At 72.3% G+C, this 55983-nt stretch carries 57 protein-coding genes and 1 tRNA gene (1 of these 58 only partly in view); 30 read left to right on the forward strand and 28 right to left on the reverse strand.

The genetic code is table 11. The features are described 5' to 3' along the window. The first annotated feature begins 65 nt into the window (after positions 1-65). On the forward strand, positions 66-392 hold the full coding sequence (locus ACIB24_RS19640) for a response regulator transcription factor (protein ID WP_398283840.1): 327 nt from the start codon (positions 66-68) through the stop codon (positions 390-392). Positions 393-413: 21 nt separating this feature from the next. Here ACIB24_RS19640 and ACIB24_RS19645 read toward each other — a convergent pair whose 3' ends face one another. From ACIB24_RS19645 to ACIB24_RS19675, 7 genes are all read right to left on the reverse strand, one after another. Beyond that, the gene (locus ACIB24_RS19645) at positions 414-905 is read right to left on the reverse strand and encodes a hypothetical protein (protein WP_398283842.1); all 492 of its coding nucleotides are present in this window, start codon (positions 903-905) and stop codon (positions 414-416) included. Further along, positions 902-1525, reverse strand: a complete 624-nt coding sequence (locus ACIB24_RS19650; RefSeq protein ID WP_398283844.1) for an RNA polymerase sigma factor — start codon at positions 1523-1525, stop codon at positions 902-904. The genes ACIB24_RS19645 and ACIB24_RS19650 overlap by 4 nt, the downstream gene beginning before the upstream one ends. Before the next feature lie 7 nt (positions 1526-1532). Further along, positions 1533-1832, reverse strand: coding sequence for a hypothetical protein (locus ACIB24_RS19655; protein ID WP_398283846.1), 300 nt, complete (start codon positions 1830-1832; stop codon positions 1533-1535). Between the two features lie 119 nt (positions 1833-1951). After that, the gene (locus tag ACIB24_RS19660; RefSeq protein ID WP_398283848.1) at positions 1952-2332 is read right to left on the reverse strand and encodes a nuclear transport factor 2 family protein; all 381 of its coding nucleotides are present in this window, start codon (positions 2330-2332) and stop codon (positions 1952-1954) included. Positions 2333-2411: 79 nt separating this feature from the next. Further along, positions 2412-2648, reverse strand: coding sequence for a DUF6457 domain-containing protein (locus tag ACIB24_RS19665; RefSeq protein WP_398283850.1), 237 nt, complete (start codon positions 2646-2648; stop codon positions 2412-2414). Then, positions 2645-3202, reverse strand: coding sequence for a molybdenum cofactor guanylyltransferase (locus ACIB24_RS19670; RefSeq protein ID WP_398283852.1), 558 nt, complete (start codon positions 3200-3202; stop codon positions 2645-2647). Before ACIB24_RS19670 ends, ACIB24_RS19665 begins: the two co-directional genes overlap by 4 nt. 45 nt (positions 3203-3247) lie before the next feature. Next, positions 3248-3721 (reverse strand): hypothetical protein, encoded by a 474-nt coding sequence (locus ACIB24_RS19675; protein WP_398283854.1) that lies wholly within the window; start codon positions 3719-3721, stop codon positions 3248-3250. An 87-nt stretch (positions 3722-3808) separates the two neighbouring features. On the opposite strand from ACIB24_RS19675, the gene ACIB24_RS19680 reads away from it, so the two are divergent. The 8 genes from ACIB24_RS19680 to ACIB24_RS19715 all read left to right on the forward strand — a co-directional run bounded on the left by ACIB24_RS19680 (position 3809) and on the right by ACIB24_RS19715 (position 14512). After that, on the forward strand, positions 3809-4873 hold the full coding sequence (locus tag ACIB24_RS19680; protein WP_398283856.1) for a carbonic anhydrase: 1065 nt from the start codon (positions 3809-3811) through the stop codon (positions 4871-4873). A gap of 199 nt (positions 4874-5072) precedes the next feature. After that, the gene (locus ACIB24_RS19685; protein ID WP_398283858.1) at positions 5073-8093 is read left to right on the forward strand and encodes an IPT/TIG domain-containing protein; all 3021 of its coding nucleotides are present in this window, start codon (positions 5073-5075) and stop codon (positions 8091-8093) included. A gap of 68 nt (positions 8094-8161) precedes the next feature. Then, entirely contained in the window at positions 8162-9499 is a 1338-nt protein-coding gene (glnT, locus tag ACIB24_RS19690) for a type III glutamate--ammonia ligase (protein ID WP_398283860.1), read from the forward strand. A gap of 294 nt (positions 9500-9793) precedes the next feature. Beyond that, positions 9794-10687 (forward strand): glutamine amidotransferase, encoded by an 894-nt coding sequence (locus ACIB24_RS19695; RefSeq protein WP_398283862.1) that lies wholly within the window; start codon positions 9794-9796, stop codon positions 10685-10687. Then, positions 10675-11355: a protein glxC gene (locus ACIB24_RS19700; RefSeq protein ID WP_398283864.1), complete on the forward strand. Its 681-nt coding sequence runs from the start codon at positions 10675-10677 to the stop codon at positions 11353-11355. The genes ACIB24_RS19695 and ACIB24_RS19700 overlap by 13 nt, the downstream gene beginning before the upstream one ends. Before the next feature lie 15 nt (positions 11356-11370). Continuing rightward, positions 11371-12699, forward strand: coding sequence for an FMN-binding glutamate synthase family protein (locus ACIB24_RS19705; protein ID WP_398283866.1), 1329 nt, complete (start codon positions 11371-11373; stop codon positions 12697-12699). Further along, on the forward strand, positions 12696-13841 hold the full coding sequence (locus ACIB24_RS19710) for an FAD-dependent oxidoreductase (protein ID WP_398283868.1): 1146 nt from the start codon (positions 12696-12698) through the stop codon (positions 13839-13841). The genes ACIB24_RS19705 and ACIB24_RS19710 overlap by 4 nt, the downstream gene beginning before the upstream one ends. Positions 13842-13846: 5 nt before the next feature. Then, positions 13847-14512 (forward strand): helix-turn-helix domain-containing protein, encoded by a 666-nt coding sequence (locus ACIB24_RS19715; protein WP_398283870.1) that lies wholly within the window; start codon positions 13847-13849, stop codon positions 14510-14512. A gap of 5 nt (positions 14513-14517) precedes the next feature. Here ACIB24_RS19715 and ACIB24_RS19720 read toward each other — a convergent pair whose 3' ends face one another. The 4 genes from ACIB24_RS19720 to ACIB24_RS19735 are packed head-to-tail and all read right to left on the reverse strand — an operon-like array spanning position 14518 to position 18593. After that, on the reverse strand, positions 14518-15897 hold the full coding sequence (locus ACIB24_RS19720; protein ID WP_398283872.1) for a sensor histidine kinase: 1380 nt from the start codon (positions 15895-15897) through the stop codon (positions 14518-14520). 23 nt (positions 15898-15920) lie between these two features. Then, a complete protein-coding gene (locus tag ACIB24_RS19725) occupies positions 15921-16460 on the reverse strand; it encodes a hypothetical protein (RefSeq protein WP_398283874.1) in 540 nt (179 codons plus the stop codon). 18 nt (positions 16461-16478) lie between these two features. Further along, positions 16479-18275 carry an AfsR/SARP family transcriptional regulator gene (locus ACIB24_RS19730; protein ID WP_398283876.1) on the reverse strand — a complete coding sequence of 599 codons (1797 nt, stop codon included), beginning with the start codon at positions 18273-18275 and terminating at the stop codon, positions 16479-16481. A gap of 42 nt (positions 18276-18317) precedes the next feature. Next, positions 18318-18593 (reverse strand): DUF4242 domain-containing protein, encoded by a 276-nt coding sequence (locus tag ACIB24_RS19735; RefSeq protein ID WP_398283878.1) that lies wholly within the window; start codon positions 18591-18593, stop codon positions 18318-18320. A 125-nt stretch (positions 18594-18718) separates the two neighbouring features. On the opposite strand from ACIB24_RS19735, the gene ACIB24_RS19740 reads away from it, so the two are divergent. Beyond that, positions 18719-19819, forward strand: coding sequence for a hypothetical protein (locus ACIB24_RS19740; RefSeq protein ID WP_398283880.1), 1101 nt, complete (start codon positions 18719-18721; stop codon positions 19817-19819). Between the two features lie 23 nt (positions 19820-19842). Here ACIB24_RS19740 and ACIB24_RS19745 read toward each other — a convergent pair whose 3' ends face one another. Both ACIB24_RS19745 and ACIB24_RS19750 read right to left on the reverse strand, forming a co-directional pair. Beyond that, a complete protein-coding gene (locus ACIB24_RS19745; RefSeq protein WP_398283882.1) occupies positions 19843-20721 on the reverse strand; it encodes an SH3 domain-containing protein in 879 nt (292 codons plus the stop codon). 164 nt (positions 20722-20885) lie between these two features. Beyond that, positions 20886-21164, reverse strand: coding sequence for a GlsB/YeaQ/YmgE family stress response membrane protein (locus ACIB24_RS19750; RefSeq protein ID WP_398283884.1), 279 nt, complete (start codon positions 21162-21164; stop codon positions 20886-20888). 93 nt (positions 21165-21257) lie between these two features. On the opposite strand from ACIB24_RS19750, the gene ACIB24_RS19755 reads away from it, so the two are divergent. Then, complete coding sequence (locus ACIB24_RS19755) at positions 21258-21923, forward strand: DNA-binding response regulator (RefSeq protein WP_398283886.1); 666 nt, start codon at positions 21258-21260, stop codon at positions 21921-21923. A 7-nt stretch (positions 21924-21930) separates the two neighbouring features. Here ACIB24_RS19755 and ACIB24_RS19760 read toward each other — a convergent pair whose 3' ends face one another. Both ACIB24_RS19760 and ACIB24_RS19765 read right to left on the reverse strand, forming a co-directional pair. After that, positions 21931-23262, reverse strand: a complete 1332-nt coding sequence (locus ACIB24_RS19760) for a glycosyltransferase (RefSeq protein ID WP_398283887.1) — start codon at positions 23260-23262, stop codon at positions 21931-21933. After that, a complete protein-coding gene (locus tag ACIB24_RS19765) occupies positions 23259-25505 on the reverse strand; it encodes a GH92 family glycosyl hydrolase (RefSeq protein WP_398284124.1) in 2247 nt (748 codons plus the stop codon). Before ACIB24_RS19765 ends, ACIB24_RS19760 begins: the two co-directional genes overlap by 4 nt. A gap of 269 nt (positions 25506-25774) precedes the next feature. Between ACIB24_RS19765 and ACIB24_RS19770 the strand changes: the two genes are divergently transcribed. The 3 genes from ACIB24_RS19770 to ACIB24_RS19780 all read left to right on the forward strand — a co-directional run bounded on the left by ACIB24_RS19770 (position 25775) and on the right by ACIB24_RS19780 (position 29848). After that, on the forward strand, positions 25775-26638 hold the full coding sequence (locus ACIB24_RS19770; protein ID WP_398283889.1) for a hypothetical protein: 864 nt from the start codon (positions 25775-25777) through the stop codon (positions 26636-26638). A gap of 8 nt (positions 26639-26646) precedes the next feature. Further along, on the forward strand, positions 26647-27363 hold the full coding sequence (locus ACIB24_RS19775; protein ID WP_398283891.1) for a class I SAM-dependent methyltransferase: 717 nt from the start codon (positions 26647-26649) through the stop codon (positions 27361-27363). Positions 27364-27487: 124 nt separating this feature from the next. Then, the gene (locus ACIB24_RS19780) at positions 27488-29848 is read left to right on the forward strand and encodes a putative bifunctional diguanylate cyclase/phosphodiesterase (protein ID WP_398283893.1); all 2361 of its coding nucleotides are present in this window, start codon (positions 27488-27490) and stop codon (positions 29846-29848) included. Here ACIB24_RS19780 and ACIB24_RS19785 read toward each other — a convergent pair. Genes ACIB24_RS19785 through ACIB24_RS19805 form a run of 5 tightly spaced genes read right to left on the reverse strand, consistent with a single transcriptional unit; the run spans position 29826 to position 33787 of the window. Further along, positions 29826-30719, reverse strand: a complete 894-nt coding sequence (locus ACIB24_RS19785; RefSeq protein ID WP_398283895.1) for an alpha/beta hydrolase — start codon at positions 30717-30719, stop codon at positions 29826-29828. The genes ACIB24_RS19780 and ACIB24_RS19785 overlap by 23 nt on opposite strands. Continuing rightward, entirely contained in the window at positions 30719-31147 is a 429-nt protein-coding gene (locus ACIB24_RS19790; protein WP_398283897.1) for a VOC family protein, read from the reverse strand. Before ACIB24_RS19790 ends, ACIB24_RS19785 begins: the two co-directional genes overlap by 1 nt. After that, positions 31144-32403: an NAD(P)/FAD-dependent oxidoreductase gene (locus ACIB24_RS19795; RefSeq protein WP_398283899.1), complete on the reverse strand. Its 1260-nt coding sequence runs from the start codon at positions 32401-32403 to the stop codon at positions 31144-31146. Before ACIB24_RS19795 ends, ACIB24_RS19790 begins: the two co-directional genes overlap by 4 nt. Next, positions 32400-32594 carry a ferredoxin gene (locus tag ACIB24_RS19800; protein WP_398283901.1) on the reverse strand — a complete coding sequence of 65 codons (195 nt, stop codon included), beginning with the start codon at positions 32592-32594 and terminating at the stop codon, positions 32400-32402. The genes ACIB24_RS19795 and ACIB24_RS19800 overlap by 4 nt, the downstream gene beginning before the upstream one ends. After that, complete coding sequence (locus tag ACIB24_RS19805) at positions 32594-33787, reverse strand: alkane 1-monooxygenase (RefSeq protein WP_398283903.1); 1194 nt, start codon at positions 33785-33787, stop codon at positions 32594-32596. Before ACIB24_RS19805 ends, ACIB24_RS19800 begins: the two co-directional genes overlap by 1 nt. A gap of 152 nt (positions 33788-33939) precedes the next feature. Between ACIB24_RS19805 and ACIB24_RS19810 the strand changes: the two genes are divergently transcribed. After that, a complete protein-coding gene (locus tag ACIB24_RS19810) occupies positions 33940-34248 on the forward strand; it encodes a cell division protein CrgA (RefSeq protein WP_398283905.1) in 309 nt (102 codons plus the stop codon). 57 nt (positions 34249-34305) lie between these two features. On the opposite strand, the gene ACIB24_RS19815 is transcribed toward ACIB24_RS19810, so the two are convergent. Further along, positions 34306-35094 carry a maleylpyruvate isomerase family mycothiol-dependent enzyme gene (locus ACIB24_RS19815; RefSeq protein WP_398283907.1) on the reverse strand — a complete coding sequence of 263 codons (789 nt, stop codon included), beginning with the start codon at positions 35092-35094 and terminating at the stop codon, positions 34306-34308. 29 nt (positions 35095-35123) lie between these two features. Between ACIB24_RS19815 and ACIB24_RS19820 the strand changes: the two genes are divergently transcribed. Further along, on the forward strand, positions 35124-35690 hold the full coding sequence (locus ACIB24_RS19820) for a GNAT family N-acetyltransferase (RefSeq protein ID WP_398283909.1): 567 nt from the start codon (positions 35124-35126) through the stop codon (positions 35688-35690). A 15-nt stretch (positions 35691-35705) separates the two neighbouring features. On the opposite strand, the gene ACIB24_RS19825 is transcribed toward ACIB24_RS19820, so the two are convergent. Continuing rightward, positions 35706-36170, reverse strand: coding sequence for a MarR family winged helix-turn-helix transcriptional regulator (locus ACIB24_RS19825; protein ID WP_398283911.1), 465 nt, complete (start codon positions 36168-36170; stop codon positions 35706-35708). 84 nt (positions 36171-36254) lie between these two features. On the opposite strand from ACIB24_RS19825, the gene ACIB24_RS19830 reads away from it, so the two are divergent. The 7 genes from ACIB24_RS19830 to ACIB24_RS19860 all read left to right on the forward strand — a co-directional run bounded on the left by ACIB24_RS19830 (position 36255) and on the right by ACIB24_RS19860 (position 42492). Beyond that, a complete protein-coding gene (locus tag ACIB24_RS19830; protein ID WP_398283913.1) occupies positions 36255-36632 on the forward strand; it encodes a DoxX family protein in 378 nt (125 codons plus the stop codon). An 83-nt stretch (positions 36633-36715) separates the two neighbouring features. Next, positions 36716-36789, forward strand: a tRNA-Pro gene (locus ACIB24_RS19835). 96 nt (positions 36790-36885) lie between these two features. Further along, positions 36886-37353 carry a GGDEF domain-containing protein gene (locus ACIB24_RS19840; RefSeq protein WP_398283915.1) on the forward strand — a complete coding sequence of 156 codons (468 nt, stop codon included), beginning with the start codon at positions 36886-36888 and terminating at the stop codon, positions 37351-37353. Positions 37354-37523: 170 nt separating this feature from the next. Beyond that, positions 37524-39329 (forward strand): diguanylate cyclase, encoded by a 1806-nt coding sequence (locus ACIB24_RS19845; protein ID WP_398283917.1) that lies wholly within the window; start codon positions 37524-37526, stop codon positions 39327-39329. Positions 39330-39363: 34 nt separating this feature from the next. After that, a complete protein-coding gene (locus ACIB24_RS19850; RefSeq protein WP_398283919.1) occupies positions 39364-40809 on the forward strand; it encodes a hypothetical protein in 1446 nt (481 codons plus the stop codon). Position 40810: 1 nt separating this feature from the next. Further along, on the forward strand, positions 40811-42004 hold the full coding sequence (locus ACIB24_RS19855) for a sensor histidine kinase (protein ID WP_398283921.1): 1194 nt from the start codon (positions 40811-40813) through the stop codon (positions 42002-42004). Continuing rightward, complete coding sequence (locus ACIB24_RS19860) at positions 42004-42492, forward strand: response regulator (protein ID WP_398283923.1); 489 nt, start codon at positions 42004-42006, stop codon at positions 42490-42492. Before ACIB24_RS19855 ends, ACIB24_RS19860 begins: the two co-directional genes overlap by 1 nt. Here ACIB24_RS19860 and ACIB24_RS19865 read toward each other — a convergent pair. Next, positions 42422-43117, reverse strand: a complete 696-nt coding sequence (locus tag ACIB24_RS19865) for a haloacid dehalogenase type II (RefSeq protein ID WP_398283925.1) — start codon at positions 43115-43117, stop codon at positions 42422-42424. The two genes, ACIB24_RS19860 and ACIB24_RS19865, sit on opposite strands and share 71 nt — an antisense overlap. Positions 43118-43138: 21 nt before the next feature. Then, on the reverse strand, positions 43139-43972 hold the full coding sequence (locus ACIB24_RS19870) for an aldo/keto reductase (protein WP_398283926.1): 834 nt from the start codon (positions 43970-43972) through the stop codon (positions 43139-43141). A gap of 108 nt (positions 43973-44080) precedes the next feature. Here ACIB24_RS19870 and ACIB24_RS19875 point away from each other — a divergent pair, with 108 nt between their 5' ends. The 5 genes from ACIB24_RS19875 to ACIB24_RS19895 are packed head-to-tail and all read left to right on the forward strand — an operon-like array spanning position 44081 to position 48049. Continuing rightward, a complete protein-coding gene (locus tag ACIB24_RS19875) occupies positions 44081-44485 on the forward strand; it encodes a molybdopterin-binding protein (RefSeq protein ID WP_398283927.1) in 405 nt (134 codons plus the stop codon). Positions 44486-44493: 8 nt separating this feature from the next. Further along, positions 44494-45273: a molybdate ABC transporter substrate-binding protein gene (gene modA / locus ACIB24_RS19880; RefSeq protein WP_398283928.1), complete on the forward strand. Its 780-nt coding sequence runs from the start codon at positions 44494-44496 to the stop codon at positions 45271-45273. Further along, a complete protein-coding gene (locus tag ACIB24_RS19885; protein WP_398283929.1) occupies positions 45270-46088 on the forward strand; it encodes an ABC transporter permease in 819 nt (272 codons plus the stop codon). Before modA ends, ACIB24_RS19885 begins: the two co-directional genes overlap by 4 nt. Then, positions 46085-47149, forward strand: a complete 1065-nt coding sequence (locus tag ACIB24_RS19890; protein WP_398283930.1) for an ABC transporter ATP-binding protein — start codon at positions 46085-46087, stop codon at positions 47147-47149. Before ACIB24_RS19885 ends, ACIB24_RS19890 begins: the two co-directional genes overlap by 4 nt. Before the next feature lie 51 nt (positions 47150-47200). Next, the gene (locus tag ACIB24_RS19895; protein WP_398283931.1) at positions 47201-48049 is read left to right on the forward strand and encodes a GNAT family N-acetyltransferase; all 849 of its coding nucleotides are present in this window, start codon (positions 47201-47203) and stop codon (positions 48047-48049) included. Positions 48050-48142: 93 nt separating this feature from the next. Here ACIB24_RS19895 and der read toward each other — a convergent pair whose 3' ends face one another. The 3 genes from der to ACIB24_RS19910 form a co-directional block, all read right to left on the reverse strand. After that, a complete protein-coding gene (gene der, locus ACIB24_RS19900) occupies positions 48143-49606 on the reverse strand; it encodes a ribosome biogenesis GTPase Der (protein ID WP_398283932.1) in 1464 nt (487 codons plus the stop codon). Further along, entirely contained in the window at positions 49603-50334 is a 732-nt protein-coding gene (gene cmk, locus ACIB24_RS19905; RefSeq protein WP_398283933.1) for a (d)CMP kinase, read from the reverse strand. The genes der and cmk overlap by 4 nt, the downstream gene beginning before the upstream one ends. 77 nt (positions 50335-50411) lie before the next feature. Further along, positions 50412-51026 (reverse strand): hypothetical protein, encoded by a 615-nt coding sequence (locus tag ACIB24_RS19910; RefSeq protein ID WP_398283934.1) that lies wholly within the window; start codon positions 51024-51026, stop codon positions 50412-50414. A 138-nt stretch (positions 51027-51164) separates the two neighbouring features. Here ACIB24_RS19910 and ACIB24_RS19915 point away from each other — a divergent pair, with 138 nt between their 5' ends. After that, positions 51165-51863 (forward strand): response regulator transcription factor, encoded by a 699-nt coding sequence (locus tag ACIB24_RS19915; protein ID WP_398283935.1) that lies wholly within the window; start codon positions 51165-51167, stop codon positions 51861-51863. Positions 51864-51881: 18 nt separating this feature from the next. Beyond that, the gene (locus ACIB24_RS19920; RefSeq protein ID WP_398283936.1) at positions 51882-55673 is read left to right on the forward strand and encodes an MMPL family transporter; all 3792 of its coding nucleotides are present in this window, start codon (positions 51882-51884) and stop codon (positions 55671-55673) included. Here ACIB24_RS19920 and ACIB24_RS19925 read toward each other — a convergent pair. Further along, positions 55577-55983, reverse strand: partial view of a prephenate dehydrogenase gene (locus ACIB24_RS19925; RefSeq protein ID WP_398283937.1) — the end only. The gene runs 682 nt beyond the window's last position; the window shows 407 of its 1089 coding nt (coding positions 683-1089); its start codon lies beyond the right edge, outside the window; the stop codon is at positions 55577-55579. The two genes, ACIB24_RS19920 and ACIB24_RS19925, sit on opposite strands and share 97 nt — an antisense overlap.

Raw genomic sequence — 55983 nt, forward strand, 5'->3', positions numbered from 1 at the left:
CGGGCGGCGGCCACATCGTTCAAATTCCTGTCCCCGGGCAGGCAAAGTCATGTAATAAAAGTGATGTGACGGGGAACGTGGGCACCGCGGAGCCGGACTGCTGCTACCGCAACGAGCACCTGACGGACCGGCACGTCGAGGTGATCGCCCTCATCGCCGCCGGCCTTTCGGACCGACAGGTCGCGCGCCGGCTCGACGTGGGCCTGGCAACCGTGCGTCATCACCTGGCTACGGCCATGCAGCGGGCGGCCGCCCACAGCCGCACCGAACTCGTGGCCATCTGCTACGCCGCGGGCATCCTGCAGGTCCAGGTGTGGCCGCCGGTCAGCACGTCGTTGCGCTGCCTGCGCAACCCGGTGCCGCCGGCCCAGCGGGCCGCCCTCCTTCCGTAAATAGCTCCTGCACAGGCATTTTCATCGCTCCCAGTGCTGGCCGATACGGTCGCACGCCTCCTGGCCAGACAACCCCGGCGGCGCGGGGAAGACACCGCGGCCGTTCGCGTCGTTGATGCACACCACGGGGTTCGACGTGTCGGCCGGGCCGCGGCGCAGCAGGGGCCACAGCTCCTGACAGGCCGCGACGGCGCCCACCCGGGCGACCACCGCCGGATCCGGCACGATCGTGTCGGCCTGCGGGTCGAGGGCGCTGTAGCACCCGGCCTGCGTCGGGTCGTCGGGCAGAACGTAGAGGGCGATGCCCGCCCCGGCGGTCAGCAGCGCCACGATCAGGGCGATCGCGATCCAGAACCGCCGGCCGAGCGGGCGGCGCGTCGGACGGCGACGCACCTCGGGCACGGAGCCCCGTTCGAGGGCCAGGTACATCACCCGCTGCCCGGCGGGCGAGTCGGGCCAGTCGAGGTCCGGCTGCGGCCGGAGGGCGGTGAGTTCTTCGAGCAGGTCGGTCACGGGTCGTTCTCCAAGTCCGGGTCTTCGTCGGTCGCACGGTCGGTTTCGCGGAGGTCGACGACCTCGGGTGGCCCGTGCGCACGCGGACGGCGGGTCGCCTCGGTGGGCGGGTTGGTCTCGGGGCGCGGGCGGGGCCGCTGGTCGGACTCGGCCAGCAGGCGGCGCAGCACGTTGCGGGCCCGGTGCAGCCGGACGGCGAACGCGGGCCGGGACATCCCCAGCACCTCGGCCGCCTCCCGCTGCTCGAGGTCGTACCAGGTGGCCAGCAGCACGACCTCGCGGTCCTTGGGGTGCAACCGGCGCAGCGCGGCCACCAGCTCGCCGCGCCGGGCGACGCCGACGGCCACGTCCTCCTCCGGGACGGCCAGGTCGATCACCGCGGGCCGGCCCGCGGCCTTCAGGTGCTCCGCGACCAGCTTGCGGGCCACCTTCAGCAGCCAGGGCCGCGGATTCTCCGGCACGTCCTCCAGCCGACGCCAGGCCGCCGCGAAGACGTCGGCCACGACGTCCTCCACCTCCGCCGGGCCCACCCGTTGGGAGACGTAGAGCAGCACCGTGGGCGCCTCGGCGCGGTACAGCGCCTCGAAACGCTCACGGGCGGAAGGGGAACCGTTCGCCACCAGCGGGTCAGCCCTGCCGGGACCAGAAATCGATCTCGATCCCGTGGGTCAGGAACCATTCCGTCAGCCCGGCGCCGGCCAGGAACGGGGCGTGCCGGGCCACGGCCTCGAGCACGGGGACCGTGGGCGGCTCCCCCAGCGCGGCGAGGAAGGCCGCAACGTGGCCGGCCGGGACGGTGAAGCACCACTCGTACTCGTCGACACCCATGAGCTCACGCACGCCCAGGTCCTGCCCGTGGAGCCGCAGCGACCCGTCGCCCCCCAGGTCGGCCCACTGGTGCAGCTCCGGCTCCGAGCGCAGCACCACCCGCCCGCTTCCGTTTTCCCCGTTTTCCCCGTTTTCCCCGTTGATCGTCATGTCAGCAGGCTACGGGCAGGAACACCGGTTCCCGGGAGTTATCCACAGGGGTACGGCGTCCGGGGGCATCAGTGGAGCGTCATGCCCGCCGTGTTCTCGTCCGGGTCGGGGGTGTGCTGCCGGAACGCGAGCACCCAGCCGGTGACCCAGGTGTACACGCTGGAGACGCGGGCGACGTACTCGCCCTCCGCGTCGGCCGTCGTGGCCCGGACGCGGTAGCTGAGCACGACGGTCTCGCCGTTCACGAGCGCGTCACGGCGGTCGCTGAGCTCGAAGGACGACCACGGCCGGCGGTCCGCCCACTGCCGCATCAGGTCCTCGCGGACCAGGACCCGCCCCGGCACGACCACGAACGCGTCGGCGGCCAGGACGTGCGCGTAGTAGTTCTCGACGTCACCGGTCGTCCCGGCGGTCCAGAACTGCTCCTCGAGCTCCCAGGCCTGGTCCACCTCTGCCCGTCCGTCGACAATCGTCAGAATCGGCGCGAGCGTCCCACAGGTCGCCGCGGACCACATCTTGAAATGTCACTCATCCGGGGATCAAGGCTCTGAGCTGGGCGAAGACCGCCTCGCGCTCGGCCGCCGAGGTCGCGCCGCGGCTCCCGAGCAGGTACCCCGCCATGTAGGCCGTCAGCGGCGCGGCCGGACGGGCCACCCCGTGGGCGACGTCGCGGGCCAGGTCCAGCACGGCCCGGACGTCGACCGCGGCCTCCTCGAGGCCGGTCGCCGCCGCGACGGTCGCCACCCAGTCGTCGAGTTCACTCATCGGCCACGCTCCCGGTCCAGGTCTTCGACGGTGTCCACGTCCAGCGAAGCACCACCGTCCGGCACACCCCGCACCGACATCCCCACGAGCAGTTCACGCACCGCACGCCCGGCCACGGGCTCGAGGGCGTCGAGGGCGGCCATCAGCGGCGCCCGTCGATAAGCCCCCGCCAACGGCTGCACCCGGCCCGCGTCGTCCACGAAGACCGCCGCATCGGCCCCGGGGGTGAGCGCAGCGACCAGCCGCGCGACGTCGTCCACGCCGATCCGGGCCAGATCCGTGGCCAGCACCAGCACGACGGGCGCCGAGGTCCGGCGGGCACCCACCGCCAGCCCGGCCAACGGTCCCCCGCCGACCGGCGCCTCCCGGGTCCAGACCACCGGCCGCACGGTGGGGCGCTCCGGGCCCACCACGACGGTCCGGGCCGCCGCCGCGGCCGCCAGCAGCACGCCGTCCAGCAGGGTCCGGCCGCCGAGGCGCAGCGCCGCCTTGTCCACCCCGCCCAGCCGGCGCCCGGTTCCACCGGCCAGCACGACCGCGTCGAACTCGGTCACGTCAAAGATCACCACCCGGCGGTCAATTCGCGGGGTCGCACCCGACTAGTCGCCGGGATTGCGACGATCGTGTTCAGGCTCTGGGCCTTCGGCGACCGACTCGCCTCGCCCGGCCCGCCACGCGGCGCCGGCCGCGGCGACGGCGGGCAGCGCGAACATCAGCACCTCGGGGGCGTGCTCGTCCCAGTCGCCGCGCGTCCCGGCGACGAGGGCGACCCCGGCGGCGACCAGCAGCGCGGCGGCGAGGGCCCACAGCAGCGGCACGCCTCGGCCCAGCCGCTCGAGGGCCGGGCCGTAGACCCGGGTCAGGAGACCGCCGAAGACCAGGACCGCACCCGCCGTCCCGGCCAGCACGGCGAGCACCCCGACCCCGGCCCGCGCTGCGCCGTCCACCGGCAGCGGCCCCACGAGCGCCGGTACCGCGACGAGCATCAGCCCGGCGAGCTGTCCACGGGGTGTGCGGGCGAACCCCCACAGGGCCGCGGTTCGGGAGCCAGCCGGGAAAATCGGACTCTGCACCCACGGGACTATGCCCGACCCACGGGTAACCCGTCATCCGATCGGTCGGGCGTTCAGTCGGGCGCTCACCCGTCCGAGGTACACCTCATGACCTCCCCGTCGGGCACCGACGCCGACGCGGCCGACGCCGCCCCGCTCTCCGCCGTCCCCACCCCCCGCGAGGACGTCGCGGACGGCGGCTCCGACGCGCCCCCCGCCGAGCCCCCGGCCCCCGGCCGGTTCGACCCCTACGTCCCGGACCGGCGCCAGGCCCTGTGGCTGCTCGGTGGGGCCGCGGCCGGTCTTCTGCTGGGCGGTGGCGGGGTGGCCTGGTCGAAGCGCTCGCCCGCCACCACCCGGGACGACGAGGAGTCGGTGAGTTCGCGCGAGGCGCTCGACCTGCTGACCGAGGGGAACGCCCGGTTCGTCGCCGGACACCCGGCCCGGCCCGACCAGTCGGTCGAGCGGCGGGAGGCGGTCGCCGGTGGCCAGTCGCCGTTCGCAACGATCCTGACCTGCGCCGACTCCCGGGTGACCCCGGAGCTGTTGTTCGATCAGGGGCTGGGCGACCTGTACGTGGTGCGCAGCCTCGGTCCGGTGCTCGACGAGGCCGTACTCGGGTCGCTCGAGTACGGCGTCGACACCCTCGGGGTGCCCCTGCTGGTCGTGCTCGGTCACACCCAGTGCGGCATCGTCAACAAGGCCGTCGACGCGGTCACGAAGGCCGCGAAGTCCTCCGAACCGAGCGCTGAGCACGCGAGCCACGTGGACGGCGTCCGGATCGAGACCGTCGCCCACACCACGGACGAGTCCTCCGACCACTCCGGGACGAGCGACGACCCGGACGACACGCTCGACTCCGCCGACGAGGTGGAGGGCGCGGACGAGGAGGACACCTCCGACGGTGACACCACCGAGGCGGAGGCCGCCCACGACGCCCCGTCCAGCGACATCGACTCCCTGATCGAGTCGATCGTCCCGGCCGTGCACGAGGCCCAGGACATCGGCGCCAAGAAGTCCGAACTGGCGGGCGTGACCGTCGACGTACACGTGGAGCGCGTCGTGGAGGCCCTGAAGAAGGCGCCCGTCCTGCGGGACGCCTCGCTGAGACGCAAGGTCCGGGTCGTGGGCGGGACCTATGACGTCAAGACGGGCGAGGTCACCTGGGCCTGAGGCCGGCCCAGTGATCTTGAACGGCCCGACCCGTACGGGGCGTAGACCACTCGGGTAAGGCGTACGCCGACCGGGTGCAGTCGTCCCGGTACGGCTCAGCGCTCACCGTCACCGCTCGACAAACCCTCCAGGCGTCCAAGTCCGGCGCCACGGGGGCCCGCCTGAAGGTCCGGCTCCGCGGACCCAGGGGAGTCGATTCGTGTCGTTGCCGAGGACCAAGCGCGCCATCGCCTACACGTTCAGTGCGTTGTTCACGCTCGGAACGTTCAGTCTGGTGGCCGGTCCGGCCGAGGCGATCACGGGGACCGTGGAGTCCACCGCCCAGGCGCTGGACACGACCATCGTGGGTCTCGGCATCACCACCTCGATGGTGACGACGAACAACGGCCCCCAGACCGGCTCCGTGGCGGCCGTGAACTCGCCCGGCCTGCTCGGCACGAGCGCCGTGCACGCCACGGTCGACGCCGACAACCTGGCGGACACCGCGCACGCCACGGCCGGGGCCGACGACCTGGGCCTGACCCTGCTCAACACCAGCATCCTGACCGTCGGCGCCGTCGACGCCGTCTGCGACACCACCGGTGGCGCCGCCACGGCCACGACGACCCTGACGAACGCGTCCGGCATCGTCACCCTGCCCACGAACCCGGCCCCCAACACGGTGATCCCGGTCCAGCTGCCCGTCGGTCTGCTGGGCGCCAACGTCACCGTCGCCAACCTGCACCTGAACGAGCAACCCGGCGCCTCCCTGGCCTCGACGCCCGGTGGGCTGAACACCACCTCGACCACCGCGCTGCGGATCGAACTGCTCCACGTCACCGTAGGCGGGATCACGCTTCTGAACGCGGGGAACATCCCCGTCGGCAAGGTCGGCTGCGCGTCCACCAAGCCGGCCACCCCGGTCGCCTCGGCCCTCTCCCCGACCTCCGGCCCGACCGCGGGCGGCACCACCGTGACCGTCGACGGGTCCAACATGTTGGGCGTCACGGGCGTGACCTTCGGCGGCGTCGCCGGGACCAACCTGACCCGGGTCAGCACCACCCGCATCCGGATCGATGCTCCGGCCCATGCGTCAGGGGCCGTGTCCGTCGCCGTCACCAACGCCACCGGTACGGGCACCGCCGCGCAGCAGTACACCTACCGGGCGGTGCCCACCGTCACGTCGGTCTCCCCCGCCGCCGGCCCGCTCGTGGGCGGCACGCAGGTCACCGTGACCGGCACCGGCTTCGCCGCCGTCAGTGACGTGAAGTTCGGCGCCACCTCGGCGCTGGCGTTCACCGTGAACAGCCCGACGCGGATCACCGCCACCACGCCCGCCCACGTCGCGGGTGACGTGCACACGACCGTGACCGGCACCGGCGGCACGTCGGCCACCAGCGGCGCCGACCTGTTCAGCTATCTCACCGCGCCGACGCTGACGTCGGTCTCGCCGACCAGCGGCTCCACCCAGGGCGGCGACCCGCTCACCCTCACCGGCACCGAGTTCACACCCGGCGCCGCGGTCACGGTCGGCGGCGTCCAGGTGACCCCGACGTTCGTGAACGGCACGACGCTGCAGGTCACCTCGCCGGCGCACGCCGCCGGGACCGCGAACGTCGTGGTGACCACCGCCGGAGGGCCGACGGCCCCGGGCACCTTCACCTATGTCGTCCACCCGGCGGTCACCAGTTACACCCCGCACTTCGGGTACACGACGGGCGGCGACGTCGTGACCGTGCACGGCACCGGCCTGAACACCGTCACGAGCGTCACGGTCGGCGGCCTGACCCGCGCGCTGCTGGCCCAGTCGGCGACGTCCCTGACCTTCGACACCCCGGCGCTGGGCATCGGGCCGCAGCCGGTCGTGCTCGTCGGCCCCGGCACGGTCGAGACGCCGGTCGGCGACTTCGACTACTACGCGCTGGTGGGCCCGCTCGTCGCCCCGACCGTCACCAACCTCAGCCCGACCCACGGCGTCGTGGGTGACACCGTCACCATCACCGGCACCGACTTCTCGAACACCTCGACGGTGACGTTCGGCAGCACCCCCGCGACCGGCGTCGTACCCGTCGACGACCAGCACCTCACCGTCGTCGCGCCCCCCGGCACCGGTGTCGTCGACGTCACCGTGGACAACGGGGTCGGCGTGAGCACCCCCGACGCCGCGAGCGACTTCACGTACGACCCGCCGAGCCCGTCGCCCACCACGAGCCCGCCGTCCAGTCCCAGCCCGACCAGCACCGCCGGCCCGAGCATGACCACGTCCCCGACCGGAGGCACCGGCACGGGAGGCGACGGCGGCACCGGCGTCGACGGCTCACCCGACCCCGTAACCGACGGCGGCACCGACGGCGGTACAGGGGCTGGGACGGGCAGCACCGGCGGGAACACCAGCAGCACAGGCGGTTCCGCGGGCTCGGGCGCCACGGGCGGCGGAATCACCGCGTCGTCGCGGGGCATCCACGACGGCCCCGCCGGCCGCGGCACCAGCCGGGCGACGGCCGTCGCCACGGCCACCCCGAAGGTCACGCCCAGCGACCAGGCCGGCGGCGTCACCGACGACGCGCTGACCTCGGCGCTGACCGGCCGCGGGACCCGGTGGATCGGCCTGCTGGCCGCTCTCGCCGCACTGGGTGCCGCGCTGTGGCTCGGCGACGGCTGGTGGCGGCAGTGGCGGGCCCGACGTCTCGCCGACCGCCTGATCCGCGGCTGGACGGGCGCCGGCCCGCTCGTCGCCTCCGAGGCGGTCGCCGTGCTCAAGGTCCCGGCCCTGGGCGAGAACTGGCGCTGGCCGGTCTATCCGGTGGCGGCGGACGCCGCCTCGGGCGACCGCGGCTTCACCAGGGGTGTCGGCCTGCAGGCCGGTCACCTCGACGAGGCCGGTCACTGGACCGCGACGGGTGACCTCACCCTCGCGGCCCGGGCGGCCGACCGGTACGACCCGCTGCTCGGCCTGAACCGGGTCGCGCCCGGCGACGAGGTGCACGTCATCACCCCGCACCGCACCCTGACCTACCAGGTGTCCCGCACGGCGGCCTTCGGCAGCTACATCGCCGGCTGGTCCCCGGTCGCGGGTCCCCCGCCGGAGCCGGGTTCGTCGCTGCTGCTCGGCACCACGGACGCCGGGGACGACGGGGCGCTGGCCCCGCACCCGGCCACGGTGAAGGCGGCGCTGGCCCGGGTCGCGCCGACCACGGCCGACGCCCGGGCCGCCGAGGAGGCCGACACCCCCGCCCCGTGACCGGGCGGCGACGCACCGGTAACACGGCAGGAACACCGTGGGAATCCACTGGTGGTGGACTTCGGTTCATGACTGTGGCCAGTGGATCGGGTGGGAGCCTCCGGGAACGGGCCGAGGCGGCCGGAACGTCATTCATCCTGGCCCTTTTCGTCGACCTGGCGGGTAAGCCGTGCGCCAAGCTGGTGCCGGTCTCGGCGGTCGATGCGCTCGCCACCGAGGGCGTCGGTTTCGCCGGCTACGCGGTCGGCGCGATCGGCCAGCAGCCCAGCGACCCGGACCTGATGGCCATCCCCGACCCGGCCTCGTTCACGCCGATCCCGTTCATCAAGGACGGGCTCGCCCTCGTGCACTGCGACCCGCACGTCGACGGCGTCCCGTGGCCGTTCGCGCCGCGGGTCATCCTCCGGGCGCTGCTGGCCCGGGCTGCGGCGCAAGGGCTTTCGCTCAACGTGGGCGCCGAGGTCGAGTACTTCCTGGTCACGCGCGACGCGGGCGGGCGCCCGCAGCCGGCCGACCCCGCCGACGTCGCCGCCCGCCCCTGCTACGACGCCCGCGGCCTGACCCGCATGTTCGACCACCTCGCCGCCGTGTCGACCGGCATGAACGCGCTCGGCTGGGGCAACTACGCCAACGACCACGAGGACGGCAACGGGCAGTTCGAGCAGAACTTCGAGTACGCCGACGCGCTGACCACCGCCGATCGCGTGATCAGCGCGCGGTACCTGATCTCCATGCTCGCCGAGCAGCGCGGCATGACGGCGACGTTCATGCCCAAGCCGTTCGCCGACCGCACCGGCAACGGCCTGCACCTGCACATGTCGTTGTGGCGGGACGGTGTGGCGGGTTTCCCGGGCCCGGACGACGGGCCGGCGGATCCCAGAGGCCTCGGGCTCTCAGCGCTCGCCTACTCGTTCGTCGCCGGGGTGCTCGAGCACGCGAGCGCCCTGCAGGCCGTGGCCGCCCCGACGGTCAACTCGTACAAGCGGACCAACGCGACCTCCACGAGTTCGGGCGCCTCCTGGTCGCCGAAGGTGCCCACCTACGGCGGCAACGACCGCACCCACTACGTGCGCGTCCCGGACGACCAGCGGGTCGAGCTGCGCGGCGGCGACGGTTCGGCCAACCCGTACCTGGCGATCGCCGGGGCCCTGGCGGCGGGGCTCGACGGCATCGGCCGCGGCCTCGACCCGGGTGACCCGGGCAAGGCGGGTGAGCGACCGCCGCTGCCACGGACACTGCTGCACGCCGTCGAGGCGTTCGAGCGGGACGACGTCCTCACCGGCGCGCTGAACGCCGCCGGCCCGGGGGTGGCCGAGTACTTCGCCGACCTCAAGCGCGAGGAGTTCTTCGCCTGGCACGGCGCGGTCGGCGAGTGGGAGATCGAGCGATACCTCACGGCCTTCTGAGCGCACCAGACCGTCAGAGCAGGCGTCCGGCGGTCACAGCCGATTTCGCGTCGAGTGTGGCGCTGGTGCGCGTGATTCGGGCGATATCCCGCTCGAACGGTGCACGAGCGTCACACTCGGCGGCCCGGGTCGCGAGCGCCTGACCGCAGATCACCGGATGACCCGACGCGGCTCAAAGACAATGGTCACGGGACTCTGACGCGCTCGAAACACCCCTGCCATCCACTGCTGGTGAACTGAGGTTCACGCCAGGAGCCGGGTTTCTCAACAGTGGTGAGCGGAGGTGCGAGGGGCATGTGCGGGATCGTGGGCCTGCACCTGCGCGACCCCGACCTGCACCCGCAGCTCGGCGCCCTGTTGTCCGGGATGCTCACCGCGCTGGGCGAGCGCGGGCCCGACGCCGCGGGCGTCGCCGTGTACGGGGACCCGGTCTGGACGCCGCCGGGCACCTCGTGCGTCTCGGTCCTCACCCAGCGGGGCCCGGACGAGCTCCAGGCGGCGATCGTCGCCGAGACAGGTTGCGAGCCAAGCGTTCTCCACGTCGGGGGCACTACCCTCATCCGCGCGGCCATCGACCCGGCCACCCTGCGGGCCGCCGTCCACGCCGTGGCCCCGGAGGCGTTGCTGATCGGCTTCGGCGAGGACGTCGCCGTCCTCAAGGGCATCGGCCGCCCCGCCGACCTGGCCGCCGGCTGGGGCCTGGCGGGCGCCCAGGGTCGGCAGGGCGTCGGGCACACCCGGATGGCCACCGAGTCGGCGGTCGTCCCCGAGGGCAGCCACCCGTACGCGGTCGGCCCCGACCAGTGCATGGTGCACAACGGGTCGTTCGCCAACCACGCGACGATCCGGCGCGAGCTGCGGGCCCGGGGGGTGGAGTTCGACTCCGAGAACGACACCGAGGTGGGGGCCCGGTTCGTGGCGCAGTGCCTGGCCGACGGGCTGGACGTCGAGACGGCGCTGAAGGAGTTGTGCGCGCGGTTCGACGGGTTCTACACGCTGCTGGTGGCCGACCGCGACTCGTTCGCCGTGGTCCGCGACGCCATCGCCTGCAAGCCCGCGGTGATCGCCGAGACCGACGCCTGGGTGGCGATGGGCTCCGAGTACCGCGCCCTGGTCGGGCTGCCCGGCATCGAGGGCGCACGCATCTACGAACCCGACCCGGAGCGGGTGTACGCATGGACGCACTGACCTTCGACCTGGCGGAGACCCCTCTCCGGGAGCTCAACTCGGCCCTGCACGCTCCTGATCTGGCCCCCGGCACGCGGGTCCGGGTGCTCCACCCGGCCGGTGCCCACAGCGTCGCGGTCGGCCTGGACGCGCCGGTCCGGGTGACGGTCGCGGGCCACGTCGGCTACTACGCGGCCGGCATGAACCAGCAGGCCGAGGTCGTGATCGACGGCAACGCCGGGGTCGGGGTGGCCGAGAACATGATGAGCGGCTCGGTCCGGGTACGCGGCAACGCCTCCCAGTCGGCGGGGGCGACGGCGCACGGCGGGCTGCTCGTCGTCGAGGGCGACGCGGCCGCCCGGTGCGGCATCTCGATGAAGGGCGTCGACATCGTGGTGGGCGGTTCGGTCGGGCACATGAGCGCGTTCATGGCTCAGGCCGGGACGCTCGTGGTCCGCGGCGACGCAGGCGACGCGCTGGGCGACAGCATCTACGAGGCCCGGCTGTACGTGCGCGGCACGGTGGCCTCGCTGGGCACCGACTGCGTGGCCAAGGAGCTGCGCGGCGAGCACCGCCACGAGCTCGCCCAGCTGCTGAAGGCCGCCGGCTACGACGACGACCCGGGTGAGTACACGCGCTACGGCTCGGCCCGGCGGCTCTACCACTTCCACCCCGACAACGCGTACTAGGGACACAGGGACGAGATGGCTGACGAGAGTTGGGGTCTGCGCGAGTCGGCCACGTTCGACCGCGCGACGATCGCCGGCATCCAGCGCGCGGCGGCCACGGGTGTCTACGACATCCGGGGCTGGGGGGCCAAGCGCGCCCTCCCCCACTTCGACGACCTGTTGTTCCTCGGGGCGAGCATGAGCCGGTACCCGCTCGAGGGGTACCGGGAGCGGTGCGACACCGACGTCGTCCTCGGCGCCCGCAACGCGCGACACCCCCTGCACCTGGACATCCCGGTCACCATCGCCGGGATGTCCTTCGGCGCCCTGAGCGCGCAGGCCAAGGAGGCCCTGGGCCGGGGGGCGAGCGAGGCCGGGACGTCGACCACCACGGGCGACGGCGGGATGACCCCGGAGGAGCGTGATCAGTCGAAACACCTGGTCTACCAGTATCTCCCGTCCCGGTACGGGATGAACCCCGACGACCTGCGCAAGGCCGACGCGATCGAGGTTGTGCTCGGGCAGGGGGCCAAACCCGGCGGTGGGGGCATGCTGCTGGGCCAGAAGATCTCCGACCGGGTCGCGCAGATGCGCACGTTGCCGCCCGGCATCGACCAGCGCAGCGCCTGCCGGCACCCGGACTGGACCGGCCCCGACGACCTGACCATCAAGATCGCCGAGCTGCGCGAGATCACCGACTGGGAGAAGCCGGTCTACGTGAAGGTGGGGGCCAGCCGCACCTACTACGACGTGAAGCTCGCGGTGCACGCCGGGGCCGACGTGGTGGTGGTCGACGGCATGCAGGGCGGGACGGCCGCCACCCAAGAGGTCTTCATCGAGCACGTGGGCGTCCCGACGCTCGCCGCGGTGCCCCAGGCCGTGCAGGCGCTCCAGGAACTCGGGGTGCACCGACGCGCGGACGGCGTCCAGCTGATCGTCTCGGGCGGCATCCGCACCGGCGCCGACGTCGCGAAGGCGATGGCCCTGGGCGCCGACGCCGTGGCGATCGGCACGGCCGCGCTCATCGCGCTGGGCGACAACGATCCCCGCCACGACGCGGAGTACGCGGCGATCGGCTCGCGCGCCGGTTTCTACGACGACTTCCAGGACGGCCGCGACCCGGCCGGGATCTCCACCCAGGACCCGGAACTCGGGGCCCGGCTCGACCCGCTGCTCGCGGGCCGACGACTGGCCAACTACCTGCGGGTCCTGACCCTGGAGGCGCAGACCATCGCCCGCGCCTGCGGTAAGGCCCATCTGCAGCACCTGGAACCGGAGGACCTGGTGGCCGTCACGATCGAGGCGGCCGCGATGGCCCGGGTCCCGCTGGCCGGTACCGACTGGATTCCCGGGGTGGGCGCATGAGCGTCTACACCGAGTCCGGCACGATCGCCGTGATCGGGGCCGGCCTGATCGGCGCCGCGGCCGCCTGGCAGCTGGCCCGCCGTGGGCACCGGGTCACGCTGATCGAACGGGCCACCCCCGCGCACGACGGAGGCAGCTCGCACGGTTCGGCGCGGATCTTCCGGCACGCCTACCCCGACCCCTTCTACGCGGGTCTGGTCGGGCAGGCCCGGCGCGACTGGGACGACCTGGAGTCCGAGGCTCAGACCGCGCTGATCACCCGCACCGACGCCGTCGACTTCGGGGTGGTGCGCGACGTCCCGCGGCTGGCCGAGGTGCTGGCCGAGGTCGGTGTCCGGCACGAGGTGCTCCCCGCGCGCGCGGCGCGGGAACGGTGGCCGCAGATCGGGTTCGACACCGACGTGCTCTGGCACGAGGGGGCCGGGGTGCTGGACGCCGCCGAGTCGGTCGCCGCGATGGCCCGCCTCGCGCTGGAGGCCGGTGCGCAGCTGTGGACCGACTGGCCCGTCGCCCGGGTCACCGAGTTCGGGGGCCGGTACGAGCTGGTCGCCGAGGACGGGCGGGTGCTGGACGCCGATCGCGTGGTGGTCGCGGCCGGCGGCTGGTTGCCGTCCCTGCTGCCGAACCTGCCTCTGCCGGAAGGGTTCCGGCGGGCCCTGCCGCCCTTCGCCGTCCACCAGGAACAGACGTTCCACTTCCCGTACCGGGACGGGTTCGCAGAGCGGACCTGGCCCACGATCATCCACAAGAGCGACGCGATGCAGGTCTACGCCCTGCCCGGCGGCACGGACGCGGGGCACATCGGGCAGAAGGTGGCGGAGTACGGCGCCGGGAGACTGATCCGGGACGCGAGTGCCGGCGACCGCCGCGTCTCCAGCGCGAACCGTCGCCGGGTGACCGAGTACGTCGAGAGGTACCTGCCCGGACTGTCGCCGCGGCCGTACGGCGAGTCGTCCTGCGTCTGGACGGTCACCCCGACCGAGGACTTCGTGATCGACTGCGCGGGCGGCATCACCGTCGTGTCGGCCTGCAGCGGGCACGGGGCGAAGTTCGCCCCGCTGATCGGGCGGGTCGCGGCGGACGTGGCGACGGGGCACGACATCCCCGCCCGGTTCCGGACCGGCTCGGCCCTGGCGGGCTAGGACCCATGGACGGTTCGGACACCGGTCGCCTGATCCGCAACACCCTGGGCATCGCGCGCGACCGGGACCGCTCGGAACCGCTCGGTTCGCGGGCGCTCGAACAGGCCATCGCCCAGAACGCCCGCACCGCGCGGCTGCGCTCCGGCCTGTCCGTGGCCGAGATGGCCGACCGGGTGGGCATCTCGAAGGCCATGCTGTCGAAGATCGAGAACGCCCAGACGTCGTGCAGTCTCGCGACCTTGCACCGTCTGGCGCTGGGCCTCGACGTCCCGGTGACGGCGTTGCTGCGGGGCGCCGACGAGGAACGGGCGGCCGTCTACACGCCCGCCGGATCGGGCCCGCGGATCGCCCGCGCCGGCATCCACGACGGCCACGAGTACGAACTGCTCGGCGCGCTACGCGGCCAGCACAAGCGGCTGGAGTCGCTGATGGTCACCCTCACCGAGGACAGTCAGAGCTACCCGATGTTCCAGCACCCGGGCACCGAGTTCATCCACCTCTTGGAGGGCGAGATGGCTTACGGGCACGGCGATTCCGTCTACCACCTGGCGCCCGGCGACTCGTTGCAGTTCGACGGCGAGGGCCCGCACGGGCCGGTCGAGCTGCCGAGCCTGCCCGCCCGGCCGGTGCGGTTCCTGTCGGTGATCGCCTTCCCCGACAGCACCCCCTGAGGCACTCAGGACCCGGGCCGCACCGGCAGCGTGACCACGAGCACGGTCTCGTCGACCCGACGCTCGATCTCGATCGTCCCACCGTGCCGCTCGACGACGATGCGCCGTGCCACATCCAGCCCCAGCCCGGCGCCCTGCCCGACGGGCTTCGTCGTGAAGAACGGGTCGAACGCACGCTGGGCCACGGACGACGTCATGCCGGGCCCGGTGTCGCCGATCTCGACCACCACGTCGTCGCCCGCCGAGCGCGTCGCGAGCCGCAGCGTCCCCGCACCCGTCATGGCGTCCACGGCGTTGTCGATCAGGTTCGTCCAGACCTGGTTCAGCTCACCCGCGTACGCCTCGACGCGCGGCACGTCGGCACCGAAGTCCCGGACCACGTCGACGCCCACCAACTGGGAGGTGAGCATGGCCAGCGTGCTCTCCAGCCCCTCCGTCAGGTCGACGAGCTGCACGGACGCGCGGTCCATCTGCGTGTAGGAACGCACCGCGCCGATGAGCTTCGAGATCCGGGTGGTCGACTCCCGGACGTCGGCCAGCAGCGACGAGGCGCTCAGCGTCGCAGACACCCACTGCAGCGCCGGGCCCAACGTGGCGTCGTCCAGCACCTCTGCCACCCGGTCGAGCCAGGCGACGTCGGCCCCGGCCCCGGCCAGGGCCGGCGCGAGGGTCCAGGCGTCGTCGACGCCCCGGTCGTCGAGCCAGTCCGACAGCTCGTCCTCCCGGTCGGCGAGCGCCAGCGGGCTGAGCGATGCCGGGGCCAGCGACTGCCGCAACCCGTCCAGACTCGCGAAGGACGCTGCCGGAAGGCCCTTCTCGGCCAACGAGCGGAGCGAGCTGCTGATCGTCGCGAGGGTCGCGTCGAGGTCGGCCACGGCCCGCGTCGCCGCCGCGGCCGGGTTGTTGATCTCGTGCGCCAGCCCCGCGGCCAGCGTGCCCAGGGCCAGCAGGGACTCCGCCTGCCGGGCGTTGGCCTCGACGGTCCGGGCGAACCCGAACAGGCCCTGCACGATGTGCCCGGACAGCGGCGACCAGGTGTCGGTCAGCCGGCGCAGGTCCGGCGACGCCACCCGCAGCGCCACGCCCGGCTCGCCGCCGCGGCCGGTGGCGAGGTACACCCCGCGCTCGTCCCAGGCGCGGAAGCCGCCGGCCCAGCGTCCGGACTCCATCCGCCCGAAGACCTCGGTCTCGCGACCGTTGCGCCGCACGAGCTCGATCGAACCCGTCACGACCAGGTACCAGTGGTCGGCCGGGTCCCCCTGCGTCCACAGCTGCTCGCCCGCGACGATCGGCACGGCCTCGCCGGCCGCCGCGAGCTCGGTCAGCTGGGCGTCGGTGAGCCCCTGCAGGATTTCCAGTGGGCGCAGCAGTTCGCGGTCGATCACCGGGTCATTGTGCCCACGAGGCGCTAATAGACGGATCCCGGGACCCGGACGAACTTCCGGACCGTGCGCGTGCGGTTCCCGTCCGGGACGGTCACGTAGGCGCAGACCGCCCGGTACTGGTCCGCGGAGACCTGGGCGACGGTCTGGAGAACCGTGGCCCCATCGGCACCTACGCTCCGTAGCGCCTCACCCACCACATCGAACTGCTGGTCGGACTCGGCGGCCCGCAGGCAGGTCGAGTCGTCGACCGGCCCGTCATCCGTGGTGTCGTCGGACTCGTCGTAGTCGTCGGGCACCTCGATGCCGCGCAGCACCGCCCGCACTTCGCCGCCGGCGGGCAGGTCGCGGGCCGAGACCTGCAACGTCACGGCGACCGACCGCTCGGCCAGGCCCTGCGCGCTCAGGAGGATCTCGGGGCCGGACGCCGCCGATGTCGCCGATGCCGCCGATGTCGCCTCGCCGTCCCCCCGCGCGAAGGCCCAGGCCCCGAGCCCCACGACGAGCAGAATGACGACGGCCCCGGAGATGCCCAGCAGCCAGACCTTGCGTTGATCAATCCCCATGATGATCAGGACGTTAACTCATCTCACGACGTCTGCCACGGAAACGAGATCTTCGTCCAGCAGCGGGCTACGCAGCGGTGCGGCCAGGGCCCGCGCGGCGGCCAGCGCCCCGTCGTCCCCGAGCCGGTACCGGTGCACGGCGGCGCGGGCCCCGAACTCGCGCATCCCGGCCCGGTCGGCGGTACGGGCCAGGTCGGCCACCCACGCCCCGGCCTCGGGTCGCTCGTAGGTCACGCCGACCCCCGCCAACGCGTCGAGGACGTGGGCCTGCGCCCAGACGTAGGCGTCGGGCAGCCGCCGGGCGCGCACGAGACCGTCGAGCAGGATCGCCACCGCGCCCGGGCCGTCACCCCGGGCGGCCGCGAGCACCCCCAGGCCCCGGGCGGCCATCCCCTCCCAGCACGGGTCGCCGATCTGGCAGCCCAGCGCGAACGACCTCTCCAGCCGGTCGGCGGCCGCGCTCAGGTCACCGGCGGCGAGGTCGACGTCGGCCCGCAGCGACTCGGGCCACGGGACGAAGGTCGTCCAGCCGCAGGCCTGTGACCGGGCCGTCGACTCGTCGAGCGCCGTGGCCGCCTCGTCGTAGTCGCCCCGCAGCAGGTGTACCCGCCCGATCATCGACAACGCGTAGGCCCGGCGCCGTTCTCCGGCCGGCCCCGGCGCCGACACGTCGAGTGCGGCCCGCAACGGGTACAGCGCCGCGTCGTAGAAGCCCTGGTCGCTCAGGGCCGCACCGCGCACGGTCTCGATCATGGCCCGGGTGTCGGGCCTCGGGGCGCCGTGGGACTCGGCCGCCAGCAGGTGCTTCTGCGCGAGTTCGTAGCCCCCGCGCAGGAATTCGACGTACCCGAGTTCCGTGTGGGCCTGGGCCACCACGTCCGGGCTCGCACCGGGGACGGCGAGGGCTGCGTGCAGGTCGTACGCCCCCTCCTCGTCCGACCCGCGGGCCGCGTGCACCAGCGCCGTGCCGGAGGCGACCAGGCAGCGGGCCAGCAGCGGGCCGTCGTCCAGCCCCCGCGCCTCGGCCACCGCGCGGGCCAGCACCTCGAGCCCGGCGGCCGTCGCCCCGGCCCCGACGGCCGCCTCCCCGGCCAGCAACTGGGCCTCCACGGCCACCGCTCCGGTCGCCACGGGCCGGGCCGCGGTCGGCCCCGCCCGCAACGCCGCCGTCAGCTGGGCCCCGGGCTGGACCCCGAGCTCGCGGGCGAACAGTTCCCGGCACGCCTCGGCCGCCCGCTGCGCCGCCACGGGCAGGCCGGCCATCGCGAGCGTGCGGACCAGCAGCGTCTGGAAGTTCTCCTCCAGCGGGTTCAGCCCGACCAGCCGGGCCGCGACGTCCGAGGCCTCCCGGGCCGACCCGCGCGCCAGTTGCGAGATCGCCGTCTCGTGCAGCAGCGACTCGACCGTTCCCCGGACCTGCCGGCGCTGCGCCTCGAGCCAGATCTCGAACCCGGGACTGTCGGGAAAGGCCATACCCGCCAACAGATCCGACCCGACGTTCGGATCGTCGGCGGTCAGGTCGAGGACGTCGACCCGCGGCTCGAGCCCGGCCGGCCAGTCGGGTTCGAGCGGGTCGCCCCGGAAGCCCTTCGGGTGGTCGACGAGGCGGCGCAACTGGGTCAGGTTCCAGCGCAGGGCCGCCAGCGGGTCGTCGGCCTCCGCGAACAGCAGCTCGGCCAGCTGCGACCGGCCCGCGGGGGCTCCGCGCAGCAGCAGGTAGGCGAGCAGGCCCCACACCTTGTTCCCGCGTGGGGCCTGCACCGCCGCACCGGCCCGGACGACGCGGGGGGCACCGAGGAGATGGATCTGGAGCACCGTCGTCGCACCTCCGTCTCGTCCGGACGCGTTCACGACCGGTCAGCCCTCGGCCGTGGTCGGGTCCACCACCGCGCGCACGGCCACCACCGAGTCGGCGGGGAACCCGCCGCGCCGGGCGTGCTCTCGGACCTGGTCGGCGTCGCCCGCCACGTACACGCAGTACATCTTGTCGTCGGTGACGTAGCTGTGGACCCACTGGACGGAACCGCCCAGCTCGCCCAGCACCGCGTTGGACTTCTGCGCCACGTCCTGGAGGTCCTGCGCGGACGAACCGCCCAGACCCGGAATCTCCCGCTCGATCACGTACTTCGGCATGATTCTCTCCTGTTGCTTGCGATGTTTCCGGCGATGAACCGCTCTGTCGGGGTCGAGATTTCCGGCCGAACGTTTGACGGAGCGGTTGACCGATCGCGCGGCCGGGCGGACGTAGGGTCGGGTTCATGGCCGACGCACAGGTCGCGGCCACTCCTCAGGGGGCCCTGCCGCCCCTGCACGACGAGTGGCTGCGGGCGCTCACCGGCATCAGCCACCCCGCGTCGGAGCCCAAGGCGACGTGCGGGGACTGCGTCATGTGTGCGGGCGTCGAACGGTCGGGCAGCCGGGTCACGTTCTCGCCGACCATCAAGTGCTGCAGTTACGTCCCACATCTGGCCAACTTCCTGGCCGGGCGCTCGTTGCGCGGGCCCGGGGCCGACTCGGTCCGCGCCCGCATCGCCCGGCGGACGGGGGTGACGCCGCTGGGTGTGGGTCTGAGCCACGCGGACGTGCTGCACATGGTCGGCGCCCAGGCCCATTTCGGCCGGGCGGCCGTCGTCCGGTGCCCGCACTTCGTGGCGGAGACGCAGGGCTGTGCGATCTGGGCGACCCGCAACGCGGTCTGCTCGACGTGGTTCTGCAAGCACGAGCGCGGCGCCGTCGGGCAGCGGTTCTGGCACGCCGTGCGCGACCTGCTGATCGCGGCGGAGGAACGGGTCGCCTACCGCTGTCTGGTGGAGGACGACCGGCTGCCGCAGGAGCAGGTGGACGACGTCCTCGGCCACCGAGCGCAGGTGCGCGCGACCATCGCCGCGGCCCAGGCGGAAACCCCCGTGCCGCAGCCGCGTCCGGCGTCCCTCCCGGACGAGGAACCGGGCTGGTACGAGCGGATGTGGGGCGGCTGGGCCGGGCGCGAGGAGGAGTGGTACCTGCGCTGCGCCGACAGCGTGGACGGGATGGACGACGCCGAGCTCGCGTCGTGGATGGACGGCGTGCGCCGGCTGGTCGAGGCCGTCCAGGCCCGCTCGGCGGAGGTCGAAGCCGTCGACGTGCCCCAGAACCCCACCTTCGCACCGGGAATCGGGAGCGAGGCCACGGTCGACGTGCTGCGCCTGATCGGCTACTCCCCCTTCGACCCGCTCGTGCTGCCCGCGGAGCTGCAGTCGTCGTTGCGCGCACTCGACGGCCGCCCGCTCGAGGAGGTGCAGGCCGCGCTCGAGGCGAGCGGCGGCGTCCGGCTGGACGACGACCTGCTGGTCAGCCTGGCCGACTTCGGCCTGGTCTGAATTCCTCGGCGCCTTCCGTACGGCTATTCGACGCTCACGTGGACGTGGTCGTAGTGGTTCGCCGTGGCGCTGCCCCGGTCCTCCATCGGCTCCCAGTCGCCGGTCGCGTGGCCCGCCATCCAGATCTTCTGCTGGTAGATGACGTAGCTGACGTGCAGCTGCCCGGCGTGGGCCTGGACGTAGCGCGCGATCGTCCGGCCGGGCTCCCCCGAGACCATGATGTCGACGGCCCGGCCGCTGCCGTGGTCGCCCGAGTCCCCGGCCCGGTAGCCGCCGAAGGACGACACGGAGTCGCCGTAGGCGGCGCACACCGCGCGGTAGACGGCCCGCGCGTTGGCCGTCAGGTGGGTCTCGACGTCCGGGCTGATCGGGCAGGAGGCCCCGGAGACCCCCGTCGAGGTCGGTTCGGGCTTCGGCTTCTTCTTCGACAGGTAGCCGGACTTGACCCATCCGACCTGCTCGTCGACGACCACCTCGGTCCACCCGTCGCTGGTGGTGCCTGTGACGCCGACCCGCTGGAGCGCCTTCAGGAGCTCGAACCGCTTCGTGCCGGCCGACGGCCCGTAGCGCACGTTGACGGCGGTCGTCACCCAGAGCTTGCGCTTGACGGCCGGAAGGGCCGGCGTGGGCAGCGGCGTGCGGTCCTGGCTGCGGTTGACCCGCTCCGCCGCCCTGTCCCGCAGGGCGGCCGAGTCGGCGAGCACACTCGACTGGGGACCGGGGACCGCCTGCGGCTCGGCCCCACCTCCGGGCCAGACCGCGACCCCCAGGGCGACGAGCAGGACCGAAAGCCCTGCGATCGCCGCGACCGGCCACGGCACCCGCCGGAGCGACCCGAGCAGGCGGGGCAGACCGGACAGGCGTGCTTCGGTGGTCTCCTCGCGGTGACGGCCGCTGGCCAAGGACTCCTACTCCCGATTGAAGGCGTTTCCGACGGGCAGCCTACGACGGGAGCCCCAGCTGCACCGCTAAGCGCATCTCAACCTTGCGTTTCCGACTGAACGGGCGGGCCCCCGACCGGTGGTCCGGTCAGGGGCTCGTCGCCGTGGAGGGTCGGCCGTGGCGGTCAGCTGCGCACGCCGCGGTTCTGCCCGACCTGCGTCCAGATCAGCAGGGCGATGACGGCCCCGATGATCGAGCCGATCAGGCCGGCGGGCTGGAGCATTCCGTCGGAGCCGTCCTTGCCGAAGATGAGGTAGCCGAGGAACCCGCCGATGAACGACCCGACGATGCCGAGCACGATCGTGGCGACGATCGACATCGGCTGAGGACCGGGCACGAGCAGACGGGCGAGGGCGCCGGCGATCAGCCCGACGATGATGAGGGTGACGATGAGACCCAGCATGGTGGAAACCCTTCTCGAGACCTTGCTGACCCCTCGAGCGAACCACCCCTAGGGCTGGTGCACTACACCCCTAGGGAGGTTTAGAGTCCCGTCATGACGCCCGCCGCGAGCCTCGTCAGAGTCGCGCTGGTCAACGACTACGACGTCGTCCTGGCCGGCGTGGCCCACATGCTCGACCACTACCGCGACCGCGTGGTGATCGCCGAGATCGACGCCAACGAGGGCGTCACGGACGAGGTCGACGTGGTGCTCTACGACAACTTCGCGCAGCCGGAGTCCGACCGGGACGAGATCAGCACGCTGGTGGCGAACCCGCGGGCACGGCGCGTCGCGGTCTACACGTGGAACTTCCACCCGGAGTTGATCGAGAACGCTCGCCGGCAGGGGGTGGACGGCTACCTCTCCAAGACGAGCACGGCCGCCGAGCTGGTCGCGGCGATCGAGTCGCTGCACGCCGGTGACGAGGTGTTCACCGACCAGGCTCCGCGGGCGCGCAGTGCGGCGGGGCTGCGCTGGCCCGGGCAGGGCGAGGGCCTGACCGACCGGGAGTCCGAGGTGTTGGCGCTCATCACCCAGGGCATGAGCAATGCCGAGGTGGCGTCCCTGACCTTCCTCAGCCCGAACACCGTGAAGTCGTACATCCGCACCATCTACCGGAAGATCGGCGTCGCCAGCCGGACCCAGGCCGTGCTGTGGGGCGTGCGCCACGGCTTCACCCCGGACCGGCACCGGATCGAGCACTGGCGGGGCGGCCCCTGAGGGAGGCTCAGGCAGGAGCGGCCTGGTGCGACGGCGTCACCGGGAGCGCCGGCCCCGTGCCGAACAGGTCGTCGAACACGCGCTCCTGGTCGAACTGCAGCGCGTACTCGCGGGCCCGGGTCTCCATGAGAACCCGGTCCTCGCGCGACATCTCCAGCACGACCCGGTCGATGGCGGCCGAGATCGCCCCGACGTCCCCGGCCTCGACGATGACCGCGGTGTCGCCGACCGCCTCGCCCGTGCCGCCCGTCAACGTGGTGATGACGGGGCCGCCACCGGCCAGCATCTTCTCGGTGAGTGCGATGCCGAAGGTCTCGACGAAGTCGGGTTCGGGCTTGGTGGGCAGCGTGTACGCGGCGCAGCCGGCCATGAGCAGCGGCTTCTCCTCGTCGTCCACGTCGTTCAGGAAGACGATCCGGTCGTCGTCCCGGGCGGCGGCGCGCACGTGCTCGAGCGCGGGGCCGTTCCCGGCGACGACGAGCTTCACCTTCTCCGACGCCTTGCTCTGCGCGAAGGCCGGGATCAGGTCGTAGATGCCCTTGGCGCGGGCCACCCGCGAGAGGAACAGCACGTACCCGTCGCGTTCGAGTCCCCGGCGCCGCAGCGCGGCGTCCACCAGCAGGGGGTCGGGCTGCAGCAGGGCCGCGGTGTCGATGGGCGGGTAGCTAACCACGACGCGGCGCAGGCACTCGGGGCCGAACCGGGTGCCGCAGTGGGCGTCGACCGCGAGCGCCGACTCGACGATCTGCTGCTTGGTGTACTCCGAGACGGCGACGACCTCGTCGCTGGCCAGGAACGTGGTGAACGTGGCGACCGCAGCCCCGAACCGCCCCTCGCGCAGGCACGAGGCGATGACGTTGGTGACGTCGGAGCCGACGGCCTTGGCCATGGTGCGCACGTCCGGCCGGAACCCGGCCGCCCGGGCCGCCACCACGGCGTCCTCCACGACCTGCGTGTGCGGCGCGAGGTACATCGAAAGGCACGTGGTGGGAACGGGTTCCGCGAGCAGCTCGATGAGCCGCCCGGTCAGCCCGGCCATGTACCGGCCGTCGGGCACCCGGTAGTCGCCGACCGGCTCCGGCCGCTCGACGGTGATGCCGGGGCTGTACGGGGTGATCCGGTCGACCGGTTTCAGCGGCAACCCGGCCGCCTCCAACGCCGGCATCGGCCAGGTGAGCAGGCGGACGTCGTCGAAGCCGCGGGTCAGGGCCACCTCGGCGAGGTTGCGCGCCTCCCCGGAGTGACCGCAGATGACCGGGTCGGCGCGGACGACGATCACGAGACGGCGGGTGGGCTTGGCGACCCACGCCTTGGACTGGGTCTGCGTCGGGAGGCTCATGGGAGGGTCCCCGTTCCGAGTGGGTCGGACAACGACGGCGGCCGGATCTTTCGCCCCCATTCCGAGGGTTCAGGTCCGAGTTCGAGATGCAGCCGGCCTCCCGCGTGGAGGTCCGTGCCGCGTAGATGGGCTTCTTCGAGAGGTCTCCCGTTGAGCCGTGCGGACTGCACGTACTGCGGAGGAGGTATTCGTTCCAGCCCGTCGGAGCTGATGGGTGTCTCCCGGTGGCCACTCGTCTCGACCACGAACTCCGCATCCCCGATCTGCACTCGAGCATGCGCGAAAGCGGGCGCGTTGACCAGGAAGAGATTCTGGCCGGCGACCGGGAACAGCCCCAGCGACGCCCAGACGTACCAGGAGCTCAGCCCGCCGGAGTCGTCGTTGCCGGGCAGCCCGCCCGGGCCGGTGCCGAACTGCCAGGTCAACGCCGAGTGCACGATCTCGGCGGTGCGGTCGGGCCGGCCGGCGTAGTGGTAGGACCAGGGAGCCTCCATGTCGGGCTCGTTGTTCAGTCCCTCGAACCGGTTCAGCAGGTAGCCGGCCGCCATCTCGGCGGCGGGCGGCCGCTTGCCGGGCTGCTTGACCGGCGGGGCGCCGTAGCCGAAGAACGAGTCGAGCATGGCGACGAACGCATCGTCGCCACCGGCCAGTTCGATCCGGCCCCTCATGTCGTGCAGCAGCCGGAACGAGTAGTTCCACTTGCCGCCCTCGTAGAACTCCGAGTCCTTGAGCAGTCCGGTCGAGGCGTCGAAGGCGTTGGACCACAGGCGGCTGCGGGCGTCGAGGTCGTCGGCGAGCGGCCCGTCGTTCAGGGCCCGGGCGACGTCCGCGGTGCACCAGTAGGCGTAGGCCAGGTCGAGCGTGTGCGAGATCGGGTGCACGACACCGTGTTCGAAGAAGTCCTCGCCGTACATCCGGCGCAGGTCGTCCTCCATGTGCACGAGCGCCCAGTTCCAGTCCAGGTCGCCGAGCCCCAGCGCGTGCGCGTCGGCCAGCGCCGTGTGCGCCAGCGCGCTGGCCTGGCGGAAGAACCGGTCGGCGCCGCGGGCCATCCGGTACCCGATCGGGAAGTTGCCCTCCTCCTCGCAGACCCGCACGAGCGACTCGAGCAGGTCGACGGCCCGGTCCGGGCAGATGGCGGCCAGTAGCGGGATCTGGGTCTTGTAGATGTCCCACATCGTGCAGACGTCGAACGCGAACGGGCCCGGGGTGGGCCAGAACGGGCTCTCGTCGTCCGCGAAACAGGGCTTGATGAGTGAGTGGTACAGCGCGGTCGAGAACACCTGCCGACGCGCGGGTGAACCGCCCTCCACCTGCACCCGGTCGAGGTGCCACCGCCAGCGTTCGGTGGTCGCGGCCCGGATCGTCTCGAAGGCCCGACCCGAGCCGCCTGTGCCCCCGCACTCGCGGCGCAGGTTGGCCTTGGCCTGCTCGCAGCCGCGCAACGAGAACCCGATCCGCACCTCGACGGTCTGGCCGGCCTGCGCGGAACCCATGAACAGCAGCCCGAACGGGCGCAGCGTCGTCTGCCGGATGCGGTCGAAGTCGAGCCGGGTGCCACCCTCGATGAGGCGCCGGTCGTGCCAGAGCATCGAGCGCCAGCCGGGGCTGTCCACCTCGATGTAGACCGACAGCGGCACGCCCTCGACGACGACCGTGCCCTGCGCGCACCCGCCGCCGATGTTCTCGACGTACGCGCGCAGCGGGACCGTGCGCCCGTGGTCGATGGCGAGCCCGCCCGAGGACAGGTCGACGACGACGCGCCCGCTGCGGTGCTGCGGGAACGTGTACCGGTGGACGGCGACCTTCTCGCCGACCGTGATCTCGCTGCGGATGCCCGAGTCGAGCGTGGCGGCGTAGTAGCCGGCCTCCGCGGTCTCGTCGTGCAGGGCCCAGGCGTGCCCGAGCGCGTCGAGCGACTGCACCATCGGCGTGACGCGGACGTAGTTGTAGTACTTGCGGATCGCCCCGGTACCGGACTGCTGGAAGTGCGTGAAGCCGGAGGCCTGGACCCGGTCGAACATCTCCTCGGGCACGCCCTCGGTGTTCTTGGTGTAGAGCCCGTAGCCGGTCGGGTAGGCGCCCGAATAGGCGCAGGCCGAGACCATGCCGAACGGGGAGGTCGCCCCGGGATGGGTGTTTCCGACCTGCGGTTTCGGCCACCACCAGGTGGCCGCCAGACCCTGCGCCGCAGGCAAGGAGGTCGCGGCCGTGCCGATGAATGGATCGATCTCGCTCAGGATGCGAGGACTGTAAGCCGCGCGGGCGCGCCGGATGGTTTCCGGGACATGAACTCCTGCGCGTGTCGTAAACCGTGCCGATCGATGTAACGCGGCGTAATCAAGGACAAGTCGCCGAGGGCGGAAGTCCTTTCTGCCCCATTCGCAACGGAGGTTCCGAAACACCTTCTGCGAGTGCGGGATCCATCGTGCGTAAGCACGCCTGAAACGGGTTCCAGTCGTGATAGCAATGGCCGAACGCATGATCTGCACGGGGGTGACGGGACTTGACGGTGATCACAGACAGTCACGATGCTCGGAACGACGAGGACGCGATACAGGCCGGGACCGGCGACCTCGAGATCATCAGGCACGCCACGGATGATCCGGACGCCGCGCCCCCCGAACTGTCCGTGGTCGGCCCGTCGGTGGTCGCCTCGGTCGGCCCCGACGGCCTGGTCATCGATCTCCGGGACCGTCCGCAGGACAGGCTCACGCCGGCCCTGGAACCCTTTCTCACGGCCGAGGTCCTGACCGAGCCGAAGGACGTCGACGCGGCCCGCCGGCTCGCCGCCTCGGTCTACGTCCGCTACGGCTACGCCCAAGCGGGCGACCTGACGGTCGAGGGCACCCTCGACGAGGAGCACGACCCCTGGGTCGTGCAATCCACCTACTTCGGCGTGCTGCGCGACGGCCGACCCGTCGCCTCCGCGCGCCAGATCATGACCGACAGGGTGGAGCAACTACCGGGCCTGCGCCTGCCCGGTCTGTTCCCCGACGACCTGACCCGTCTCACCGCCTTGCGCGGTGACGAGGTCATCGAGATCTCCCAGGTGGTCCGCTCGCGCGGGGCCGCGAACCTGATCGACGCCACGGCCGTGTACGTCCGGATGTGGCAGCACTCCCTCCAGAAGAGGCACCAGGCCTGGGTCCTTGCCATCGACAGCCACGTCTACCGGCAGGTCCGCACCCTGCTGTCCGGCGACGCGATGCGTCCGATCGGGCCCGAACTGGAGTACTTCGGGTCGCTGGTCATCCCTTCGGTGATCTGGCTCGACGAGACGAACGCGATCCTGACGCGCCGGGCGTTGGAGGCACCGCCGGATGATCCGTTGACCCCACTCCTGCCCCATCTCTTCCCGCACCCCGCCCGGTGACCGCCCGCGTGCGGAAGCCGACCGCCGTGCTGGAGGCCGGCCTCTGGCAGGCCTACGCCCATCTCTACGACGGGCTGCTCGACGTCTACGCCTATCGGGACATGCTGGACGACGTCGTCGAACTGAGCGACGTCAAGGGCCATCGCGTACTGGACGTGGGGTGCGGGACGGGCAACGTGACCGCCCGGCTCCTCCAGGACCGCCCGGCCCACGTCGTGGCGGTGGATGCCAGCGCGAACATGCTCGGCCTCGCCCGCCGGAAGTTGGCTCTCGACGTGGCCCAGGGGTCGGTGGAGTTCGTGCTGGACGACGCGACCGCGGCACTGGCCGCCCAGCCCGAGGGCAGCGTAGACCGGATCACGGCGGTCAACTTCCTCTACACCCAGCCGGACCGGACGGCCTTCTTCACCCAGGTGGCCCGTGTACTGGCCCCCGGCGGCTTCCTGGTCGCCGCGCACACCACCCGACCCGGTTTCGGGCCGATCGTGCGCGAGCAACTGCGCCGCGGAGGATGGCGCAGTCTGCTAAGGGTCCGCCTGATCGGGATCGGTGTCATCGACCTGCTCATCGACCTGTTGGCCCGTGGGGGCCGATACGACTTCTCCCCCGTCGACCGGCTGGCCGACGAGGCCGCCGCCGCCGGTTTGGGCACGACGACGCGGCACGGCCGGACGTATGGCGGGCCCGACGACGGGGTGAACGAACTGGTCCGGATCGGGCGATAGACGGGCGTTGCGGCCCACCGAGCAAACCTCGTCGCACCAGTCGATTTGAGTCGAGCCCTTGTTCGGCCGATGACCACCCCCGAGACGAACAGCACGATAAAGCTGAAACTCGGAGGAGGGGCCCGTGCGGGCATTCGGCTCGGTGGCGCACGCGCGCGGACGCCTGGCGTTCGCCGCGCTGCTCGTCGGGCTGTCCGCAGTCTATCTCAGTGCCCCGGACGGATCCGGAGCGATCGCCCTCTTCGCCAGCGCCGTCGTGGGCCTGATCGCATTCACCACCGGCATGCTGGTTCACCGCCCGGTCAATCGGCAGCCCTGGATGTGGGCCACGGCCGCCGGCCTCGGTTTCCTGGGCAGCCTGATCGTCCGCTTCGTGGCGACCGACGTGCCGGGCCCGCTCGGCAATCCCGATCTGTGGGCCTTCGCCGGGTACGGGCTGACCGTGCCCTTCCTGGTCGGGCTGCTGCGCCGCACCTACCGCGGCGCCGACCCCACCCTCTGGCTGGACACCGCGGCGGTCGTCACCGGCTCCGCACTGATCAGCTGGGTGATGAGCATCGCGCCCCAGCTGAACTCCGACGAGGTCCGGCTCGGGCCCGTCATCGTCTACACGGTCTACCCGGTGATGGACGCGCTGCTGCTGTCCCTCACGGTGCAGCTCGGCTTCCGGCGGGGCCCCGACGCGCCGGCCCTCCAGGCCCTGATGGTGGCCATGACGGCTCTGCTGGTGGGCGACTTCGCCTACACCTTCGTCTGGGCGACCCATCCGGGGGCGAACAACCCCTATCTGAACATCGCCTACATCGTCGCCTACTGCTGCATGGGTCTCACCGCCGCGCACCCCTCGATGCGTGAGCTGTCGGACGTCGACGTCGAGCACCGGCCGGGCACGTCGCGCGCCCGCCTGGGCGTCATCTTCGCGACCATGCTGACGCCGGCCACCATCCCCCTGGTCCTGCCGGTCTTCGGCGTGGTCGACGCCTTCGTCCGGGCGGTCCTGATGACCGGCCTCGGCCTCTTCGTCTACCTGCGCCTGCTCGGCACGTTGCAGGCGCTGAGCACCGCGGAGGCGGCGGCCCAGTACCGGGCCACCCACGACCTGCTCACCGGACTGCCGAACCGGGCCGCCCTGATGCAACAACTCGACGATCACCTGCACGAGCGCGCGGCCGGGCACGGGCAGGGGTGGGTCAACGTGTTCTTCGTCGACTGCGACCACTTCAAGCAGATCAACGACACGTGGGGCCACACGGCCGGCGACGAGGTGCTGATCGAACTCGGCCACCGGCTGCGGGAACTGAGCATCGGGACGACGGACCTGGCCCGGGTGGGCGGCGACGAGTTCGTGCTCTGGATCGACACTCCCGAGGCGGCCGGCGCCGAGGCCTTCGCGCGCGCGATCCTCGACGTGTTCGACACGCCGGTGCAGATCAGTGAGGGCCGCAGCACCCGGCTGACCACCTCGATCGGCATCGCCCAGGTCCGCTTCGACCACCGCACCTCGGCGGGGGAGCTGCTGCAGAACGCCGACATGGCGCTGTACCAGGCCAAGGCCGAGGGCCGCGCCACGTTCGCCGTCTACGACGCCTCGATGCACGACCAGGTGGCCCGCCGCCTCGAGCTGGCCGACGCGCTGCGCGGGGCACTCGACCGTGCGGAGATCAGCGTCGTGTTCCAGCCGATCCGCGGCGGTGCGGGTTTCGCCGACCTCGTCGGCTGGGAGGCCCTGGCCCGCTGGACCCACCCCGACTTCGGGCCGGTCTCCCCCGTCGAGTTCGTACCGATCGCCGAGGACACCGGGTTGATCGTCGACATCGGCGCCTTCGTGATGCGCCGCGCCGCAAGGCAACTCGCCGACTGGCAGCGCCTCTTCGGCAGTCAGGCCCTGCACGTCTCGGTGAACGTGTCGTCGGTGCAGCTCATGCGGGACGACGTGTGCGGGCTGGTCGCGGGCGTCCTGGAGGAGACGGGGCTGGAACCGCACAGCCTCTGGCTGGAGATCACCGAGTCGGTCGTGCTCGACCGCACCGACATGGCCCTGCAGGCGCTGGTCCAGCTCGGCGAGATGGGGGTGAAGCTGGCCCTGGACGACTTCGGCACCGGCTACTCGTCGCTCAGCTACCTGAAGGACTTCGACCTGCACGTGCTGAAGGTCGACCGTGCGTTCGTCCGGAACCTGGCCGCCGATCGTCGGGACCAGGACCTGACCAAGGCGATGATCGACGTGGCCGCCGCGCTGCGCCTGGAGGGCGTCGTCGCGGAGGGTGTGGAGGACGAGGAGCAGGCCGCGTTCCTGCTCGAGCTCGGCTGCTCGATGGCGCAGGGCTGGCTCTACGGCAAGCCACTGCCTGCCGAGGAGGCGACGGAGGCGGCCCGCGAGACGCTGCGCCAGTCCGAGGCGGCGGCCCGGGCGGCCCTGTTGCGCACCGCGCCGGTCCCCACGCCCCGCGAACCGGACGACGTCAGGGCTTCAGCCACCGGGTGAGGAAGGCCGTCTCGTCGGTCACGACCGTCTCGAACCAGTCACCGACGTAGATGTCGAAGTGGCCCGTGTCGTACTCGTGCAACTCCAGGTTGGGCGCCTTCTTCACGTGCCGCAGAGTCGCTTTCGCCGGCGCCACGCTGTCGCGCAGGCAGACCCCGACGAACAGCGGGCTCGTCACCTTCTTCGCCTTACGGCCCGGGTTGTACAGGCCGATCCGGGTGCCCAGACGGGCCGCCACCGCGTTCTCGAAGGTCGTTCCCGGCTTCAGCAGAGCGCGGTAACCGGGTTCGGCGTCGGGGGCCGTCATCAGCGCGGCCGTACCGGGCGGACCCGCCAGCTTGACCCGCACGGGCGTCCGCCGGGTCAGCGCGGCGAACTCGTCGCGCAGGGCGTACGGCGCGACCGCGAGCGTGCTGCGCGGGCCGAGCGCCAGGGACGACGACAGCCCGTCGGTGAAGGGACACTGGCTCACCACGGCCGCCAGCTCGGGGTGCTTCGCCGCGACCACCATGACGTGCCCGCCGCCGAAACTGCTGCCCCAGATGGCGATCCGGGCCGGGTCGACACCGGCCACGCGCTTCGCGAAGGCGATCGCGGCGTCCCAGTCCTCGAGCTGGGCCCGCACCGACAGCAGCTGGCGTGGGCTGCCGCCGCTGTCCCCGAAGTGGCGGTAGTCGAAGACCACGGCGACCATCCCGGCCGCGGCGAACCGTTCGGCGAAGGCGTCGAGCCCCATGTCGCGCACACCGCCCAGCCCGTGGCCCAGCACGACGACGGGCCGAGGCCCCGGAAAGGCGTGGGCGTCGGGCCGGATCACCCAGGCCGCGCAGTCGTCGCCGTGCGAGTCGAACGTGACGTCTTCCTTGATCATCAGCTCTCCAGCTCCTGGAACAGGGTGATGTGCAGCCCGGCGGGGGCGTCCAGCCGGGCGTTGAGCGAGTCCCACGGCGTGCGGATCGGTTCGGCCACCAGCGAGGCGCCGCCCGCGACCGCGGCGTCGCTGGCCGCGTGCGCGTCGGGCACCTCGAACGCGACCCGCACCCGGGGCGCGACGGGCCGGCCCACCTCGACGTCGTCGATGTACTTCTTCTGGGCCGGGTTGGCCAGCTCCAGCGTGGCCCGCCCGGCGTCGAGGATCATCACCTTGGCGTCACCCGGACCGTCGGCGCCACCGTCGACAGTGGTCTCGTGGTAGCCCTCGACCGGCAGGCCGAGGACGTCGCGGTAGAACGCGACCGCGGCGTCGAAGTCCTCCGTCTCGACGACGAGCCTCAGTTGGATCACCGGTCTGTCGATCATCCCCGAGACGATACGAGCCCACGCACCCTTTCCGTAACCGCTTCGAAGCCCGCACCCCCGGCCAACGCCCGCCGGACCTGCACGGAGGCGCCGGGCCAGTTCACCACCACGGCGCCGGCCAGCCCGTCGTCACCCTCCTCGGTCAGCACCGCGAACCGGTCGACGTCGCCGGCCCCGCGGTCCGGGTTGTGCACGGTGACCGTGCGCTCCCCCAGGGCGGGCCGCCCGACGACGTGCAGCTTCCAGTCGTACTGGTCGCTCCAGACGAAGTCGTTCGGGCGGTGGCTGCGCGGGACCTCGGGCTGGGCGATGGCCAGCGCGACCACCAGCGACTGGTCGACGGCGTTCGTCCAGTGCTCGAGCCGCCGGTGACGGGCCTCCCCCGGCACCCGCCAGGTGGCGACGTCCCCCAGCGCGTACACGTCCGGCACGCTGGTACGGCCGGTCTCGTCGCAGACCACGCCGTTGTCGGTGATCACGTCCGAGCTGAGCAGCCAGTCGGTCTGCGGGTCGGCCCCGATGCCCACCACGACGGTCGCGCAGGCGAGCCGGCTGCCGTCGTCCAGGTGCACCGTCAGGTCGCCGACCCGGCCGGAGACGTCGAGGACCCCCACGCCGAACCGGGTGTGGGCCCCGTGCCGGTGGTGCAGCTCGACCATCTCGCGGCCGGCGACGCCGCCCAGGGCGCGCGCCATCGGCACCGCGACCGGGTCGACAAGGGTGACCTCCAGGCCGAGCGCCCGGCACGTCGAGGCGACCTCCGCGCCGATGAAGCCGGCGCCGACCACCACCACGGAACCACCCGTGGCCAGGGCCGTGCGCAGGTCGGCGTGCAGGGCCCGGCAGTCGTCCAGGGTGCGCAGCACGTGCAGCCCGCTGTCCGGCGTCCACGGTGAGGGCCGGGCGTGCGCGCCGGTGGCGATCACCACGTGGTCGTAGGGCAGGGCCCGGCCGTCGGCCAGGAGCACCCGGCGCCCCCGGGTGTCGAGATCCTCGGCGGGCACGCCCAGGTGCAGGACGACGTCGAGCTCCTCGGCCTGCTCCTGGGTGAGCAGCGGGACCGGATCCGGGATGTCCGCCGCCAGAACGGCTTTGGACAGCGGCGGCTTGTCGTAGGGCAGGTGCGGTTCGGCCCCGACCAGGTGCACCGGGCCGGTGTACCCGGCCCGGCGCAACGCCTGGACGGTGCGGACCCCGGCGATCGAGGCCCCCACCACGACGGCTCCCGCGGTGTCGGCGGCGCCGTCCGTGCTCACGACTTCTGCAGGGTGAGCGCCATCACCGGGCAGGCGGCGACCGCCTCCTCGACCCGCGGGACGTCGCCGTCGGCCACCTGCTCCTGCAGCACGATGACGACGCCCTCGCGCTCGTCGAAGTAGTCCTCCGCACCGAGCACGCAGTTGCCGTACCCCATACAGGTGTCGAGGTCCGCCTTGACCGTGGCCATCAGCGCACCGCCCCGACGGTCTCGCGACGACCCCACGTGGCCTCGATGCGGCGCCGGGCCTTCGGGTGGATGTTGACCAGGCTCAGGTCGCCGCCGTAGTGGGCGATGACGCGCGGGTCGATCACCCGGCGCCACACCGGCGGGAACAGCGCCAGCACGATCATCTTCGCGTAACCGCCCGGCAGCTGCGGGCTCTCGTCGAAGTGCCGGAGCACCTGATAGCGCCGCAACGGGTTCGCGTGGTGATCGCTGTGCCGCTGCAGCTGGTACAGGAACAGGTTCGTCGCGAGCCGGTTGCTGTTCCAGCTGTGCAGCGGGCTGACCTTCACGTACCGCCCGGCGGCGTTCTTCTCCCGTAGCAGGCCGTAGTGCTCGAGGTAGTTGACGGCCTCCAGCAGCGAGAAGCCGACGATCCCCTGCAGCACGAGGAAGACCAGGGCCGACCAGCCGAAGACGGCCACCAGGACGCCGTAGAGCACGACGGTCATGGCCCAGGCGTTCAGCACGTCGTTGCGGTAGGTCCAGGGGCTCTCGCCCTTGTTCCGGAACCGGCGCCACTCCAGGTGCAGCGCCGAGCGCAGGCTGCCGGCGACGGTACGCGGCCAGAACGCCCAGAAGCTCTCGCCCATCCGGGCGGACGCCGGGTCCTCGGCGGTGGCCACCCGGATGTGGTGACCCCGGTTGTGCTCGACGTAGAAGTGCCCGTACATGCTGGTGGCCAGCGCGATCTTCGACAGCCAGCGCTCCATGTCCTCACGCTTGTGGCCGAGCTCGTGGGCCGTGTTGATGGCGATGCCGCTGACGGAGCCGATCGCGAAGATCATGCCGACCCGGCCGATCAGGTTCGGCGGGCTGTGCGTCCAGGCGTAGCAGCCGAGCACCAGCCCCGCGTACTGCAGCGGCAGGTAGAGGAACGTCATCCAGCGGTAGTAGCGGTCCTCCTGGAGCATCGCGACGAGCTCCTCGGGCGGGTTGCCGCCGTCGTCGCCGACGAAACCGTCGACAGCGGGGATCAGGACGAAGATGATGGCGGGGCCGAACCACCACCAGGCGTCGATGCCCGACTTGTGCGCGATGCCGAAGGACGCGAACGGCAGCATGGGCACGATCAACGCGGCCGGCCACATCCACTTCTTGGTGTCCCGCCACGCCGGCACCGCCGGGCGTTCGGCGGCGACCGTTGCGCCATTCATGCGTCCACGCTCCTTCGCACTAGACGTTTCCATCGATCAATGGAAAGGTGCGGGGAACGTAACAGACGGATGTGAGCGCGACAACACCCCCGTGGTGCGCGACACACGCCCGGCCCCAAGCTTCGCAAACGGCGACACGAGGAGGTCTCGTCATGCCCAAACACACGGCTCCGACCAGCACAGACGTCACCCTGACGGCCCAGTCGAACTTCTCGGCGGTGCCGGTCGACGACGGCCGCAAGCCCTCGCCGCCGTGGGTGGGTGGCCTGGTGGCCGCCATGATCTGGGTGATGGCCCTCTGGCTGCTCGGGTACACCCTGCTCGACCTGCCGTTCCAGCAGGCGATCGGCCCGTGGAACTACCTTCTGCTGCTGGGCATGGTCGTCGTGCTCGCGGTGGTCATGCGCAGGTGGCGCGGCGACGTCCGCCGGCACGTCACCGACGGCGCCCCCGCCCGCTGAAGCTCCGTCGGACCCGGCGAGGTCAGGGTCCCGGGTCCGACGGGTGAGTCCGAGGGGTCAGTAGCCCGGGAACACCGCGCGCAGTTCGTCCAGCGTGACGTCGCCGGTGACGTCGACCCCGGCGGGGGTGTGCTCCGGCTTCAGCCGGCCGGCGACCAGCCGCAGGAACGCGGCGAGGCTCCCCGAGAAGGTGGCGGACGTCGTCCCGGCGGCCTGGGCGAGCGTCGCCCCGTCCTCGAGGGTGAGGACGTAGCCGGAGTCGCCGACCGCGACGGTGACCGGGCGACCCAGCCTCTCGGTCTTGGCTGCGAAGCCGAGCATGAAGCCGAGTTCGCCCGCCAGGTGCTCGGCCAGGATTTCGGCGTGCTCGCCCGCCAGCTCGGCGGCCGGGTCGTAGGCGACGCGCACGTCCCAGCCGTGCAGCTCCGCCTCGTTCAGGCGCATGCCGACCGCGCCGGCCAGGCTGATCGGCGCCGGCAGGAAGCCGAGTCGCACCTTCAGCGACTCGCGCGTCTCCGGGTCCAGGTTCTCGAGGAGCGTGACGAGCCGTTCGTCGAAGTCGAGGAACCCGGCGGCCTGCGCCCAGGCCGGGAGGTTGTCCCACCGGTCCCAGACCGTGCGGTTGAACTCCTGGTCGGGAACGTCGGCTCCCTCGAGGGCGGGCTTCCAGGTGGCGGCGAGGCCGATCTCGGCGCCGCTGCCCAGGTGCGACAGGACGTCGGCGACCACCCAGTCGTCGGCTCCGGACGGCGCGGTGAGCGCATCCTCCGGGGTGTCGGCCACCAGGGCGGCCAGCAGGTCGTGGTCGGTGCGCAGTGCGGCGATTGAACGCTCAGCCAAGGTCACCGTGGAAGTGTATGTACGTGGACTTCACGGTGGAACCTGCCACGGCCGACCGGTTCGACGACGTCACCACGATGCTGGCACCCAAGAAACCGGCGGCGGTGGGCTGCTGGTGCCTGAGCTACCGGCTGGAGCCCCGGGAGAACCAGAGCCTCGGCCCACGAGAGCGGCGGGACCGGATGCGCGCACTGTGCGGGGAGGCCGTCTCCCCCGGGGTGCTGGCCTACGACGCGGGCGGGGACGTCGTGGGGTGGGCGGGGGTGGCGCCCCGCTCGCAGCTGTACACCTTCGAACACAGCACGAAGATCCCGCACGTGGACGACGTCCAGGCATGGTCGTTGTGGTGCCTGAAGGTGCGGGCCGGGCACCGGGGCCAAGGCGTCGCCCGGGCCCTGATCGCCGGGGCGGTCGACTACGCGATCGCGCAGGGCGCCCCGGTGGTGGAGAGCTACCCGGTGGACAACCGGGGCGCGAAGGTGGACACCACGATGGCCTTCGTCGGAACGCGAGCCATGTTCGAGGCCGCGGGTTTTCGCGTGGTGGCCGACACGTCGTCGACGCTGGCCGGCCACCCGCGCGTCGTCATGCGCAGCGCTTAGGGGATGCCCTGGCGCTCAGTCCTCGCAGTCGGAGGTGAGGCCGCCCAGCATCCGGCGGGCGGCGTCCCGCAGGTGCTTCTGCTGGGCCCGCGTCAGCGGGTCGAAGACGAGCCGGCGCACCTCGGCCACGTGCCCGGGGGCGGTGGCGACGACCTTGTCCCACCCGTCGTCCGTGAGGACGGCGAGCGTCACCCGGCCGTTGTCGGGGTCGGGGGTGCGGCGCACCCAGCCGCGCCGCTCCAGGCGCTTCACCACGTGCGAGAGGCGGGACAGGGAGCCGTTGGTGATCAGGGCCAGCTCGCTCATCCTCCGGGTGCGGCCGGGCGTCTCGGAGAGCATGGCCAGCACGAGGTACTCGAAGTGGTTGAGCCCCGCGTCGCGCTGGAGCTGGGCGTCGAGGGCGGCCGGGAGCAGGGTCATGAGACCGGCGAACGGCATCCAGGTGGCCTGCTCGTCGACATCGAGCCAGCGCGGTTCCATCCCCCCAGCATAGTTGACGCTTCACATGTCGACCTGCTTAGTTTGACTTGAAGCATCAACCTTCTACTGCTTGAGGAGCCCTGCATGAACGTGGTCCTGTGGGTCGTCGCGGCTGCCCTGGCCGTCGCCTTCGCCGGCGCCGGCCTGATGAAGATCGCCCAGCCCGCCGAGAAGCTGATCGCGGGCGGCATGGGCTACGTCGAGGACTTCGCGCCGCCGGTGATCAAGCTGATCGGGGTGCTCGAGGTGCTGGCGGCGATCGGGCTGGTCGGGCCCCCGCTGCTGGGCTTCGCCGAGATCCTGACGCCGCTGGCCGCCACCGGGCTGGTGCTACTGATGATCGGGGCGATCATCACGCACGCCCGCCGGGGCGAGACGCCGATGATCGTGGTCAACGTCGTCCTGCTGGCCCTGGCCGCGTTCGTGGCGTGGGGCCGGTTCGGGCCGCACTCGTTCACCTGAGCCTCGGCCCCTGAACCTCGGCGCCCCGGGCGGGCCGCCGGTCGGAGCGATCACCCGGCTGGTGTAGCCTTGCCGAGTTGTTTCGGGCTGTAGCGCAGTTTGGTAGCGCACCTGACTGGGGGTCAGGGGGTCGCAGGTTCAAATCCTGTCAGCCCGACTCTGTGATGTCGCAAGACATCCGAAACAGGCCGAACCTACGGGTTCGGCCTGTTTCGCTTCGTGGGTTCTCCAGGATGCGGTGGCGCTTGCGCGGGTGGATGTTCGCCTGGCGCACGAGGGCAGAGCGATCCGCTGCCTGTTCTACCTCGACCTCGACGGCTTCAAGGAGATCAACGACACCTACGGGCACGACCAGGGGGACGACGTCCTGCGGACCGCCGCCCGGCGGCTGCGGCGCGCCGTGGGCGCCGATGACCTGCTCTGCCGGATCGGTGGGGACGAGTTCGTCGCCGTGCTGACGATCGACACCGCCGAGCCCGGCGAACTCGAGCACGCCTCGGACCGCCTCCGGGAAGCGGTGTGCGCGCCCGTGCCCAGGCGCGGGTCGGGCGGTGAGAGCGTCGCGGTCGGGGTGAGCATCGGACGCGCCCTCATCGTGCCCGGGTCCTCCGTGGACGTCGCCATGAAGGCGGCCGACCGCCAGATGTACGAGGCCAAGCAGGCCACCCGGGGGGCCCGGAAGAGCGCGCCGCCGGTCCCCGCTGCGAGCTACCACGCGTGATCACAAAGCCGAGAACGTCCGGAGGGCCGCCCTGACCAGGCACCCGAAAGGCCCAATCGCCTACCCGGCGTGACGTCCGGAGTGACCCTGTTCGGCCGATCAAGCGACCCCCTTCGGCTGACGAAGAACGACCAGTGCGGGCAGGTCTGAGCAGACGGCTGCCGATCCCGGTGAGGCTCCTCATCACGATCGGCGTACCGCTGCTCGCCCTGGTCGGCGTCCTCGGTACTCAGATCAAGGACGCCCGGGACACCGGGGACCGGGCCTCCCAGTCACTGGTCCGGGCCCAACTGCTGCGGACGGTCGCCGTCCTGCAGGGCACGGTGGTGGCTCCGGAGATGATCGCGCACGGACTGAAGCCGAGACCGGGCATGCCGCTGATCACCCAGCTGGCCCTGAACTCCACGTACAACCTGATCAACAAGCGGGCCAACGACGCCGCCACCGCCCTCGAGAAGCTGATGATCAGGCAGGGTTCGGCGGTTCCCACGGACGCCCGGCAGGCGTTCGAGGAGGAGATCCACGCGCTCCGGGTGGTCACGTCCGGAAACACCGGTGCCGCGGCGATCAAGCGTCTGAAGGTCGCCCGCACGGCGGCCGACGACGCCCTGACCGAGCTCTTCCTCCAGTTCACCGACTTCACCTGGGCCCTCTACCAGGGCGTCATCGAGATCTACCGCACGCGCTACTACGAGGTCAGCGCCCTGCTACCCATGCTGGCCGGGTACCACTTCGTGTCAGCCTCGGAGCTCTCGGTCCTGTCGGGGGCTCGCGAGCAGGCCGTCATCCGGTCGAGCTTCGGCACCGACGAGAGCACTCGGCAGAAGATCCAAGCCATCATCGACGGAGAGAACTTCAAGAAGTACGTGGCCTCCGTGGCACTGGCCGTGAAGATCGCCGAGGGACGGCACGCCCCCCTCGACGGCAGCCAGGTGGCCAAGGCCGGGCTCGGCGCCCTGGCGGTCTCCGACGAGGAGGACGTCAACGTCAAACTCGTGCAGGACCAGGCCTCGGAATCCATCCGCAGGACAGCCGAGGAGGCCCACCACCGGGAACGGGTCGCCCTGTGGATCGCCGGGGCCACTCTGCTCCTGACGTTCCTGCTGGCGATGGCCGCCCTGCGCTCGATCCTGTCGCCGCTGCGGCAACTCAACCGCCGCGCGGGCGAGCTGACCCGCGGGCGCCTGGACGGCCCACCGGTCCCGGTGGTCGGCCGCGACGAGCTGACCCAGCTGGCCGCCGCCCTCGAGGGCAGCGCCGCGACCCTGCTGCACGTGAACGCCCAGGCCCAGGCGATCGCCGACGGCCGGATGGACGACCCCGCCCTCGACTCCGCCGCGCCGGGCCCGTTCGGCGAGGTCCTCCACGCCAACGTCATCGCTGTGCAGGCGCAGGCGGCCCGACTGCAGCACGACGCCGACCACGACCCGCTCACCGGCCTGCTCAACCGGTCCGGCCTGGACCGGGCCGTCGCCGCGGCGCCCCCGGAGGCCGTGGTCGCGGGGCGGGCCACCCGCTGGCTGCTCTACATGGACCTCGACGGGTTCAAGGAGATCAACGACACCTACGGCCACGACCAGGGTGACGACGTCCTCCGCGCGGCCGCCCAGCGACTGGTTCGTGCGGTGCGTCCCGACGACCTGCTCTGCCGGCTCGGCGGCGACGAGTTCGTGGCCGTGCTCACCGTCGACACCGAGGAACCGGCCGAGCTCGAGTACGCGGTGGCGCGGGTCTCCCAGGCCGTCTGCACCCCGGTGCCCAAACGCCGTTCGGACGGCGGGACCGTGGCCGTCGGGGTCAGCATCGGACGGGCCCAGATCCCGGCGAACGGCGACATCGATTCGGCGATGGCCGTCGCTGACAAGCACATGTACGAGGTGAAACGGGCCGGTAAGGAGGCCCGCCGGGCGGCCGGCCTACCCGTGGGCCGCCAGGCCGTGGTGGATGACGTCCCACGACTCATCCACAATGAGTAATCACATGCTCACTTTAAGCAGTTAGACTGCCGGGGTGTCGAGCGCAGCGGCAGCCCCTGGCTCCGGGCGGGCCCGCGCGGCCGAGCAGGTCGATCGGGTGAACCGGTGGGCGCTGCGGCGCCTGCCCGACCTCAACCGGGAGATCCTGGCCGGCACCCGCCCCGGGTCCACCTTCCCCGCGGAGCTGGCGCACGCCGTCCTGCCCGATCTGCCCGATCCGCGCGAGTTGACCGTCGCCCGCTGCGAGCAGCTGGTCGTCAGCCTGGGCCTGGCCGGGGCCTCGGTGGCCCGGCACTACCAGGAGGCCGACGAGGCGCATCGGGCCACTCCGGCGGCAGCGTTCGACGGACTCGTGACGGCCGACGGGCGCAGTTTCCGCCAGTACTTCGGCGAGATCGCCGACCGCACCGGCACCGGGCACGCGCACCGCGACACCTTCTCCAGCCTGGTGCGCTGGAACCTGCCGCCCTGTGACGTCGAGGTCGCCGGGGCCACGCTCGTCAGCGTCCGCAGCCGGTTCGCCGACGGCCGGGCCCGCACGTACACCGGCGCCCCCGACGAGGTGCGCTTCCTGGGCCTACTCAAGGCGTCCGAGGCGGTCGAGCAGGCCGCCAACACGCTGCTGAACCCGATCTCCGACGGCACCCTCCACCCCGACGACCCGTACGCCGCCAACAGCGTGGCGCGGGCCGTCGTCCTGATCGACCTGCTGCGCAGCATCAACCAGGACTTCATCGCCCGCCCTCCCGAGGACGGGCTGCGCACCGGGTTCTTCCTCGACGTGTTCCGGCAGTTCGCCGTGCACTGGGAGGTCGGCGACGTGCCGCCGAGCGGCGCCCAGGACGTGGAGTTCCTGATCCGCGACCTCCTGCTCGGCATCGACCTGGCCGAGTACCCGCGAATGCTGCGCGCCGTCTTCCCGAGCCTGCTGGCCGGTGAGCGGCTGGCCCTCTACGAGCTGTTCGAACGGCCCTCGTTACCGGAACTGGTGCTGGACCACCTCGACCTGGACGGCGGGCAGCAACTGGAGGCCGCGACTCCGGCCGAGCTGCGGGCCCTGGTCCACGAGCACCCCGTGCTGGCCGCGCTCTACCTGCTGCTGAACGCGCACGCGCGGATCGCCGGGGTGCACCTGCGGATGTCGAAACGGTTCCTCTTCGACCCGCAGCGCGATCGGGACCAGTCCGGCTACGGCGACCCCGGCGTGGTGTCGAACCGGGTCGGGACGACGGGGATGGACGAGCAGCGCCTGGAACTGCTCACCCACGCCCGCCACCACCACCCGCTGCGGGCGCTGAGAGCCGTTCCGGCCCGGGAACTCGAGGAGATCGCCGGGCTGCCCCGGCTGCGCGACCAGCACGTCGAGGTCCGGTTCCGCGGGACCACGCTCTCCCCCGAGGAACTCGGCCTGCCCGCGCCCGGCCTGCCCCAGCTGCGGCCGCCGGCCCACCTGCACGAACACGCCACGGGGAGGCACTGAGATGGGTGACGCCCGCCTCGACCCGAGGGTCCGGCACGGCCTGCCCGACGCCCGGATGGGCCCGGAGCAGCTGCTGGCCCTTCTCGACCACACCTCCGCGGTCGTCTACGTGCGCGACCTGGAGGGCCGTTACGTCCTCGTGAATCGCGAGTACGAAAGGCTTTTCGGGGTACGTCGCGAGGAACTGCTCGGCCTCACCGACCACGATCTGTTCCCGCGGCAGGTGGCCGACGCGTTCCGGGAGAACGACCTGCAGGCGATCCTGGGCGGGCGGCCGGTGACGATGGAGGAGGTCGCCCCGGGTGAGGACGGCAGCCTGCACACCTACGTCACGGTGAAGTTCCCGCTGCTGGACGCCGCCGGTAAGGCGTACATGATCTGCGGCATCTCGACCGACATCACCGACCGCAAGCGTGCCGAGGACGAGGTCCGGCTGCTCAACGCCGAACTGGAGCAGAGGGTCGAGGAGCGCACCGCCGAGCTGGCCGCCAGCACCCAGGAACTCGACGCCTTCGCCTACTCCGTGTCCCACGACCTGCGGGCCCCGCTGCGGGCCCTGCACGGGTACAGCCAGGTGCTGCTGGAGGACTACGCCGGCGACCTGGACGAGACCGCCACCGGCTACCTCGAACGGCTCCAGGCCAACGCCACGAAGATGGACACCCTGATCGAGTCCCTGCTGCGGCTGTCCCGGACCACCCGGGCCGAACTGCACCGCCAGCCGGTCGATCTGGCCGAGCTGGCCACCTCGATCGTGGCCGACCTGCGGGCCGCGGAGCCCGGCCGCGAAGTCTCGCTCGTCGTCGACGGGCCGCTCAGCGCGACGGGCGACGTGCACCTGCTGCGCGCGGCGCTGCACAACCTGCTCGCCAACGCCTGGAAGTTCACGGCCCGCAGCGATTCCGCGCAGATCAAGGTGGGCTGGGTGGCCCAGACCGGCCGGCCCGCGAGCCTGGCCGGACCGCCCGGGCCGGCGTTCGTCGTCGCGGACAACGGCGCGGGGTTCGACCCGCGGTTCGCCGCCAAGCTTTTCCAGCCGTTCCAGCGGTTGCACCACCAGGAGGACTTCGACGGCAGCGGCATCGGGCTGGCCATCGTCAAACGGATCATCCGGCGGCACGGGGGCGACATCTGGGCCGAGTCCGCCCCCGGCGAGGGCGCGACGTTCTACTTCACCCTCCCGAGAGGTGCGTGATGCCCGACCGGTTCCCGCGGCCCGAGGTGATCCTCCTCGTCGAGGACAACCCGGACGACGTCGCCCTCACCGTGCGCGCCTTCCGCAAGAACAACTTCGTCAACGAGATCGTCGTGGCCCGCGACGGCGCCGAGGCCCGCGACCTGCTGCTGCCCACCGACGGCCGCGAAGCGCTGCGGCCGCTGATCGCCCTGGTCGACCTCAACATGCCGCGGGTCGGTGGGCTGGAACTGATCCGCAGCCTGCGGGCCGATCCGCGCACCGAACTGCTGCCGGTGATCGTGCTGACCACGTCCAGCGAGGAACGCGACATCGCCGAGAGCTACCGGCTCGGGGCGAACAGCTTCGTCCGCAAGCCGGTCACGTTCGGCGAGTTCCTCACCGCCGCCAACGTTCTCGGGATGTACTGGCTGATGGTCAACGAGCCACCGGGGGCGGCGGTAGAAGTCGATCGGCCAGAGCCTGCAGATCGGGCGTCACGTACGTGAAGCGCTCGGCCAGACGGTCCAGGTCGTCGGCCGGCAACCCCACCCGGTCCACGAAGGCCGTCCGCATCCCGAAGGTCGCCGCCGCCTCGACGTCGTACTCGTGGGCGGCCACGAACAACACCTCCGCCGGGTCCAGTTCCAGCCGTTCGAGCAGGAACCGGTAGGTGCGCGGGTCGGGCTTGTTGGCCCCGACGAGCTCGCACGACAGCATCATGTGCCAGCGAAGCCCCGACGCGAACGACATGTCGGTCGCCTGCGCCAGGCCCGCCGTGGTCAGGGTCACGAGCCGGTAGTGGCGGAACAACCGCTCGAAGGCGGGCGGCGAGTCCGGGAACGGGGCGAGCCGGTGACCGAAGCGACCGGCCGCCCGCACGTCCTCCTCGGCCGGTTCGAGCGCCAGGTCGGCGAGGGCCGTCCGCAGGGCGGCCAGGTCGGTCGCGGCGCCCGGCGTGTACGCCGCCTCCCCGGCGGCCATCGCCCGGGCGCGGGCGCTGCGCGCCCGGTTCCAGCTCGTGAACAACTCCTCGACCCGGCCGGGGGCGAGCGCGGTGCAGGCGGCCCGCATTCCGGCGTCCTCGTCGAGAACCGTGCCGAGGACGTCGAAGGCGAGCGTCGTGATGCTCATGAAGGCCAGGCTACGGGCCGGTCACCGCGGCACGTAGGCGAACGTGTCCGGGTCGGGACCGGTGCGCTCGTCCTTGTTCAGCGCGCTGATCGACGTCACGTCGGCGTCGGTCAGTTCGAAGTCGAAGATCTCGAAGTTCTCCCGGATGCGTTCGGGCGTGACCGATTTCGGGAACACGATGTTGCCGAGCTGCACGTGCCAGCGCAGCACCACCTGCGCGGGGCTCTTCCCGACCCGCTCGGCGATCGCGGTGATCGTCGGGTCCTCGAGAACCCCGCCCTGGGCGATCGGCGACCACGCCTCGATCGCGATGTCGTGGTCGGCACCGTAGGCGCGCAGCTGCGGCTGGGTCAGGTACGGGTGCAGCTCGATCTGGTTCACCACCGGTTTCACGGTCGTCTCGGCCAGCAGCCGGTTCAGGTGGTGGACCTGGAAGTTCGACACGCCGATGGCCCGGACCTTGCCGTCCCGGTAGCCCTGCTCGAGCGCCTTCCACGCCTCGGTGAAGTCGCGGACCGTCGCCAGCGGCCAGTGGATCAGGAACAGGTCCAGCCGCTCCACCCCGAGCGCGTCGAGCGTCCCGTCGAGGGCGCGCGCCGCGTCGTCGTAGGTCTGGAAGCCGTTGTTCAGCTTGCTGGTGACGAACACCTCCGCCGGGTCGAGGCCGGACTTCCGGATCGCCTCGCCGACCTCGCGCTCGTTGCCGTACATCTCGGCCGTGTCGATGTGCCGGTAGCCGGTCTCCAGGGCGGTCGTGACCGCCTGGACCGTGTCCTGCGGCTTGATCTGGAACACGCCGAACCCCAGCTGCGGGATCTCGACGCCGTTGTTCAGGGTGATGGTCGCAACGCTCATACCTACACCCTGCCGAGGACCGCCCGGTAGCGCACATGCAGATCATATCCCCGCAGATGCGGCGTACTAGACCTCACTGATCCGTATCTGCGGCTACAATCGCGAGTCATGCCCAGCTTCCGCGTCCGCCAGGCCGCCACGCTGCTCGGGGTCAGCGACGACACCGTGCGCCGGTGGCTCGACTCCGGGCGGCTGCGGTCGTCCACCGACGAGGCCGGACGACGAGTGGTCGACGGGGCGGACCTGGCCGCCTTCGCGACCGACCTGGCCGCCGCCTCCCCCCAACCCGACGAGGCGCCCCGCCCCAGCTCGGCCCGCAACCGGTTCACCGGCCTCGTCACCCGCGTCGTGCGCGACACGGTCATGGCCCAGGTCGAGATCCAGGCCGGGCCGTTCCGCGTCGTGTCCCTGATGAGCCGGGAGGCGGCCGACGAGCTCGGCCTCGAACCCGGCGTCCTGGCCGCCGCCAGCGTGAAGTCCACCAACGTCGTCGTCGAACTACCCGAACCCTGAGGGGAATCATGCGTCGAATCCTGAGCGCCTCCGTGGCCGTCGCCGCCCTGACGCTCACCGCCTGCGGCGGGAGCTCGAGCGGCGGTTCCCCGGCCGACAACCCGTCCGGCCCGCTGTCCGGAACCATCACCGTCTTCGCGGCCGCCTCGCTGACCGAGTCGTTCACCGCGCTGGGCCGGCAGTTCGAGAGCGGGCACCCGGGCACGACGGTGAGGTTCAACTTCGGCCCGAGTTCCGGTCTGGCCACGCAGATCGTGAACGGCGCCCCGGCCGACGTGTTCGCCTCCGCGTCGCCGAAGAACATGACGCAGGTGAGCGATGCGCAGGCCGCCGGCCGGTCGGTCGTGTTCGCGACCAACACGATGGAGATCGCCGTCCCCCAGGGCAACCCCGCGAAGATCGACTCCGTCGACGACCTGGCCCGCAAGGGTGTGAAGGTCGTCCTGTGCGCCGCGACCGTGCCCTGCGGCGCGACCGCCCGACAGGTCCTGGCCAACGCGAAGATCACGGTCAAGGCGGTCTCCGACGAGGTCGACGTGAAGTCCACGCTGCAGAAGGTCGGCCTCGGCGAGGCCGACGCGGGCGTCGTCTACGTGACCGACGTGAGATCGGCCGGCGACGAGATCGAGGGCGTGCTCATCCCCGACGCCGTCAACGCCTCGACGGACTACCCGATCGCCACGCTCACCGGGTCCCGGAACAGCGCCCTGGCGCAGGCTTTCGTCGACTACGTGACGTCGCCGGCCGGGCGGGCGGAGCTGTCCGAGGCCGGCTTCACCACCCGATGACCCGCGACCGGCGGGCGAGGACGGCGGGTGGCCGGGTTCCCTGGCCGCTCGCCGTCCCGGCGCTGGTCGCCGTCCTGTTCCTGCTCGTCCCGGTGCTCGGCCTGCTCCAGCGCACGCCGTGGCGCGGGCTGCCCCATCTGCTCGCGGAACCGCCGGTGCGCGAGGCCCTCCGGTTGTCCCTGATCTGCGCGTCGCTCGCGACGCTCGTGTCGTTGCTGATCGGCGTGCCGCTGGCCTACGTGCTGGCGACGGCGCGCTGGCGCGGGGTGGCCCTGCTGCGGGCCCTGGTCACGTTGCCTCTGGTCCTGCCCCCGGTCGTCGGCGGGGTGGCGCTGCTCCTGGCCCTCGGTCGGCGCGGGCTCGTCGGGCAGTACCTGGATTCGTGGTTCGGGCTCACCCTGCCGTTCACCACCGCGGGCGTCGTGGTGGCCGAAACCTTCGTCGCCATGCCGTTTCTCGTGGTGACCGTCGAGGGGGCGCTGCGCTCGGCGGACGCCGGGCTGGTGGAGGCCGCGGCCACGCTCGGCTCACGGCCGTTCGCGACGTTCCGCCGGGTGACGTTACCGTTGATCGCCCCCAGCCTGGTCGCGGGCAGCGTGCTCGCCTGGGCCCGCGCGCTCGGCGAGTTCGGCGCCACCATCACCTTCGCGGGCAACTTCCCGGGCAGCACGCAGACCATGCCGCTGGCGGTGTACCTGGCGTTGGAGAACGACACCGACGCGGCCATCGCCCTCAGCCTCGTGCTCCTCACGCTGTCGGTGGCCGTGCTCCTGCTGCTGCGCGACCGTTGGCTGCGCCCGCTGGGTGCGGCGTGAACGCGCTCGCGGCGCGGGTCGTCGTCCGGCGCGGAACCTTCGAGCTGTCGGTCGACGTCGACGTGGCCGACGGTGAGACGCTCGTGGTGCTCGGGCCCAACGGCGCCGGGAAGACCACCCTGCTGCGCGCGCTGGCCGGGCTGCAGGCCCTGGACGAGGGCCGGCTGGCCGTGGGCGGTGAGGTGTGGGACGACGTCGGCGCGGGCGTGTTCGTCCCGCCCACCGACCGCACGACGGGGGTCGTGTTCCAGGACTACCGGCTCTTCCCGCACCTGACGGTCCGCGACAACGTGGCCTTCGCGGCGCGCGCCCACGGCGCCGGGCGGGCCGAGAGCCGGGCGGCGGCCGAGCCGTGGCTCGAGGCGACCGGGACGGCGGACCTCGCCGGGCGTCGTCCCCACCGGTTGTCGGGCGGGCAGGCGCAGCGGGTCGCACTGGCCCGGGCGCTGTCCGCCCGACCGCGGATGCTGCTGCTCGACGAACCGCTCGCCGCCCTCGACGCGCGCACCCGCCTGGACGTGCGTGACCTGTTGCGCCGCACGCTGCGCTCGTTCGCAGGCCCCGCGGTGGTCGTGACGCACGACCCGCTCGACGCACTGGTGCTGGCCGACCGGCTGCTGGTGCTCGAGGGCGGGCGCGTCGTGCAGTCCGGACCACCGCAGGACGTGGCCCGGCGCCCGGCCACCGACTACGTGGCCCGGCTGGTCGGGCTGAACCTGTACCGGGGCCGGCTGGTCGGCCGGGACACCATCGCACTCGATTCCGGCACAACGCTTTTCGCGTCCACCCCGGAGCCGGTCGGCACGCATGTTCTGGCGGTGCTCGCCCCGACGGCGATCTCGGTCCACTCCGCGCGGCCGGAGGGGTCACCGCGCAACGTGTGGCCCGGGACGGTGACGGGCATGGAACTGCTCACCGACCGGGTCCGCCTGACCGTCGACGCCGCCCCACCCGCCCTGGTCGACGTCACCCCCGCGGCAGTGGCCGAGCTGGGCCTGCACGAAGGATCCGCGGTGTGGCTGTCGGCGAAGGCCACCGAGATCACCGCCTACCCCGGCTGACCCGCCCGGTGATCATGCGCAAACGCAGCATCGATGCTCCAGACTGGCCGCGTGCTCGCCACCGTCTACGACGACCCGTTCGCGTTCGCACCGTTGGCCCGTGACGTACTCCGGCGGCACCCGGTCGCCTGCAACGTGCCGGCCAGCTTCCTCGACGAGATCCTGAACGACCGCCGTCGCCCTGCGGACGGTGAACGCTGGGTGCTCGTGCTCGACGGCCGCGAGCCGGTGGCGGTCGGGATGTGGACGCCCCCGTGGAACCTGTTCCTCTCCCCCACGATGGCCGAGGTCGACGCCGTCGCCCGAGCCCTGGCCGCGGCCCTCGCCGCGCTGCCACTGCCGGGGCTGACCGGCGACGAACCCTTGGCGTTGGCGTTCCTCGAGGCCTGGACGGAGACGACCGGACAACCGACGGAAGTGACTCTGCGGGAACGGTTGTACGAGATCACCGAACCCGTTCCACCGGGCCGGGTCCCGCAGGCGGTAGGCGCCATGCGCCGGGCCGGCGAGCCGGATCTCGACCTGCTCGTGGCCTGGCTGGCCGCGTTCCATGCCGAGGCGATGCCCGACGAACCGTGGGACGACGGCGAGGCCCTCACCCGCACGCGGCTGCTGACCCGGCGACTGTTCCTCTGGGAGGACGGCGCCTCGGCGCGCTGCCTGCTCGGGCTGACCCATCCCGCCGTCGGCGTCTGCCGCGTCGGCCCGGTCTACACGCCGCCCGAGCACCGCGGTCGGGGCTACGCGGGTGCCCTCGTGTCGGCCGCCACGAACCTCGCCCTGCGCGACGCCGCCACGGTGGCGCTCTACGCCGACCTGGCCAACCCGACCTCCGGCCCGCTGTACGAGCGGATCGGGTACCGCCCGATCGGTGACGCGATCATGGCCCGGTTCGGCTGACCAGCCACCCGCTCAGCTCATCCTCCCGTGAACCACCGATCTGGGCCTCCGACGGCCGCCGAATTGGTGGATACCGGGAGTATGAGCCGGCCGTCAGCGCTTGCGCTTCTCCCGGGCCCGGACCGAGACCTGGATCGGGGTGCCCTCGAAGCCGAACTCCTCGCGCAGGCGGCGCTCGATGTAGCGGCGGTACCCGGCCTCGAAGAAGCCGCTGGTGAACAGCACGAACCGCGGCGGGCGGGTGCCGGCCTGGGTGCCGAACAGGATGCGGGGCTGCTTGCCGCCGCGCACGGGGTGCGGGTGACTCTGCATGATCTGCGCCAGCAACTGGTTCAGCCGGGCGGTCGGGACGCGGGTCTCCCACGACGCGAGCGACGTGTCGAGCGCGTTGACGAGACGGTTGGTGTGCCAGCCGGTCTTGGCCGAGATGTTGATCCGCGGCGCCCACGTGACCTGGTTGAGGTCGAGTTCGAACTCGCGCTCCAGGTAGCGGCGGCGCTCGTCGTCCATCAGGTCCCACTTGTTGTAGGCGAGGACCAGGGCGCGCCCGGCGTCCACGACCATCTGGATCACCCGGGTGTCCTGCTCGGACAACGGCTCGCTCGAGTCGAGCAGGACGACGGCCACCTCCGCCTTCTCGAGCGCGGCCTGCGTGCGCAGCGAGGCGTAGAAGTCGGCGCCCTGCGTCTGGTGCACGCGCCGGCGCAGACCCGCGGTGTCGACGAAACGCCACGGCCGACCGTTGATCTCGACGACCTCGTCGACCGGGTCCCGGGTGGTGCCGGCGACCGCGTCGACGACGACCCGCTCCTTGCCGACCAGGCTGTTCAGCAGGCTGGACTTGCCGACGTTCGGGCGCCCCAGCAGCGCGACCCGGCGCAGGCCGTCGTTGTAGACCTCCCCGACGGCGGATTCCTTGGGCAGCGCGGCGAGCACGGCGTCGAGCAGGTCACCCGAGCCGCGGCCGTGCAGCGCCGACACCGGGTACGGCTCCCCCAGTCCCAACCCCCAGAGGCTCGCGGCCTCGAGTTCGCCGCGCTCGTCGTCCACCTTGTTCGCGGCCAGCACGACGGGTTTCTTGCTGCGGCGCAACAACTTCACGACCGCCTCGTCGGTGGCGGTGGCCCCGACGGTGGCGTCCACGACGAAGAGGACCGCGTCGGCCAGTTCGATCGCGATCTCCGACTGCTCGGCGACGCGCGCGGCGAGCCCGCGCACGTCCGTCTCCCAGCCGCCGGTGTCGACGACCGCGAACTCGCGCCCCGACCACTCGGTGCGGTACGTGACGCGGTCGCGGGTGACGCCGGGCACGTCCTGGACGACGGCCTCGCGGCGGCCCAGCACGCGGTTGACCAGCGTCGACTTGCCCACGTTGGGACGGCCCACGACGGCCAGCACGGGCAGCGGGGCTTCGGCCCCCTCGGCGTCGAGGTCGGTCTCCCCCTCGATGAGGGCGTAGTCCTCGTCGGTCAGGTCGTAGTCGTCGAGCCCACCGCGCAGCGCCGAGCTGATGTCGGGGGCATCGACTTCCAGGACCTCATCAGGTCCGTCACTCATCGCGAGACCGGATCTCCCTGCCGCGTACCCACCGTCGCGGCGATCGCCTGGAGCACGGCCTGCACGGTCTGCTCGAAGTCCAGCTCGGAGGAGTCGAGTTGCAGCACGCCGTCGGCGGCCACGTGGAAGCTCGACACCGTGGCGTCGTCGCGGTCGCGGCGCAACACCTGGTCGCGGGTCGCCTCGAGGTGGTGGGCCTCGGCGGCACCGTGCAGCTCGCGGGCGCGCCGGGCCAGCCGGGCCTCCTCGCTGGCGGTGAGCAGGATGCGGACGTCCGCGTCGGGCGCGACGACCGTGGTGATGTCGCGGCCCTCGGCCACGACGCCGGAGCGGACACCGTCGCGGGCTCCTTCGATCAGCTCGCGCTGGCGGCGCTTCAGCTCGGCCCTGACCTCGAGGTTGGTGGCCACGGCGCTGACCTGGCTGGAGATGCGGGTCTCGCGGATCGGCCCGGCCACGTCGGTGGAGCCGACGTGGACGCCGGGCGCCGCAGGGTCGGTGCCCATCCTCAGGTCGAGGTCGCGTACGGCCTGAGCGACGGCGGCCTGGTCGGCCAGGTCGACCCCGGCCTCCAACACGCTCCACGTCGCGGCCCGGTACATGGCCCCCGTGTCGAGGTACTCCAGACCCAGGCGGCGGGCGACCTCGCGGGAGACGCTGGACTTCCCCGAGCCGGACGGACCGTCGACGGCGATCACCAGGGGGCGCGGCAATTCGGAGATCTCCACGGGAGTCCAATCTACCAGCCGAAACAGACCCGCCCGGCCGGTCGGCGTGCCAGCCCAAAGCACAGACATCGATGCGGTCAGGGCCGGTTTCCTGTGCTTTGGGACGGCACGCCGACCTCCAGGCGGAGCCCGTCGGGTTCGACGGCCAGCCCATGCACCCGCACGCGATCCGGCAGCAGGGCCGCCACGTCCACGGCGGGCAACTCCATCCGACCGGTGAGCCGCTCGACCGCCGCCCCACCCAGCGACTGGCCCGCCAGGCCCACGGAAGCCACCTCGAATGACAGTGTCGTGCCGTCGACCTGCGGTTTCAGGAACACGGTGACGGGCCCGAACGGCGTGGGCCTCTCCAGCTCCAGGCCGCCCCGGGCTGCGCGCAGGGCCGGGACGGCGGCGCCGTCCCGCCCCGACCGACGGGCGACCCCCAGGCGCGCAAGGTCGTCCCAGGGCAGGAGCACCTCGACCTGCGGACTCGACCGGCCCACCAGCGCTCGCAGGGCCGTGGGGATGGACACGTGCGCCTCCACCCCCGGGCCGAGGCGAGTGCTGAGCGCCGTCTCGATGCGGTGCTCGGCCCGCCCGGCCGCGACCGCCCCGACGACCAGCACCGCACCGAGGGCCAGCCCCACGGTCAGAGCGGTGACGAGCACCAGACGTCGGCGACGGGTAGGCAGGAACCGGCGGAGGATCATGGAACGAGCCTGGGGCGCCGCCCTGCGGATCCCCGGGTTCCCGCCCCCGCCGGCGCTGCCCGGGCCGCCGAGAGGATCGTCGGCGAACCGTCAGCGGACCGTCAGGTTCAGGGCCGGCCGGTGCGGCAGACTGGCCGGATGGCGGTGGAGACGGCCCCACGCGTGCTGGTGCTGGAGGACGAGCCGGCCATCCGGGAGATCGTCGTACGGGCCCTGACCTTCGCCGGCTACGACGTGACCGCCGTGGGCACCACCGCGCAGGCCCGGGAGGCCCTGACCCGTGCCCCGGCCCCCGACCTCCTGCTGTTGGACGTGATGTTGCCCGAGGGCTCGGGCTTCGAGGTAGGGGCCCACGCCCGGGCCCATCACCCGGGCGTGGCCGTCGTGTTCCTTACCGCGAAGGACTCCGTGGACGACCGGTTGACCGGGTTCGCCCTGGGCGGCGACGACTACCTGACCAAGCCGTTCCACATCGCCGAACTCGTGGCCCGCGTGGGCGCCGTGCTGCGCCGCGCCCAACCCCCGGCCACCGAGCCGCAGCTGCAGGTCGCCGACCTCGTGATCCGCGAGCACGCCCACGAGGTGACCCGCGCGGGCGCCCGGATCGACCTGTCCCCCACCGAATACCGGCTGCTTGAGCACCTGGTGCGCAACGCCGGTCGGGTGCTGTCCAAACAGCAACTGCTGGAGGCGATCTGGCAGTACGACTTCGGCGGCGACGCCGGGGTGGTGGAGAAGTTCGTCAGCCAGCTGCGACGCAAGGTCGACACCGGTCACGATCCGTTGCTGCACACCGTCCGCGGGTTCGGCTATGTCGTGCGCCCACCCGAATCCTGAGCCGACCGTGGAGCGTCTGTGAACCGGGTGCGCACCTGGGCGGGCACCCTGCGCGGCCGCCTGCTGCTGGGCACCCTCGCCCTGCTCACCGTCGGGCTGCTGAGCGCGGACCTGACCGCCTACCTCGTCCTGAGGTCGCACCTGGACGAGCGGCACGACCGGCTCCTGAGCGCGGCGGCGGCCCAGCTGGACCGGTGGCAGGCGAAGCAGCTGCGGGTCACCCCCGCCGACGGCACGCACCACGTGACCCTGACCTCCCTGCCGGCGCTGACCCCGGTGGGTGCCCTCGTGGTGCTGCGCGCCCCCGACGGGACCGTGCGCCTGAGCACCGCGCCCGTGACGCCCGCAGCGGACGGGAGCGTGCCCGGCTACGTGGTACGGGAATGGCGGCCCGACGTCCCCCTCGCGCTCGACCTGCCCGACGGGCGCAGCGAACCCGTCGGCAGTGTCCTCGTCGGAGTCGCGGTGGACGGCGACCGGGAGACGCTGGCCACGCTGCTGCGGGTCGAGCTGCTCGGGGCGATCCTGATCGTCGCCGTCGCCGCCCTGGGCGGCCGGCTCCTGGTGCGTCGGGGCCTGAGCCCGCTGCGCCGGATGGCCGAGACGGCGGCCCGGATCGAACAGGGCAGCCGGGAGCCGATCGTCGGTGGTCCGACCGGCACCGAGACGCACGACCTGGCCGTGGCCCTCGACCGGGCGCTGGCCGCCCGGGCCCGCAGTGAGGCCGCCGCCCGCGACTTCCTCGCGGATGCCTCGCACGAGCTGCGCACGCCCGTGGCCGCGGTCCGCGGCTGGGCCGAGCTGTACGCGGCCGGAATGCTGCCCGACCCCGACGACCTGGACGCGGCGCTGCGCTCCATCGGTTCGGAGGGCGAGCGGATGGCGGCCCTGGTCGAGCAGATGCTCGCGCTGGCCCGGCTCGACGCGGTCGCGAGGGCCGCGGTGGACGAGCCGGTCGACGTCGCCGAAGTGGTCACCCAGGCCTGCCTTCAGGTCCGACCGCTCCTGGGCGAGCGCCCGCAGCGGCTGACCTGCTCGCTGCTGGACTCACCTCTGGACTCACTGCTGGACGACGACGGGGGGCCCGATCGGGCGGCCCGCGGTCGGCGCTGGATCGTCCCCGGGGACGGCACGGCGATCCGGCGGGCCGTCGACAACCTGGTGCTGAACGCCCTCACGCACGCCGGCCCGGACGCCGAGGTGCGGGTCACGGTGCGGCCGGGGCCCGACGAGGTGGTCGTGGACGTCGCGGACACCGGGCCGGGGTTGAGCGCGCAGGAGCGGGACCGGGCGTTCGACCGGTTCTGGCGGGGGTCCCCCGGGCGGGAGCGGTCGGCGGGTGGGTCCGGGTTGGGCCTGGCGATCGCGCGCGCCGTCGCCCGCGGCCACGGCGGTGACGTCTCCCTGTCCGGCGTCGAGCCGCACGGCCTGGTCGCCCGGCTGCGACTGCCCCGCAGCACACCGGCGGCGAGCGCTCAGCGGATCGTCAGCTCCGGCGCCGGCCAACCCTCCACCGGCCGCGCTGCACTGGACGACGTGCTCCCGACGACCCACACCCCGACGTCCGAGACCTCGACATCCTCCGCAGCGCCGCCTGCAGCACCCGACACGGGCCGGTGGGCGGGCCTCCCGGTTCGCAGGCCGTGGCTCACGCTCGCCGCCTGGCTGCTCCTGATCGTGACCGCGCTCCTCGGCGCCCGCCTGGCCAGCGGCACCTTCGAGACCGATCTCGGGCTGCCCGGTTCCCCGTCCGCCGAGGCCGCCGACGTGCTCGCCCAGCACGAACCGGACGCCGGGGAGGCCGGCGCGACCGTCGTCCTGTACGCCGCCGACGGACTGGAGGGGCGCCGGGCGCAGGTGGAGGCGTTCGCGCAGCGCCTGCGCGAAGTGCCCGGCGTGGTCGACGTCTCCGAACCCCTGGCCGCCGGAACCGTCGCCGACACGGGGCGCACGGCCTTCCTCACCCTGGACCTGACCGATCCTCCGCGGAGTCTGCCCAGCGCCGACCTGGACGCCCTGCGCGCCGCCGACGAGGCCGCCCCGAGCGGGCTGGAGGTGTCCTACGCCGGGCTGCTCGGCGAGACGGTGGACACGGGGGGCCGCCCCTCGCACCTGGCGGAGGCCATCGGCCTCGTCACCGCCCTCGTGGTGCTCCTGGTGATGTTCGGCTCCGTGGCGGGGGCGCTGCTGCCGCTGGTGTCGGCCGCCGTCGCCGTGGTGACCGGCCTGGCCCTGATCAGGATTCTGGCGAGCGGGCTGACGCTGGCCACGATCGCCCCGACGCTGGCGGCCATGATCGGGCTGGGGTGCGGCATCGACTACGCGCTGTTCGTGGTGACCCGGGCCCGGCAGGGCCAGCTGTCGGGGCGGGAACCGCAGGCGGCGGTCCGGTACGCGCTGCACTCCAGCGGGCACGCCGTGCTGGTGGCGGCGGGCACCGTGGGCATCGCGCTGCTGGGCCTGTACGCCTCGGGCGTGCAGTTCATCGGCCGTCTGGGCCTGGCCGCCACCGTGACGCTGGCCATCTCGGCCCTGGCCGCAGTCACGCTGACGCCCGCACTGCTGAGCCTGCTCGGTCCGCGGATCGACCGGTTGCGGGTACGCCGTCCGCGGGCCGAGGGCGGGGCGGACGGCGGGGTCTGGGCTCGGTACGCGGCCTGGGTGGCCCGCCACCCGCTGCCCGTGACGGGCGCCGCGCTCCTCCTCCTGGCGGTGCTCACCGTGCCGCTCTTCTCGCTGCGGTTGGGGCACGTCGACGACGGCTCCGCCCCCGCCGGCAGCACCCAACGGGTGGCCTACGACCGGATGGCCGAGGGGTTCGGGCCCGGGGTCAACGGCCGGTTCACGGCCCTCCTGCGGCTCGCGTCCGCACCCGACAGCCCGGCCGGGCAGGAGATCCTCGCGAACGCCCGGACGCAGCTCGCCAGTACGGCCGGGGTGGCGACACTGACCCCGTGGCAGATCAGCCCGGACGGCGCGATCGCGGTCACGACCGTCACCCCGACCACCGGCCCGCAGGACGCGGCCACCGGAGACCTGTACGACCGGTTGCGCGGCCCGACCGCGGACGCCATCCGGTCGTCGACCGGCGCGGATCTGCAGCTGACCGGGCAGACCGCGGCCCAGGTGGACTTCGCCGACCGGCTGACGGCCGGGTTGCCGGCGATCGTCGCCCTCGTCGTGGGGGCCGCGTTCCTGTTGCTCACGCTCACCTTCCGCAGCCCGGTGGTGGCCCTGAAAGCGGCGCTGATGAACGTGATCTCGATCGCGGCGTCCTACGGCGTCGTCGTCGCCGTCTTCCAATGGCACTGGGGAGCGGGGCTGTTCGGCCTCGACGCAGCCGTGCCGATCGAGTCGTACGTGCCGATGATGATGTTCGCCATCGTCTTCGGGCTCTCGATGGACTACGAGGTCTTCCTGCTCTCCCGGGTGCGGGAGGCCTGGCTCGGGGGCGCCTCGACGACGGACGCGGTGGCCTCCGGGCTGTCGGCGACCGCCCGGGTGATCGGCGCGGCCGCCCTCATCATGATCAGCGTGTTCGCCGGGTTCGCGCTCGACGACAACGTCGGCGTCAAGATGCTCGCCGTGGGCCTGGCCGTGAGCGTCGCGATCGATGCCACCGTGGTGCGGCTGCTCCTGGTGCCGGCCGCGATGGTGTTGCTGGGTGAGGCCAACTGGTGGCTACCCCGGTGGGCGCGCGGGTTCCTCGACCGCTACGACACGACCCGCCAGTCCCGCGCGGTCAACGCCTCCACCAAAGCGGGCCGGGCCGCCGGCAGCACCGACACCTCGGCGAGCCCGACGAGTTGACCGGCGGCGTGTTCGAGGGCGAACTCCTCGACGTTGATCCCCGCCTCGCCGATGTCGTCGAACAACCGCCGCAACTGCCCCGGACGGTCCGGCAGCAGCACGGTGACCTGCGCGTACCGGGTCGGCGAGCCGCCGTGCTTGCCCGGGATCCGGGCTCGGCCGTCGCGGCCCGACTCCACCACCCGGGCCACGGTGGCCTGGGCCCGGGACGCCGACTCGAGGGCGCCGATGACGTCGTCGAGGTCGGCCCGCAGGTCCTTCAGCGTCCGGACGACGGGCCCCGAGTTGGCGGCCAGGATCTGCGCCCACA

Source organism: Spongisporangium articulatum (assembly GCF_044465595.1).
Lineage (GTDB): Bacteria > Actinomycetota > Actinomycetes > Actinomycetales > Kineosporiaceae > Spongisporangium > Spongisporangium articulatum.

Excerpts from the sequence above, each read along its gene's own strand:
- glnT (WP_398283860.1), top strand. The coding sequence starts at position 8,162 with ATGACTGTGGCCAGTGGATCGGGTGGGAGCCTCCGGGAACGGGCCGAG.
- ACIB24_RS19755 (WP_398283886.1), top strand. The coding sequence starts at position 21,258 with ATGACGCCCGCCGCGAGCCTCGTCAGAGTCGCGCTGGTCAACGACTAC.
- der (WP_398283932.1), bottom strand. The coding sequence starts at position 49,606 with ATGAGTGACGGACCTGATGAGGTCCTGGAAGTCGATGCCCCCGACATC.
- ACIB24_RS19750 (WP_398283884.1), bottom strand. The coding sequence starts at position 21,164 with ATGCTGGGTCTCATCGTCACCCTCATCATCGTCGGGCTGATCGCCGGC.
- ACIB24_RS19705 (WP_398283866.1), top strand. The coding sequence starts at position 11,371 with ATGGCTGACGAGAGTTGGGGTCTGCGCGAGTCGGCCACGTTCGACCGC.
- ACIB24_RS19860 (WP_398283923.1), top strand. The coding sequence starts at position 42,004 with ATGCCCGACCGGTTCCCGCGGCCCGAGGTGATCCTCCTCGTCGAGGAC.
- ACIB24_RS19830 (WP_398283913.1), top strand. The coding sequence starts at position 36,255 with ATGAACGTGGTCCTGTGGGTCGTCGCGGCTGCCCTGGCCGTCGCCTTC.
- ACIB24_RS19700 (WP_398283864.1), top strand. The coding sequence starts at position 10,675 with ATGGACGCACTGACCTTCGACCTGGCGGAGACCCCTCTCCGGGAGCTC.
- ACIB24_RS19870 (WP_398283926.1), bottom strand. The coding sequence starts at position 43,972 with ATGAGCGTTGCGACCATCACCCTGAACAACGGCGTCGAGATCCCGCAG.
- ACIB24_RS19915 (WP_398283935.1), top strand. The coding sequence starts at position 51,165 with ATGGCGGTGGAGACGGCCCCACGCGTGCTGGTGCTGGAGGACGAGCCG.
- ACIB24_RS19740 (WP_398283880.1), top strand. The coding sequence starts at position 18,719 with ATGGCCGACGCACAGGTCGCGGCCACTCCTCAGGGGGCCCTGCCGCCC.
- ACIB24_RS19665 (WP_398283850.1), bottom strand. The coding sequence starts at position 2,648 with ATGAGTGAACTCGACGACTGGGTGGCGACCGTCGCGGCGGCGACCGGC.
- ACIB24_RS19760 (WP_398283887.1), bottom strand. The coding sequence starts at position 23,262 with ATGAGCCTCCCGACGCAGACCCAGTCCAAGGCGTGGGTCGCCAAGCCC.
- ACIB24_RS19910 (WP_398283934.1), bottom strand. The coding sequence starts at position 51,026 with ATGATCCTCCGCCGGTTCCTGCCTACCCGTCGCCGACGTCTGGTGCTC.
- ACIB24_RS19800 (WP_398283901.1), bottom strand. The coding sequence starts at position 32,594 with ATGGCCACGGTCAAGGCGGACCTCGACACCTGTATGGGGTACGGCAAC.
- ACIB24_RS19695 (WP_398283862.1), top strand. The coding sequence starts at position 9,794 with ATGTGCGGGATCGTGGGCCTGCACCTGCGCGACCCCGACCTGCACCCG.
- ACIB24_RS19710 (WP_398283868.1), top strand. The coding sequence starts at position 12,696 with ATGAGCGTCTACACCGAGTCCGGCACGATCGCCGTGATCGGGGCCGGC.
- modA (WP_398283928.1), top strand. The coding sequence starts at position 44,494 with ATGCGTCGAATCCTGAGCGCCTCCGTGGCCGTCGCCGCCCTGACGCTC.
- ACIB24_RS19825 (WP_398283911.1), bottom strand. The coding sequence starts at position 36,170 with ATGGAACCGCGCTGGCTCGATGTCGACGAGCAGGCCACCTGGATGCCG.
- ACIB24_RS19735 (WP_398283878.1), bottom strand. The coding sequence starts at position 18,593 with ATGCCGAAGTACGTGATCGAGCGGGAGATTCCGGGTCTGGGCGGTTCG.
- ACIB24_RS19865 (WP_398283925.1), bottom strand. The coding sequence starts at position 43,117 with ATGAGCATCACGACGCTCGCCTTCGACGTCCTCGGCACGGTTCTCGAC.
- ACIB24_RS19680 (WP_398283856.1), top strand. The coding sequence starts at position 3,809 with ATGACCTCCCCGTCGGGCACCGACGCCGACGCGGCCGACGCCGCCCCG.
- ACIB24_RS19785 (WP_398283895.1), bottom strand. The coding sequence starts at position 30,719 with ATGATCAAGGAAGACGTCACGTTCGACTCGCACGGCGACGACTGCGCG.
- ACIB24_RS19885 (WP_398283929.1), top strand. The coding sequence starts at position 45,270 with ATGACCCGCGACCGGCGGGCGAGGACGGCGGGTGGCCGGGTTCCCTGG.
- ACIB24_RS19715 (WP_398283870.1), top strand. The coding sequence starts at position 13,847 with ATGGACGGTTCGGACACCGGTCGCCTGATCCGCAACACCCTGGGCATC.
- ACIB24_RS19875 (WP_398283927.1), top strand. The coding sequence starts at position 44,081 with ATGCCCAGCTTCCGCGTCCGCCAGGCCGCCACGCTGCTCGGGGTCAGC.
- ACIB24_RS19855 (WP_398283921.1), top strand. The coding sequence starts at position 40,811 with ATGGGTGACGCCCGCCTCGACCCGAGGGTCCGGCACGGCCTGCCCGAC.
- ACIB24_RS19725 (WP_398283874.1), bottom strand. The coding sequence starts at position 16,460 with ATGGGGATTGATCAACGCAAGGTCTGGCTGCTGGGCATCTCCGGGGCC.
- ACIB24_RS19805 (WP_398283903.1), bottom strand. The coding sequence starts at position 33,787 with ATGAATGGCGCAACGGTCGCCGCCGAACGCCCGGCGGTGCCGGCGTGG.
- ACIB24_RS19790 (WP_398283897.1), bottom strand. The coding sequence starts at position 31,147 with ATGATCGACAGACCGGTGATCCAACTGAGGCTCGTCGTCGAGACGGAG.
- ACIB24_RS19810 (WP_398283905.1), top strand. The coding sequence starts at position 33,940 with ATGCCCAAACACACGGCTCCGACCAGCACAGACGTCACCCTGACGGCC.